Origin of the sequence: Oceanobacillus saliphilus, from assembly GCF_023522835.1 — a bacterium.
Classification (GTDB): Bacteria; Bacillota; Bacilli; order Bacillales; family Amphibacillaceae; genus Oceanobacillus; species Oceanobacillus saliphilus.
The window spans coordinates 57672-115342 of sequence record NZ_JALCZU010000008.1 but is presented as its reverse complement, the minus strand read 5'-3'; the positions used below and the strand labels follow the sequence as shown (position 1 = coordinate 115342).

Below are 57671 nucleotides of genomic sequence, written 5' to 3'. Positions count from 1 at the left end.
TATTGAATACGCGGACTTCCTTTCCTTCTCCAAGTTCCGTGTGTACTCCAGTTGGTGTATAAAAAGCTGGGATACCCGCTCCACCTGCACGAATACGCTCTGCTAGTGTGCCTTGTGGGACAATCTCAAGTTCAATTTTTCCATTTTCCAGACGCTGAATAAGATCATCGGCGTGTGGTCCAACCGGGAAGGAACACATGATTTTACTTACTTGGTTATTACTGATCAGTGCTGCTACTCCATCACTTACAGCACCGATATTATTGGATACGACAGTTAGATTTTTGGCTCCCTGCTCAGTAAGTGCGGCGATAAGATTTGAAGGCAATCCGCTTCCACCGAAGCCTCCTACAAGCAATGTCGCTCCATCCTGGATATCAGCAACAGCCTGCTCTGCAAGGTTAAATTTTTTATCTATCATTCTAGACTTCCTCCTTTCATTTAATCTAGAAACCTATATATTCTTCCTCATAACCATTCATCGTTACAAAGAATGCACAAGGTAAATGATTCGGGTTTCCTTTATACTCTAGTTCTTCTGCAATGGATGTAAATCGTCCATATGTGCCTTCTCTGTCCTCTATTTTTCCTTCATATAAGTGACGTTTGAAAACAGCAGCTAATTTTTTATCCATATCAAGACTGAGTTTCAATGCTTTCACTACTTCTTCACCGTCCAATTGAGCTTGAGATGCATTTCCGTTATTATCGAGAAAATGATGTCCTAAAAATAACCGTTTCGGTTTAATCTCTTCAAAAAGGCGGTTTAGACTTTTACGATAAAGTGCTGGTTGTTCAATCGTTGGAAATCCCCCTTGTGCTCCACCATACATCTGTACAGCATCTGCTGCAAAGGCCCATTCAAGTCCATTCAGGATAAATGATACCATCCCTGCCGAGTGTCCAGCTGTTTCAACCACAGTCAAACTGACATCTCCTCCTAAAGATATAGTATCTCCATCACTCACTTCATCTGCAGGCTCAATCCCTTCACCAATATCATTCATTAGTATGTTTTTATGCATTTCCTGATAGGATGCATCTACATATTTCCCTTGTAGCTGGTCATAATCATCGAGATGCTTATTCTTGTTCCGAAGCAGCTCTGCTTCTTTTTTAGGGATGACGACTTTTGCCTTTCTCCCTGTTTTCTCCCATACGGCTCTTGCACCACCAAGATGATCTACATGTCCGTGAGTGAGGAGAATCCACTTCATATCTTCAATTTGGATGCCGTATTCTTTTAAGACTGGTTCGATTGCATCTTCTGCAGATGAGTGAATACCAGTATCGATAAGCGCGGGCTCGGGTGCATCAATGTAGTAAGCATAGGCAGAAGTTTTTCCAAATTTACATTCTATAGGAATCACGCGTATTGTATCCGTCATGTATTTCCTCCTATCTACTCTGTTTCTATCCAATTTCCGAAGCAGTATTTCTCAAATTATTTATTTTCAGTCATTCAGAACTACCGGCAGAATCAGGCGTGAAGGATGATCCTTATCACGATAGATTTTATGAGTGGTTGCACGTCCACTTGGTAAATGATAGCTGTCAGGTGGCAATAGTTTAGCTTCTGCTTCATCAATCGATTCGTTACAAGAAAGTTCCAGCTCTATCTGATGACCGGACTTAATTAAGTAAGAGAATGGATATAAGCGAATCGCATACTCAAGGATTTCTCCTGGTGGTACAGGTACTGCTTCTGTATGCGGTTGCCATGGTTCGCCACGTTTCGATTTTGCTTCATCTAATTGTCGATGGGAAGCTTTCAGATAGCCTGTTGTCATCAAATTGCGTTTGCCATCCGGAGCTACATCAAATAGCTTTGCAATAAAGTTCGTATCTTCTGTATCAATTTCTGCGAAAATATGCAATGCACCGGTGCCAGTGAATTCAGTAGCTTCCCTGAAAGCGTCACTCTTCCATTTTAGCGATTCAGACTTCGTCGTAACTGTCAATGGTGCTTGGTAAAATCCGTCTGGATGTGCATATTCTGATGAAAGTGGTTCGGGCTTCGTACTGACCTTATGCCTTGGACGTAGGTAGAAATCTTTATGCTCTATATTTCGCAGTGGCCACTCGTTTTCTTTACGGAATTCGAAGGAACCTTCAACAGAAAACTGCACTGTCGGCTCATCCATAATCCCATTGTCGATTCCCTTGAGCCAGTAATCATACCAGCGGAACATTTCATCATGATTTTCATGGAACGGTCTTTCAAGCATCGGCGGAAGTTGCTGGATATCAAGTTTCTTCACACCTTGCACACGCTTGAAGCACTCAATTGTCCCTTCCACGTTCCATCCTCGGCCCCATTTCGCCTGGAAATACACCGGAATATCCACTTGATGTGCAACCTCAATGGCACTTTTTTCTTTCCAAAAAGGACCATCCAGTGGGTTAAGCAAGTAATCCATCCATAATTCATGTCTGTCCTGATAGTGGAGAAGATGCACGAAGTCTGACCAATGAGCAATATCCGGATCTTTGAGTCGTTCCTCTGTAATTTCCTTCATCTTCTCAGCGGAATAAACGCGAGAGCTCTTACTAGCTACGTTATTAAAGGCGTTTCCACTGTCTCCCCCACGCCCTTCACGTGATGCACGAGGCATAAGCCACATAATACCACCATGATAGCAAAGCTCGTATAAGTCAAAATGTCCGCCATTTACGAAGATTGCTTTCAAGTGTGGTGGCCTTTCGGCGGCTCCTAAAATCTGAACGGAAGCAAAGTAGGAAATTCCAATCATTCCAATATTGCCGTCGCACCAATCCTGTTCAGCCATCCATTCTACGATATCATAGATGTCCTTCCCGTCTCCGTGGCCGCCTGAGTTATAGTTTCCAACCATTTCACCTTCTGATCCGCCTGTTCCACGAACATCAGCAATAATATGGGCATAACCATGTTCTACAACCGCATGTATATCTCCTGCTTCAATCGCACCGTTCCAAAGCGGACTCGGACGTGCTTGTGGAGGCAATGTTAGTACCTCGGCCTGCAGTTCCTTACCATATGGACTGAGAGCCAAGAGTGCCGGGACTTTCTCTGTACCTTCCGGAAGATATATATCTGCAGCGATATGTACGCCATCGCGCATTGGAATCATTACATTCTTTTTTATAATCATAAACGTTCACTCCTCTTCGTCAACCTCTATCTCTTCTCTGTTTTGATTTTGCTTACTCTTATACAGGGGTAAAACAAGGAACGTACGGTCCTAAATTATCAGCATCACCAGTCTGTTTGAAAACTAGTTTTACTTTCTGCCCAATTTCCAGCGAGTCTAGGTCACAGTCCACAATATTTGTCATCATTTTCGGACCTTCATCCAATTCCACATAAGCAATAGCGTAAGGTGCTGGTTTTGCACGGCGCATGATACTAAATGTATAGATTATGCCTGTTCCTGTCGCTTCTTTCCAAACGGTTTCATCACTCATGCAAAATATGCAAATGTTCCTCGGATAATAGTGATATTGCTCACAGGATTTACAATATTTAATGAGTAACCTTCCTTCAGCCGCAGCATCCCAATAATCTTGATGTTCCGGATGCATCTCAGGGATGGCCATTTTTCTTTCCTGATATAGAGTCGCCATCATCTACACCCTCTCCATAATTAACGTTGCACTACAGTGACGGCTTCCAAGACCGCCACCAATACCATTAACAAGTGCGACGTCACAATCCTCCACCTGCACTTCAGGATGTGCTTCCCCACGGAGCTGACGAACCGCTTCAATCAGTTTTGTTATTCCACCTCTGCTTGTTGGGTGGTTATTGCTCAATCCTCCGCCATCTGTGTTCACTGGTAGTTTTCCTTTACCTGATATTAGATTTCCCTCAGCTACAAATTTTCCACCTTCACCTTTTTCACAGAAGCCAAGATCCTCAAGCTGCATAATTACCGTAATGGTAAAGCTGTCATAAATACTTGCATATTTAATATCATCTGGAGTTAATCCAGCTTCCTTAAATGCTGCTTTTCCAGAGTGGACAGCAGCAGTATATGTCATATCCATTTTCCCACCCATCGGACCTTGTGGAGATTCCCCAGCTCCACTAATCTGAATTAACGGCCGATCAAGCTTTTTAGCAATTTCCGGATTAACGACAACGATTGCCCCACCGCCATCACTTACGACACAGCAATCCAATAAATGAAGCGGGTCAGAAATCATTGGAGATGTAAGGACATCCCCCACCGTAACGACGTCCTTCAATCTGGCATTTGGATTATACTGCGCATGGTAAGAAGCAGCCACTTTCACCCAGGCCAATTGTTCACTTGTCGTCCCATATTTATGCATATGAAGCTTTGCAACCATTGCATATTCATTTACTGCTGTTGGTGCATATGGCTGTTCAAACGGAACTTCTGGAATATTCGGGGTAACTTTTTTCGGTTTAACCCCACTCTTTCCTTCCGCTCGGGGACGTCCACCCATCGTAATCAGTGCCACATTACATTTCCCTGCAGCAATTGCCTGGGCTGCATGGGAGATATGGACAATATAAGATGAACCTCCTGTTTCCGTTGAATCGATATGACGTACGTTTAATCCAAGGTAATCAACCATCGATAATGCCCCACCTGGTGCATCACTAGCACAGAAATAACCGTCGACATCTTTTAGAGTTAATCCCGCATCTTTTAGTGCACCTTTTGCACATTCAGCATGGATTGCGGCGACCGATTGAATTTCAATGAGACGCAATGGATGTTCATATGCTCCTGCAATAAAAGCTCTCCCTTTAATACTCATTGTATAAAACCCCCATGGTTCTCTATGAATCTCCCAACCTCTTATTTAAGTTACAAAGTTACTAATAGAGCTGTATATGTTTATTAATAAAGTTAAGCCTCGACTGCTTCTTTGGCAGCTTTTATTAGATTCGGTTGTGGATCCCGCATTGTCAATAGCTTCGCGGGTGTATCAACGAGAAGAAGCTCTACGGTCTCGTCGCTAACTCCTCGTTCCTGCAATTCCGGCACGAACACTTCAAGAAGCTCTGCCACAGAATGTTCTGTTGAAGCCCAACCTAAAGCGAAGCAATTCGCATCACATGAAATAATTGCACGATTTTCATAACCTGCTTTAAAAAGGTCCATGACCTGGTCCAATCTTTCAGCTCGAGGGCGTGCCCAGAATGGAGCTGGAACTTCAGGTGTTCCTTTTTCCGTATCAAAACCAATCGTGTCATAGCCAACGTATGCCCCTCTTTCAGCAATTCTGAAATCACGAGCAGGATCAAGACCTTCCTTCCCGTCCGAGTGACCAATAACAACACGATCCAAAGACAATCCTTCCATTTCGAAAAGGTCCATCTGACGGTCGGCATTGATTGATAAATGGGTAAGAATTGGGACTCCAGTAGCAACGGCTGCTCTTGCTGCTGCACGGTAAACCTTCTCATCCAGTTCATTCAGTCCACCACGACTAACACCACATTTAATTGCACCTGCTTTAACATTTGTTCCTTCGATTCCAACTGTAATCTCATGGTAGAACAAGTCAGCCAAGTATTCGATTGACTTATCACGGAAATACGGCAGAACTGTATCACCGGAAACAAATCCTGTACATGCGACGATATTTACTCCCGTAACACGGGAAACTACTTGCCAGTATGAAATGTCACGTCCTGTTCCAATTCCTGTACAGTCAACAATGGTTTGCCCTCCTAGTTCACGAAAATGCTTAAGCTTGTCAATTGTTACTTCAAGCATTTTTGGGCGTGCCTCCCACCATTTCGTATCGAGATCACATCCTGGAAGTCCAAAACCAATGTGTTCGTGCATCGCAGTGATCCCCAACTGTTCTGCAGCAATCGGTCCAAGAATAGTGTTTACTTTACCCATGTTATATCTGCTCCTTCCACTTGTGGTTTGTAAACCCCTTTATCCCCTTCAAGAGAGAGGATTCGCTGCGGATTTACTTCCAGTAGCTGACGTACTTGCTCATCTGTTACTCCTGCTTTCTTGAGTTTCGGTACAAATATGCTAAGCAAATAATCAAAACCTTGATGTGCTGTATCATGACCAATAGCATAGCCTACAGAGTTTGTTGAAATAAGTACGCGATTCCCAAGTCCTTCTGCAAATAATTCAAGTATAAGCTCGACTCTACGATCATCACTTACATACCCTTCATGCGGTGTCCAACCTGCATGATCCAGCGCGACCATTACTCCACGGCGCGCAAGCTTAAATGTATCTCCACGTGCATCTGATTCTAGACGGTCAAGTCCCCCTACAATTATACGAGAGATATCTGCCCCTTCTTTTTCAAGAATATCTAACTCATGTTCTGGCTCTCTTCCATATTGGAACGTTATTGTCGCCCCTGTTTGCTGTGCTGCCAATGCAGAACCTCGAAACAGGTGCTCTTCGAATCTTGTAATTCCTTTCTTATTCGCTTCCGTTGCAATGAGGCCAGCCGGACCAGTGCGTTCACGGCGTGGAATGACGGTACCCTGACTAATTTCATTTGCAAACATCTCTGATAATCTATCAAGCGGCATTGGACCAGGCGGCTCCGTCTGTTGAGTCGTAAAGTATGATCCTACCATCGATGCTGGTCCTAATCCGGTAGATGCAACAATATGAACTTCTGTTTCCTTGGAAAGCGCACGGTATAGCTTTACATTTCGACCGCGGAACATTCCACTGCGATCAACAATTGTTCCTCCACCAAGACGTCGATATTCTTTTAAGGACTGCTTTAATGTATTAAATTGTTTACTTTCATCCATATCCATTTCAGGTGCAAATTCTGCCCCAGGAATTTTTGATACAAGCACTTCATGCACCAAGACTACTCCCAATTCTGCTACTGAAACTGGACCAAGTACTGTATTGACAATACCTAAATCTGATTTCCCGAATGAATTTACCATATCTAAATCCTCCTGTCGTTTCATTAAAATATTGATTCGCTATTTTTTATACTATTCCTATAAAATACCTTTATAATATTCAATCAATTCGTTATATTGTAACCGCTTTCTGTATATTTTTTATATTATTATATTGTTATACCAAAGTCAATATGTTTTTTAAATTTTTAGATAAAATAAAATCAAAGAATCTAATTTAGGTTAATATTTAGCCATTTTTATAGATTAAAAATCATATGACAATTCAAATGAAAACCAGTAAAATTAATATAGGCTATATTTTTTTCTATATAAAGATTTTCTTTATACCTGAAGGATTTATAAAAAAGAATCCAACTTGAGCAAGAAATTGTAATCTATTTTCAAAAACCCTCTAATGAATAATCGAATTTTTCATTCTGTATTCGTAGAAACTCTATATAAGAAAAGGAGAACGTCATGTGTCATATTTAGGTAAACATGTAAAAATAATTCCCATTGAAGTCCCTGTATCTAACAAACTAAAAAGCATTAACTTCTTTATAGTTAAAAAACAGGATTCCCTCTTCCTTATCGATGCTGGGTTAAACAACGAAAGTTATTGGAATTATTTACAACAGACTTTATGTGAAAACGGCTATACATTAAACAATTTAACTGCCATACTGCTTACACATCACCATTTTGATCATGTTGGCTTGGTCCATCAGATTGCAAACAAGCATGGGATACCGGTTTACATACATCCTTATGCACTTCCGAAACTGAAACTCGATCCCGAATTTATGTATATGAGCTATACCTTTTTCAAGGACTTGTATCGTAAAATGGATTGCGGAGAGTTTGGTGAAGCACAGGCTGAAGATCGATATAGAAAGCAGATGAGCACTAGAACAACAGCCTCAGATTGGAACGTTCATGAAATTTGCAAACCAAGTGTATTCGGATTTGAAATTATACCGATACCCGGGCATGCTCCTGATCAGGTTGCTTTTTACATTGCGGATGAAAAGATTTTATTCATCGGTGATTTGCTCATTGAACATATGGCAAGCTGTGCTATCGTTGAACCTGAATTGGAAGGAAGCCGATCAAAATCACTGATTGACCATCAGAAATCTTTGAAAGCAATCATTGCTTTATCTCCTAGGCTTGCTTATTCAGGGCATGGATCCGTGATTCACAACCCTGCCCAACTGGCTGAAAAGAGACTAAAAGAAATTGAAAGTAAAGCAAAAGCTTTTTTAGCTCTGATTGAATCGGGAATTTCCACTGGCAGTGAAATAGTCAAGCAAGAACATCCAGCCAAGTATGAAAAACAGTTTTTTACCGTGATGTCTGAAGTGATGAGTTTTCTAGATTATTTAGAAGTTCAAGGGGAAATAATTAAAGAAGAAAAAGCTGGTGTTTGGCATTATTCTTCCAAACACACTCTATTAAAAAAAAGTCCAAGTATAAAGTAACTCTATACTTGGATTTTTTTGTTATATCGAAATATCAAATCTCCACTAAAATGCATCTGTGGTAGTTATAGCACTAAATATTTTAGCCAAGGGTTTCTTTAATAGTGAGGATATTACTAGAAGACAAAACAAAAGCGCAAGCGCCCGTTAAGGGACGTACGGACTGCGCCCCGTACTGTGGGGTGGTTCGACTTGTCGAACATTCCTACGTAGGAGATAAAGGAAACATGCCCCTTGCACTGTAGGGGTATGCCGGCGTTGGGCATAGCCCGTTCTTAGTCGGCCTTCCTTAAGCACCCAGAGCCGATGTTGACTTATCGTACGGAGGTGAAGGAAGTCTCGCTAGTCCCTGGTCCGCTTGCGCTAGACGTGGCTGTTTAGGTGTAAGAATTAATTGCTGCCAAGATTTTATACTTTCCTACTCCTAAATAAAAACACATCTATATCGATGTGTCTTAACTGGATTAATTTGGATGCAAGATTAGCTTTCCTTTTTTGTTGTACTCCATCTGTTCATATGCTTATTGGATCAAAATCAAATATATGGCCAACGACTCGACTACTTGTTGTCGCTAAAAAGCTCCATGGTTTTAGAGGCAAATTCAGTTGTTATTACTGACTTGTATTGATTACTTCTTGGTGTGAGCAACGTACCTGTCAGTTGGATTCGCTTGGACATTAAATCCATTTGATTGAGTTTTTATTAGCATGAGTACTTTCGTCCCAGCCACCCTTTAGTTTATATCAGCCATTTCTCAATAATATGATCAATCTGTGCTTTTTTCGATGCATGTAGTAAATAATCCAAATCCATCATTTCACGATCGTGTTGGTGGATTTGAAACATTCGCTGAGCCCAATCATAATCATCAGACCATTCAGGGTTTTGCGGGTGAGAAACGATAGCGGACTCCAGCCTATGAATGATTATATCCTCTACACCAATAACATAAATCACGAGTCCATTTTCCAATTCCATTTCAATAACCTTATCGCTACTTCCTTCTAAATAATTGTCTGGTATCTCTATAGAAATTTCCAATTCCTCGTGATACCAACTCCGCCCCTCTTTAATAAACCCAAGTTCATTCGTAAGTAATCTATCAAATTGGTCTCTTCCATCCGTTACTAAATCAATATCATAGGTTGTATAGTTGTTTCTGGTATAGATCTCAACAGATAATCCACCCACTATGATCGGTTGAATATTATTTTTTTGAAAATAAGCAGTTAACAATCCACAAACATGTACCATTCTTTCATGCTTTGAAAGGTGCTTGAGTTCATGAAACCTATCCTTCAATTCATTCAGATGGATCATAATACATTCTCCGCTTTCCGATCATTTTCATTTTCCCTTCCCTTTTTGCTCGCTCCACGCTTGCCCTTGTAATTTCAGTTAAAGCCTTGCGTTCATCCTCTGAACGTGGTCGCAAACGTCTAACACGTGGATTTTGAGCCCGTTCTTTATAAAGCTGCGCATTTACCTTTTTCCGATTATCAGCTATATTATCGTTAACCTGTGATCTTTTAACAGAACGCACGATAGCACCACCTTTTAATATTATTATACATTATAGACAAGAAACTGTTCACTTATCTTCACGCAAGCAAGCCATTCTAATCTGGAAACATGGTTACCATACTCATCTTCCAAAAATAAAGCGGACCAACCATTGAAACTGCTACACTACCAATAAAGTATTTTTTAAGAAAAGTATTTGGCAGGCTTCACTCATTTTAATGAACAAGCAAGGGCAAAATGGTATATATCACAAAAAATGTATACCATAGGGACAGGAACACTTGTCCTAATTAATAATTAATCTACTTAAAAGTGGACCGAGATACCTGTCCCTGTGGTTCTATGAATATAAAAAACACTCACTTTGACCAAAGATTGATCAAAGTGAGTGCTTTCTACTATTAGTAATATACGTATTCTATTGCTTAGCGTGAAGTATAACCAGCATCAGCATGTATGGTTGTACCTGTTACATAGGACGAGGCATCAGATGCTAACCAAAGTGAAGCTTGTGCAATCTCTTCTGCTTGACCAAAGCGATTTAATAAGCTTAATTGTGGTGCATATTCTTCTTCGCTTAAGCCAAATTGTTCCAGTGCCCCGCGCAGCATTGGCGTATCAATTGCGCCTGGTGCTACGGAGTTGACACGGATATTAAATTTACCGTTCTCTAGAGCTGCTACTTTCGTTATCCCTATAACACCATGTTTTGCTGCTACATAAGCGATGTTATCCGGTTGCGGACGGTAACCACTAACAGAAGAAATATTAATGATTGAGCCGCCATTTCCTTGCTTTTTCATTTGTTGCAGCTCATATTTTTGGCATAATGCCGCACCTTTTAAATCAACAGACATTAAACGATCCCAGTAATCTTCATCAAATGAATCAGCTGGTTTATCGTCAGGAGTTAATGCTGCATTGTTTACCGCAACATCTAATTTACCGAATGTGTCAACAGTAAATTGCACCATTGCCTGAACTTGCTCTGAGTTAGAAACATCTACTTTTACAAATGCAGCCTCGCCACCTGCATTTTTGATTTCCTCAACTACTTTCTGACCCTTTTCTTCATTGAAGTCTGCAATTACAACCTTTGCTTTTGCCTCTGCGAAAAGCTTCGCTGTTGCTTCCCCCATACCCATTGCAGAACCTGTTACGATTGCTACTTTACCTTCTAATACTGGAAATACCATATCTCATACCTCCCTAATTTTTCTAACTTAATTTTAGTTCAAGAAATTTCAAATAACAATCAATAGAACATACAAAACTGTTCGATATCAGACAAATTTTGAAGTATTGTATATTAAAATTGCTTTCTGTGAATCAATTGGAAATAATAGAAAAGGAGGTGTCTATATGGCAATCTATACTGACAAACGTATCCAACGCTCTACACAGGCTATCAAAGCCAGTTTTATAAATTGCTTAACTAAAAAACCATTTCAAAAAGTGACGGTAACTGAAATTATTCGTGAATCCAATTATAACCGTGGCACCTTCTACGCACATTTTGAATCAAAGGAACAATTGCTGCAGGAAATCATTGATGATACACTACAAGAAATGATTGAACAAATACGTGTACCATATATAAAATATACAGAAGTTCATCTGTCTCAATTAAATATTGAAGATATTACATTATTTAAATACTTTCAGGATCATGCCGATTTGTACAAACTTCTTTTAAGCAATCATATACAAGTCGATTTCCGGTATCAGCTGGCACTTGCCATTGAGAAATTATTTATCAAAGAATATGAGTACGATATTTCCTCTAAGAAACTTGATTTGAAATGGTTATATATATATCGTTCGCACGGTATCGCGGGAATGATCATTCGATGGATCGAAGAGGATTTCCAAACTCCACAAAACGAAATGTCCAAGCAAGTAGTAGAACTGATGCTGGTTTCAACAGAATCATTTCGAATCAAAGAACTTTAACGTACGAAACCTGGTGCATTAGAAAACGTGGCAACTACCTAAGCCTTTGGGCGGATGCCTTAGTTGCACTTATGCAAGTATGAAAGTTACTTTCTTACTTGCCAAAAAAGCTGTCCATGAAAAATACTTAGACAGCTTTACTTCTATTTTATGATGCGATTCCCATAAACACTTTTGACTCTAGAAATTTTTCGTTACCATTGATACCGGATTGCATAAAGCCTGCAAATGGTTGCCAACATATCAGCTTCATTTTCATTAATCTTAATCTGCCTGCGCGGATACACACACATGGAAGCACTAGAACCGTCCCTCTGCTTCCTTTAAACCCAAGAACTCATGCCGCCTTTAACGTTGGAGATATTTTGAAAGCCTTGTTTTTTAAGGATTTTAGCAGCTTTTGCACTCCTCATGCCACTTTGGCAAATGACAACGACTTCTTTTTCCTTATCTAATGAAACTGATTTACTGGACAGATTGGAAAGCGGAATGTTCTTAAAAGGCTTTCGGTGATTTGCTTTATATTCACCAGGTGTACGAACATCAATGAATTGTGCATCGTTATCCTTAAATTTACCTTTAGCCTCTTGAACACTAATATTCGTGATACCTTTTACCTGCATAAAGCGACTAACAAAATATGCGATAATTAAAATGATGAGAATCCATTCAATAATACCCATTTCACTGCTCCTCTTTAGCTTTTTAGAATACTTGGTTGTCATCAAAGCTTTTGCTGACAGCCTTCATTGTACGTATGCAGATAGTAACCTTTCTACCTGCTTAGAAAAAGAAATGGAGAGATTACTCCATTTCTCTTTCCCAAACAAGCATGCCACCCGCCATATTTGTTACATCGAAGCCATGTTGGATGAGGAACTCGCATGCGTTACCACTTCTTCCTCCTGAACGGCATACCATGTAATAATGTTCACTTTTATCTATTTCTGCTAGACGTTCTGGAATTTGACCTAGTGGGATATGTTTTGCTCCTGGGATTTTGCCCATTGCTACTTCCTCATCTTCTCTGACGTCTATTATATTTAGTTTCTTACCTGATGCTAATTTTTGTTCTAATTCCTTCGCTGTAATTTCTTTCATTATAAATACCTCCACGTTTATCTAATACCCAGATGGGTATGTTTTTATTTAAAAAGAAAAGTTCATCAACTCTTCTATTTCTAATGAATTGCTGAACTTATCTACTTTTAACTAGTAATTCTACTGCATCTTTAACTACTTGTTCAGTGCTTTCACCATTTGCTATATTGTCCCGTACACATTGTTCTAAATTCATACTTACAATTAAACCGATGGTACGATCAATAGCACTGCGTGATGCAGATAACTGCGTAATTACATCGCGACAATCTTGGTTTTTCTCAATCATACTTAAAACGCCTTTAACTTGTCCTTCAATTCGTTTTAAACGATTGACTACCGCTTTATCATATTCCATTATTATCTCACTCCTTATCTCTGCACGGACAGTTACTTAGTTGGTAGCTTGCAATCTGATATCCCTTACTCACTAAATATCTTACCCCTAAATTAAGTTCAAGGCGATCCATTGCAATTATATGCAACTTTTGATCAGGGATTTCTTTTACAAACCGCTTTAAGTAAGCATAAGGAACACGGATATCACTTTGATTATCAGGTAGATCTTCGCTGTTATAATCCCTCAAATCGAGGACGACTGTACTTTTCTTATCTTGACCGTTTTTTCCACAAGGGATACCAAGTACAGGAAAATATCTTCTATATAGAAAAATACATAAAACTAATCCAATAAATGTCATAAAATAGATACTCATCTCCACCACCTATGGATAAGGATATATTTATATTATACCGCTCGGGGTATGTTGTCAAATCCCTGTCAATGTAAGACTATCACGAAGCGTAATCGCCTTACAATTATTTGAAATTATATTCTGTTACGATTTTTTCTCTTTTTGTTGTCAGATCATTAAAGTATTCGTACAGATTAACACCTAAATAGGATCCGGAAATATTAAATATATTGGTATAACCTAAGTTTTGTAAAGCCATTACCATATTATAGCTTCGTTGACCAGATCGACAATGAACATAAACGGCTTTATCTTTTGGAATTTCATCAAGTCTGTTTCTAAATTCACTTAATGGAATATTCACGGCATTTTTCAAATGTCCACTATTAAATTCATTTGTCTCTCGAGCATCAATAATACATGCATTATTTTCAACTAATTCACGAACTTGAGAAACTTTTACTTCTCTATAGTTTCCGTTTAACTGATTTATTGCAACAAGTGCGGCATGATTCACAACATCCTTTGCTGTACCTAACATAGGAGAGTACGTCAATTCTACATCTTTTAGATCTTCTAATGTTCCATTCATCGTAATCATCGATGCGATAACATCAATCCGTTTATCGGTACTCCCTTTACCAATGGCTTGTGCACCTAAAATTCTACCTGTAGGTGTCTCATAAACTAATTTAAAATGCATGACATTACTGTTTGGCATTAATCCTACTTTATCACTTGGCATGATGTATACAGAATCATAGCTAAATCCAGCTGCTTTTGCTGTTTTTGCATTTAATCCGGTTGAAGCAGCATTTAGATTGAATAGGTGAATAGAGGATGAACCAATAACACCTAAGGTTCTGCTTGGTATGCCATATATATGATTTGCTGCAGCTCTTGCTTGCTTTTGGGCTGGTCCGGCTAAAGCAAGACGCGTTGGCTTATGCAATAAACGATGATACACTTCAATTGCATCTCCAACTGCATAAATATCCCTATCACTCGTTAAATAGTTCGTGTCTACTTTGATAGCACCAGTTTCACCAATTTCAAGGCCAGCATCTTCCGCTAACTTTGTTTCAGGTCTTACACCAATAGCTAAAATAACTGCTTGTGCATCGATTTTTTTACCAGATTGGGTTTCGATAAAACCGTCACCGATTTTTGCTAAACCATCATTGACTACTAAATTCACACCATGATCCACCATTTCTTTATGAAGGATTTGTACCATATCGTAGTCAAATGGTGTCATGATTTGATCAGCAAATTCTATTAAAGATACATTGTATTCTGATAAACGAAGATTTTCAGCTACTTCAACACCGATAAAACCTCCACCGATTACTGCAACATCGTTGATATCTTTTTCTTTCATATAAGCATTTAATTGTTGAATGTCCACGACATTTCGAATGGTAAATACATTCGAATTGTGAATTCCCTCTATTTTATTCGGACGAATTGGTGATGCTCCAGGTGCGAGAACAAGCTTATCATAAGGTTCTTCATAGGTATTGTCAGTTGCTAAATCCTTTATGGTGATTGTTTTTTGATCGCGATTTATCTTGATTACCTCACTATGAACTCTGGCGTCGATATGATAGCGCTTTTCAAACATTTCTGGGTCCATTAACACCAAAGATTCACTATCTTCAACAATTCCACTTAAGTGGTAAGGTAAGGAACAGTTAGAAAAAGATACATGTGGGCCTTTTTCAAACATGATTACTTCTGCATGTTCATCTATTCTTCTAACTTTTGCGGCAGTAGAAGCTCCGCCAGCTACTCCTCCAACTACTAAAATTCTTTTTTCCATGATGTAGCCCTCCTTTATTATGATCACCTAGCCTATTGGTGACTGCCTTCGTTAAACGTATACCAATCGTCTATTACATTAGAATGTCAAACCAAATTTTGACTGCAGTACCCGCTATCATCATTGCTAAAATAATTTGTAGGATTCGTGTGTTCATCTTCTTACCAGCTTTAGCTCCAAGCGGTGCTGCCAGTATGCTTGCTATAATCATAATGAATGCTGCCCAGTAATCTACTTGACCAGTTGCAAGTTTACCAACACTCCCTCCGATGGAAGAAATAAACGTGACTGCTAAACTCGTTGCAATCGTCATACGTGTTGGAATATAAAGAACCGTTAACATGATTGGTACGAGCAGGAATCCCCCAGCTGCACCAACAATTCCTGATCCAATACCAACTATGAACGCTAGTATTGCTGCTAGGGGCTTATTAAATGTCACTTCATTTAATGGCATAGCGTCTACTTGTTTTTTCGGCATAAACATCATAATCGCAGCTATTAAAGCAAGAATCCCATAGACGACATTAACCGCTAGTTCTGATAGGGAACTCGATCCATAACTACCTATTAAGCTACCAATTAAAATTGCTCCACCCATATAAATAATGAGTTGTTTGTTAAGGTAACCGCCCTTTCGATATGCCCATACTCCAGCAAGCGATGCGAAAAATACTTGAACTGCACTAATACCGGAAACTTCGTGAGCTGTAAATGCTACAAGACCGAATAGTGGTGGAATATAGAGTAACATTGGATATTTGATGATGGATCCTCCGACACCTAACATTCCGGATAAGAAGGAACCGATAAATCCAATTGCAAATATGACAATAAAAAATGTTACATCCATTTTTTCGTCCTTCTTTCTGATGGATCTGTTTCCTAACATACATTCATTTAGTTTACTTTTAGCCTTCTTAAAAAAATGCTACTACTAAGCTATTTGATTGTTCTTATACTTTTTGAATATAGAAGTAAAGTACATCTTCTTCTGTTTTTTGTTCGATTACTGTGTGTCCACCTGATTTGGCCCATGCTGGAATATCATTTTCCGCACCTTTATCTGTTACAAGTACTTCTAATACTTCACCGGTGTTTATTTCATCGATCGCTCTTTTGGTCTTTACGATTGGCATTGGACATGCCAATCCCTTTGCATCTAATGTTTTTTTAATCTTCATTGGAATACCTCCATCTTTAAATTTTTTCATTGAATGGGATTAGATTTATTGAAACTTCAACAGGTCGATAGTTTATCAACCAAGACTTTCTAAGCAAAATGTCTTATCGAATAGCACAGCGATTTGGGCCAATTTCCATTTCTGTTTGTTCGTCATTGTCAGGAGTTATTTTCCCCATGTTTACTTGACGAATTTGTTCATATGCATTCGGTTGTGGTGGTAAGTTCTCTGTAACTGTACGACGAAATTCAGCTTCGTCTTCTATGTTTAATCCATGATTATCTTTGAATAAATCACCTAGACGTTTTGCAACTGTGCCATCTTCATTTAATTCATCAATCATCATAAAGTGTGCAGGTAGTACTACTAAATCTTCTTTAATGTCACGATAACGGGAATATAACGTTTCACGCAGATCCCCTACCCAGTCCTCAGCAAGTCCTGCCAAGTCTGGACGCCCAATGGAGTCAATAAATAGAATATCACCTGTTACTAAGAACTGATTGTCAATGATAAATGAAGTAGAACCAATTGTATGACCAGGTGAGTATAGTGCATTCACATCCAATTGAGATGCACCTATTTTCACGTTTAATCCATCGGTTAGGGCTGTATAATCAAACACTACCTCTTGCGCATCTTTCGGTGGTAGATAGTACGTGCCACCTGTTGCATCTGCTATCATGCGTCCGCCTGAAATATGGTCTGCGTGCAAGTGTGTATCAAATATATACTTGATTTCTACCCCTTTTTCTTTTGCAAAGTTTGTGAATACATCCGTGAAACGTACTGCGTCAATTATCGCAGCTTCACCTTCAGAGATTACCATATAAGATAGGCAACCTTTGCCAAGGCGAACAAATTGGTAAAGCTCGCCGCCATTTTCTAAATCAGTAACTTTTACTGGTTCGAGATAGCTGCTCCAAGACTTCATTCCCCCTTCAAGGTATGCTACTTCACGACCAGCTTCAGATAGCATTTCAGCTACCATGACAGAAGAACCTTCTTTAGCACATACAACTAAAACTTCTTTGTCAATTGGAAGTTTCGGCAGAATTTCTTCTACACCATCGAGCAATTCAAAGTAAGGGATATTTAAATACTCAAATTGATGTCCATCAATTTTCCAATCTTCAAATGCATCCGTATTACGCACGTCTAAAATAAATAATTCTTCATGATCCATTACTTTTCTAGCCACTTGTGCTGCTGTCCATTTTTTTACAGCCATCTGTAATTACCCCCTCAGGTATATTTTTATCGATTTTTTTGCAGTGGAGAAATTCTCCACTGCATGAAATTTTGTAGTCAATTTAGAACGTTAATGTTGGCGCTGCATCTTTCGCATATTCTAGGAACGTTACAGCTCCACCAACTTCGATACCATCGATAAAGTCTTCTTTTGTTAGACCCATCACATCCATTGTCATTTGACAAGCAATAAATGTAACGCCTAGTTCTTGCGCCATCTCAACTAATTGCGGAATGGCAGGAACGTTTGCTTTTTCAAATCCTTCAGCGAAATGTTCTTTTCCTGCTGGCATCTCTAATCCATGCATTGCTTGCTTGTGAATCAAGTTTAGTCCTTCAAATGTGAAGAAGATTTGTACCTCTTTATCGGAAGCTGCTGCTGCTGTTGCAATATTAAATACTTTGTACGCATCAAACATACCACCGTTCGCCGCGATAATAGCTACTTTTTTTGACATTATAAATTCCTCCTAAATATCTTTTTTTATGTTACCGTTCCACGCATTCATACCTGGTAGAACGTTATAAACTTTTGTAAAACCATTGTTAGCTAGAAGCTGTGCAGCCAAGTCAGAACGTTTCCCTGTACGGCAAATCACATACACTTCTTGTTCTTTATCCAATTCCAAGAGTCTTGAATCCAGTTCTCCCAATGGAATGGATTTTGCACCGTCAATATGACCAAATGCATATTCTGCCGCTTCACGAACATCTAAAATCAAACCGTCACGTGATTCAATTCCATCAAGTGAAACAGTATGTTCGAATGATTGCTCAACTTCTGGCTCATTGGAACCTTTGCGAATGTAATGATAAAGCACATCGCCATCTTCCACTGTTCCTAAATACTGATTACCTACAGAACTTGCCCAAGCAGCTAAATCTGCCTTGGATCCCTTGTCTGTTGCTTGAACTTCTAATACTTGACCTTCTTCAAGGTCCGTAATTGCTTTTTTCGTCTTCACGATTGGCATTGGACATGCTAAGCCTTTTGCATCTAATTGCATATTAGCTTGGATCATTTCGTTACCTCCTTAAGTATTCATGTATGCCGCACTAACATCATACCATTACCGGCATGGGTATAATTTTGAGTAATAAAATAGTCGTTTTTATTTAACGACTATTACTTGATGCCTTTCACGATCTGTTCTAATTTCCGCTCGTGAATATCAACTACATGACCTATAATATACCCCACGGGGTAAAATGTCAACTGTTTTTGTAAAAAAAATAGGTCATACAAATAGGATGTTGGCAAAGTAATCTAGACTAAGGAAAACACACCGGTAATCATACCGATGTGCTTTAGCTGGATTAATTTACATGTAAGATAATCTTCCCGATGTTTTTGTTGTTCTCCATATGTTCATGTGCCTGTTGTATTTGATCAAAATCAAATACATGGTCAACGACTGGACGAAGCTCGTTGTTGCTAAAAAGCTCCATCGTTTTTGAGGCAAATTCAGTTGTTAGTGCTGCCTTGTATCGATCACTTCTTGGTGTGAGTAGCGTACCTGTCAGCTGGACCCGCTTGAACATTAAATCCATTAGATTGAATTTTTCTATTTCTGCACCACCTAATATCCCGATTAGTACCCAGCGTCCATCTACCTTTATACTGGAAAGGTTTTTGCTCCAATAAGATGCACCGATAAAATCAAGAATCAAATCAACCCCTTGATTATTCGTCGCTTTCAATACTTCCTCATCAAAGCGCTGTTCTTTATAGTTGATACAAACATCCGCCCCTAGTGACCGGCAAAAATCTAACTTCTCTTTGGAACCGGCTGTTGTAATCACATTCGCTTGTCCGATTTGTTTGGAAAGCTGAATCGCCGCCGTTCCGACACCACTTCCGCCAGCATGAATCAGCACGGATTCATTTGCACGTAATTGACCTATCCAAAATAAAGTTTGATAAGCAGTCAAAAATACTTCAGGAATAGCGGCAGCTTCTTCAAATGAAAGGTTTTCCGGAATCACCATCGCTCTTTCAGCCGGCATCACGACATATTCCGCATATCCACCTCCATTGACTAGTCCCATCACGTGCGTGCCGACCGCTATTTTTGTACCTGTGCCCGCTTCTTCAACAATTCCAGCAACTTCGATACCCCAAATGGGATTGTTCAAATATCCCGAACTGCTTTCCCTATTAACAATATCTGTGCGATTAATAGCAGCAGCCTTTACTTTAATTAATAATTCTCCGTCTTTTGGAATTGGTTTAGCATGCTCTCCAACTTGTAATTGTTCCGCCCCACCTGGTTGTTTTACAGTGATTGCTTTCATCAATGACCCTCCTAGTACGTATTTGTTAATCTCTTAGTCATTCAGATTTTCTGCGGAAAACTCTGCTAAAAGGACCAAAGACAAATTCATCCTTATAAAAACTATAACAAGGAGGGGATGATATTTTCAATGGATAGCCTTTCTCATTTAATAGAACCCTCCAAACTTCAACCTATCTCGACATTCCCCACATCTTTTGGTTAGAAGTCAGAGGAGGAAAAATTCGTTTAAATTTAAAAAGGTTACCAAGATATATTATCTGATAACCTTTACTGAAAACAGCTGGTTATTTCCATAACCAAGCACGATGCTGTTTTCCGTTACGATTATTCCGGAAAAATAAAGTATGTGCGTTTAATCCGTGAATAATCAATATATGATTTTAAGGTATGACTAATAATCTGCTTAAAACTTCTTCTTTAAGCTTCCTTTTTAAGCTTCTGTCTGATCATATGCTGTACCTCAGACCTTTTATCCGTTATACCATACCAATATGCAGCTCCAATGAAGATAGCTCCACCAATTATATTACCAAGTGATACTGGTATTAAATTTGCAAACAGGCCTGCAATTGAAACGGTTTCCGGATGCGGGATCATTAAGGACAGGGATAGCAAAGTCATATTCGCAACACTATGTTCAAAACCAGATGTAATAAAAGCAAATATACACCAGAATATCATGATTAATTTCGCTGTTTCATCCTTCAGCTTAACTGAGCACCATACTGCCAAACATACGAGAATATTACAGAGTATCCCACGGACGAACAATTCCATAAATGGTGTATTCATCTTAACACTCGCTGCTGAAGTGATGTAACTAGCAGTATCCCCCGATGCCAAGCCTGAATAAAAGAAAAGTGCTGCAACGAGAATCGAACCGGCAAAATTGCCAAAATAGCTGTGAAGCCAAATGCGTCCTGCATCTAAGACCGTTGTTTTTTTCATCAAGAAACCAATTGTCATTATCATGTTATTCCCTGTGAAAAGATCTCCTCCAGCCATGATGACTAAACTTAAAGCAATCCCAAAAGAAATACCCATAACAATTTTAGTTCCTGCAAAATTAAAAGCTTCAAGCTGGCCACCAATTGTATAAATTAGAATAACTCCAAGTCCGACGAAAAGACCAGCTAGCATCGTCATCATAAAATATTTACGTTTACTGCTCTTTAATTGGTTTACTTTAAAAACTGCTGTATGACTAAATGCAGTTATCGTTTCCATCATGTCATATTTCTCCTTCGCTCATACGTATTTACGAATTCCACCATCTGATCATCATAGCGTTCTTCTAACTCTTGCTTTAACTTTTTAGCAAGGGTTGGACCTCATTCTATTCTAATTGGGATAAGCTTTCACTAATGATCGTTATTTCAAATTTTTCACGGTCGCTTTTTAAAATTTCCTCTATACACCTAACTCTAGTCATTCCGTTTCCAATCATCAATAACTTCCACTTCATCTCTGTCCCGGCAACGAATGGTGAAACACTTCAAATCAATACATGTTCATCACTTCACAATAACACGTAAAAATATAGACTTACATCACGTTCAATTCACTTTATTTTTTTCAATGGATGGAACTATATGTATGGATAGTATAGCATGGAATGATTTAAAATCTGATGAATTTTATGAACAATTTGAGTCAATTAATTACTATTTTATGGGTTACGTAGTTGCATTACATTTATAGAAATAGATATAAAGATATACACTACTACAACGTTCTATTTCAGATTATTACTCACCCTCTTGTAGTTAGTTGGGCCTACTTCTAAATAGAAGTAGGCTCTTCAATCACCTTAAGCTTGTACTGAAATATGCTTAAATTGTTTAACATCAAATAATCCCATATCGGTTAATTTTAGGTCAGGAATAACAGGTAATGCCAAGAACGACAGGGTAAGAAAAGGGTTGAATTCCTTCGAAGCCTCTACATAATCTAATCCTTTTTTTAATTCCATTAATTCATGATATATCTTTTCTACTGGTTCATTAGACAGTAGACCCGCAATAGGCAAGGCTAAAGAAGCTATTACTTTTTCATTTTCGACAATTACTAACCCTCCCCCCATCTCTTTGATTGCTTCTATTGCAAAAAGCATATCCTTGTCATTCGTACTAGCTGTAATAATATTATGCGAATCGTGAGCAATCGTAGTTGCAAGTGCCCCTTTTTGAATGCCTAACCCCTTTACAATTCCTAAACCGATATGTCCTGTCTCGTGATGCCTTTCTATAACAGCGAGCTTCAGTTGGTCTCGCTCGATAGAAGGCTGAAAGTACTCATTGATAACTTCAACATCTTCCACTAGGTGTTTCGTTACTAAACTATTGGGGATAATTTCAATAACATGAGCAGCGTTACTGTCCTTCCATTTGATTTGGAGCTGTTCTAACGTAATATCACCCGTTTTTATACTACTCAGTAATGAATTACTTGGATGTACTTCATAACGCTCTTTATTCAGGTATTTTCCGTTTTGCGCTACCAGTTTCCCCCCTGCATATACTTCCTCTATTTCAACCTGATTTAAATCTGCCAATATGAGAAAATCTGCATCGTACCCTGGAGCAATTGCCCCCTTGTTATGTAGTCCATAACATTCGGCAGCACTAAATGAAGCCATTTGAATAGCGTTAATTGGATCGACTCCATGTTGAATTGCTAATTTCACATTATGGTCTATACTTCCTTCATAGAGTAAATCATCAATATGTTTATCATCTGTTCCAAATAAACAACGGCGAGCATTTTTATCCGTCACGACATCAATCAATTGCGGTAAGTCTTTAGCTACTGATCCTTGTCTAATGATAAGATACATCCCGCGTTGCAGGCGGTCCTTGGCTTCATGAATGGATATAGCCTCATGATCTGTTTTGATACCCGCTGTTGTATATACATTAATCGCATCCTGATCTAAGCCAGCAGCATGACCATCTATTTTAACCCCTCTTGCTTTGGCATCATATAGTTTATTTAACATACCTTCCTCCGCATGATAAACAGAAGGAAAATCCATAACCTCCCCTAGACCTAAAACTCTTGGATGGTCATAAAACGGCGTTAAATCTTCTGCTTTCAATGTTGCTCCAGCATGCTCAAAAGGTGTAGACGGCACACATGAAGGTACCATCACATAAACATTTAGCGGCAGGTTTTCCGTGCTGTCCAACATATATTGAATTCCTTCCGTTCCCGCTACATTCGCGATTTCATGTGGATCAGCGATGATGGTTGTAACGCCATGTGGCAAAACTACCTTAGCAAATTCTTTTGGAGTAACCATGGAAGATTCAATATGTACATGACTATCAATAAAGGAAGGTGAAATATACTTACCATTTGCATCAATGACTTGTTCACCCTCATACTCTCCAATACCTACGATGACACCATCCTGTATCGCAACGTCTGCCTCAATTAAACTTTGATTAAATACATCTATAATTTTACCGTTTTTAATGACTAATTCTGCTTTTCTTCTTTTGGATGCAGCTTCAATTCTATTCTTGAGAAGTTCCTTCGATTCCTTTTCGTTATATTGATTTTTACTCATTCAAATCCCCTTACTTTTTTAGGTTTTATTAAAACATTATTTTCTAACTCCCGCAACGAATACTGTTACTGAAGAAGATATTCCCTATTATAATTATAACCAACAGGTCTTGTAAAAACTCTAAAGGTAGCTAACGTAAGCCTTTATTTATCCATTCACTAGCAGTAAACTACTGATAAGGCAGGTATGGATAACAGTGCAGCTATTACATGCTGCACCCTTAAGATGAACATGTGAATGCTTTCATATCATTTATCTATACCCATTTTCTGTATACTTCATTGGATTCCTGCAGAAAATAAACTATTCTATCCAACGCTTCCCTATAAATTTTTAAAAATGCTCGGATAAGAACCTACTATAAAATAGTTACATTCAACGCAAGGGGTGGGGAAAGTAAATGAAGATCCGATTCGGCTATGTAGCCAATGCATTAAGCTTATGGGATGCAAGTCCATCAAAAACGCTAACTTTTACGCGTTATTCCCTACTTCCTAAAGCCGAGAGATTGGAAAAATTAAAAATGGTAACAGCACAAAATCTACATCACACTAAAAGAATTCTACATTACAATATCGCACATGAAATAGAATTATATCGATTTTCAAGCTCACTTGTCCCTTTGGCAACCCACCCAGAAGTGATGTGGGATTTTTTAACGCCATTTAAAAATGAATGGAAGGAAATCGGAAATCTGATTCAACAATTTAAGCTTAGAGTAAGCTTTCATCCAAATCAATTTACACTTTTCACAAGCGAAAGAGAAGAAGTAACCATGAATGCTGTAAAAGATATGGAATATCATTTTAATATGCTCCAGGCAATGGGTGCTCATCATACAGGACTAATTAATATTCATATTGGCGGAGCGTATGGAGATAAAAATAAGTCTTTAAATCGTTTTCATCAAAACCTTAAACATTTGCCAAACGAAATAAGTAAGCGTATGACACTGGAAAATGATGATAAAACGTATGATATTCGAGAAACGCTCATTACGTGTGAAAAGGAAAGCATTCCAATGGTACTCGATTACCATCATCATATGGCGAATAGCGCAGAGAATGACCTCGCTCTTTACTTACCCCGTATATTTGAGACTTGGCATAACTTTCATATGGTACCGAAAGTCCATATCTCTTCACCAAAATCTGATCAAGCCTTTCGTTCCCACGCAGACTTTGTTTCTCTAGACTTTATCCTCCCCTTCTTAACGATGGCAAAAGCGCTTAATCAAGACTTTGACATTATGATAGAGGCAAAACAGAAGAACCTGGCTATGCACAGACTTATTGAGGAAATAGCTGCCATTCGGGGAGTCAAACGTATTTCGAGTTCGTCGGTGGAATGGTAAGCCCGACGAACGTAAAAATAAAACCAATGAGGTGGAAATAAATGACGATGGTACGTCTTGGTTATGTCGCAATGAGTATGGAACTACAAAATGCATCCCCGTCACAAAAAATGACGTTTGCCCAATTCACGAAAATTGCTGACCGAGAAGCTGCGATTCGTAAATTAGAACGTATCGCCCTTTCGAATTTACATAATACATTGAGACTGTTAAAACATAGTGCAGCATCTGAGATTCATTTTTATCGGTTAACCTCTCATCTTATTCCTTTAGCAAATCACGAGGAACTTCTTGATTGGAATTATATAAAGCCTTTGAGAGAAGCCCTTCTTGAAATTGGAGATTTCGCAAAAAAACATAAAATCAGAATTGATTTTCATCCGGATCATTTTGTACTGATTAATTCCAAAGAGAAGCACATCTTGAAAAATTCCGTACGTACGTTAAAGCTGCATTACTTATTATTAAAGGCGATGGGCATCGACCCAACGCATCGCTGTGTCATGCATGTTGGCGGTAATTATAAAGAAACTGAACTTTCACTAGAACGTTTTGTAGAAAATTGGATGGACGTCCCAAAAGGTATTCAAAAAATGATCATGCTTGAAAACGATGATACTTCTTTCACTTTAGAAGACACACTTTACTTATGTGAAAAACTAAATATACCTTTAGTTTTCGATTTCCACCATCATCTCGCCTTTCACCGCGATGCAAATTGGGAAGGCAATTGGGATAGAGTGGTGCAGACATGGAAGCATTCTCCGCTTCCCATAAAAATGCATATATCAAGTCCAAAGAGTGATCAAGCATTTCGCCATCATTCCGATTATGTAGACATCGATATGTTTTTTAAATTCCTTCAAGGAATAAAGGGAAGTGTTCCACAAATTGATTGTATGATTGAAGCGAAGAAAAAAGATGAGGCGCTTTTTAAATTAATGGAAGAAGTGAAAGCAAGAAAAGATGTTGAAATAATTGATGGCTCTTCTTTTTATTTAAAGTGAATGGAAAGAATGGTTTAATTGGCAAACTGCTTCTAACCGAAGAAAACATTAAAGAAGACATTGGATGTAACCCGAATTACAGTTCACCGATAAACTACAATTTAGATACACTTGATAAATCAATCAAATAATAATATTTGCAGAATATAAGCCCAGCTCACCTTAGTTGGACTCCTTTTAAGCCTATTCTCCTGAATAATTGATGGCCATATAAGTCTAGGTTAGTTATTTTGTTGATTAAAGGAATGTTCATCAGCCTGTATAACTAAATGAATTGTATTCATACTGTGATGGTGATTATTGTTATTTGGTAGATTTGAAAATAGTATCAGTGGACCCAACTGATTATGTCCAACACTAAAAAGGACAAATAATACAATCATGACGACGGGATGATTGACTACTGCCTTACTTTTTATAAATTCATCTTGCATCATTCGATACAAAATTATAACTGTACCAATAAACAGTAAAAACATAATTCTTATAATGGTATCCTGGTGCGGAGGAGCGATCATCTCTCCCAGCATTGCCCCCATCATACCACCCATTAGACCCGCTAATGTTCCATCTATCACTGGCATCAAACCAATGGGCAAACCTGCGAAGAACCCTGCAATAATTCCAATTAACATTGCTAATATAGTAGAATAAAACAAATCTCCTAAAAGTAAAACGCCAAGTATTACACCAATTGTTAATCCACTAATCATTCCAAGTGCCATAGAAATCATCATTCCTGCCATGTTCGAAATCTTTCTCCTATAACGAACCGTTTCCCATATAATGAAGAACATTACTATGAATATGACCGCTAAAGTTACATTTAAAGCAACTGTCATTTTATATTCCCCTTTTCAAACTTGTCCTCATTCTTCATTATATGAAAGAGGATTTAATTCATTCATAGAGAGTTATTATTTTAAAAATGATAAACAATTTTCACAAGTTAGACATAATTTCTACATAGGTTCTCGATTAATTCTAGATAAATTTATATGAGAAAGAAATAATTCAACATAATTGAAAATAATATTGTTGGTGTTGAACTTCTTTTATATAAGAAAGCATTTGTATAATAGAATGTGTAACGCTGCTATCCGTTTTATACAAATTCAGTCTAACTTCAAGCACTTATAATAAAACAAATGAGGAGAATTATTTATGAACAAAAGAACGATCTATTCAATAGTAGGAATTGTCATATTAGGAATAGTAGTCCTTACATTCTTGGGAAATGATGATGGTAGTACTCCACAAGCAAGTGAAACTCAAGATATAAAGGATTTAGTTCAAGATTACAGTGTAGGTAATATAGAAAATGAAACAGCCTCGATTTCCTCTCATGAACTTATTGTTACCAATAGTGAGGAGAAACAATTTTCTTATGAATTACCTGAAGATGAATTCTTTGTTTCTATCGCTCCATTCATTCATCAAACACACCCTTGTGATATTCATAGCTTAACTGGCTGCCAAGGTGAGATGGTGGATGAAGAATTTGATGTATATATAGAAGACTCGGAAGGCAACGTGGTAATTGATCAAACCATGAAAACACAAGCAAATGGATTTATTGACCTATGGGTTTCTCGTGATGAAACTTACCAAGTAACTATTACCCAAGAAGGTAAAATAGCAGAGTCAGCGTTTTCTACGTTTGAAAATAACAATACTTGTATCACAACGATGCAGTTGGTGGAAAACAACGAAGCTTAAATATATTCAACGCTAATATTTATTTTTTAAAAAGCTGGTATCCGATTTAGGAAACCAGCTTATATTTTATTGTTATGCTATATCATAACCCTGATCTTCAACAGCTTCTTTCATATTTTCTAATGAAACTTTAGCTTCATCATAAGAAACCTCTACCTGGCCAGAATTCAAATCAACTTCCACTGCAGTTACTCCTTCTAAACCATTCAGTGCGCCTTCTACTGACATTTTGCAGTGGCCACAAGTCATACCTTTAACATCTAGAGTTTCGGTTTTCATATTTTCTCACCTCCCTCCAAGTAAACCTTTTTAATAAATTCAAAACTTAATTATTTCATCAAAATGTTCAGTCAAACGAACAAGATTAGATACAAATCCATTTTCGCTGACGTACCAATAAACAGTCATTTTCTACGATATCAGTTAATGATACATCATAAACTGTGATCACTTTAGTTATTTTCAAGGATTTTCTAGTAATCCCAGGGAATTTTTTCACATACCGATACTTGTAGTGAATCTGGTATTATATCTTAACCCTCTTTAAACGAAGGGAGTTTGAAACGACACTTACAGAGCTCAACGCCATTGCCGCCCCAGCAATCCATGGTGCAAGCAGTCCAATTGCCGCAATGGGGATTCCAGCTGTATTATAACCAAAAGCCCAAAATAGGTTTTGGCGGATATTTCTAATAGTCGCACGGCTTATTCTGATTGCTTTTGGAATAAGTAATAGTTCTCCCCCAAGAATCGTGACGTCAGCTGCTTCAATCGCTACTTCTGTTCCAGTACCAATGGCAATTCCAATATCAGCGACGGCTAAAGCAGGGGCATCATTTACTCCATCTCCAACCATACCGACTTTTTTGCCTCTAGCTTGAATTTCTTTCACTTTATCTGCTTTTTCTTCCGGTAAAACTTGTGCAATTACTTGTTCGATGCCAACCTGTTTGGCAATTGCTTGTGCAGTTCGTTCGTTGTCACCTGTCAGCATGATTACATCAATGCCCTGGTCTTTTAACTCTTGGATTGCTTGTGGAGCTGTATCTTTAATTGTATCCGCAACGGCAACAATCCCTTTATACGCTCCATCAATTGCTATTAACATCGCCGTTTTTCCATCCACTTCATAATCGATTAATTCCTGCTCTCTGCCACCAGTTTCAATCTGATGATCTTGCATGAGTTTTCGATTACCGACGAGAATACTTTTTCCGGAAATCTTCGCTTCAATACCATGTCCCGGTATGGCACTGAAATCATCTACTTCGACTAAATCAATATCTTGTTCTGTTGCATAGGCAACAATAGCTTCTGCGAGTGGATGTTCCGATCCTTTTTCTGCACTTGCGAGTAGCTTTAATGTTTCTTCATCACCTGTAAAGTTTGTAACTTCTGGTTTACCTTTTGTAATCGTACCTGTCTTATCTAGGATAATCGTGTTTAATTCATGGGTACGCTCAAGATGTTCGCCACCTTTGAAAAGAATCCCAGTTTCAGCAGCTTTACCAGTACCAACCATAATCGATGTTGGTGTCGCGAGACCCAAGGCACACGGACATGCAATTACAAGTACAGCAACAGATGCAAGCATAGCAGGTTCCATTTGCCCTGGTTGAACAAAGGCAAACCACACGATAAATGTCAAAATCGCAACACCTACAACAATCGGTACGAAATAACTGGAAATGAGATCTGCCAATCGCTGAATCGGTGCTTTTGATCCTTGCGCTTCCTCAACTACTTTGACAATTGAAGCAAGGGCTGTGTCTTTACCAACCTTCGTCGCTTCCATTTCGATGACACCATTTTTATTGATTGTTGAACCTATAACCGTTGCGTCAACATCTTTTTCAATCGGTATCGATTCCCCAGTAATCATGGACTCATCAATAGAGGTTCTTCCTTTTACAACCACACCATCCACAGGTATTTTTTCCCCTGGTTTTACAACTAAACGATCTCCAACGGCAACTTCATCAACTGGTATCATTGTTTCTTCGCCATTTCTTAGAACACGTGCTTCTTTCGCTTGTAAATTAAGTAAAGAAGATAGTGCACTCGTCGTCCGGCTTTTTGCTCTTACTTCTAAATACTTACCAAAAAGAATCAACGTAATAATTACGGCACTTGTTTCAAAATATAAGTGGGGTACATATGTAGGATTTCCAATTGTCATCATTGCCTCGTATAAACTATAGAAATACGCAGCACTCGTACCTAATGCAACAAGGACGTCCATGTTTGCTCCACCATTCTTCAGACTCTTATATGCACCAGTATAGAATTGCCAACCGATAATAAATTGCACCGGTGTCGCTAATGCAAATTGGAACCAGGGATTCATAAATAGATGCGGTATCGACATATTAAACAGATGGACTAGCATCGTTACTAATAATGGTGCAGTTAATACAGCTGAAACGATTATTTTCGTCTTCATGTTTTTTAATTCTTTTTCTTTATGTGTTTGCTTTTCTTCATTTTCTACTTTTGGCTTGGCATCGTAACCCATGTTTTTAATTTTGTCTATCATTGCATCGATATCAATTAATCCGGGGTTGTATTCTACGGATGCACTTTCTGTTGCAAGGTTGACTGTTGCCAATTTAACCCCATCTTGCTTATTTAATATCTTTTCAATTCGGGTTGAACATGCAGCACAAGTCATTCCAAAAACATCAAGATCGGCTTTTTCTATGACCACGCCATAACCGATATTTTCAATTTTTTGCGAAATATCGTCTATGGAAACTATTTCTGAATCATAATCAATCGTTGCTTTTTCAGTAGTTAAATTAACTTGTGCTTTTACGCCGTCCATCTTATTTAATGTTTTCTCAACACGACTGGAGCATGAAGCACAGGTCATTCCTGTAATGCCTAATGTGGCATGATTTGTTTCACGCATCGTAGGTCCCTCCCTATTTAGAAATTTGCTTTAAAACATCCATTAATTCATCAATAGCTGGTTCACCTTGACCAGATTTTACTGCATCACTTACACAGTGCTTTATATGTCTCTCGGTTACTTCATAACCAACTTTTTTCAGCGCTGCACTTATTGCACTAATTTGTACCAATATATCTACACAATAGCGATCCTCTTCAACCATTTTTTGAACTCCACGAACTTGCCCTTCAATTCTCTTTAATCTATTTGTTATCGCTGTTTTTTCCGTATCTGTTCTTGGATTTACTGGCTGATCACGTAAGAATTTATCCAACATAATCACTTCCTTTTCTTATTGTAAATATACTATACCCCCCTACTGTATTATTGTCAAGGGAAACAGTATAAAATCAATAAAAATAAGGTCTATCTTTATTATATTTTATTGCATTAGCTTAAACGGGAGGTCTAACCTTTTCGATTTGTAGAATATACCCTCCTTCGGTACTTTAGCAACTTAATTGGGGCAAAGCATGTTCTGCCTTGCCCATACTTCTTTTTAGTCAATCAATCTTCAGTAATTGAGCATTTATTGCAACAATAATCGTACTTAATGACATGACAGCTGCTCCAATGGCTGGTGTGATAAGAATACCGAAATTGTATAATACACCCGCTGCTAATGGAATGGCTAATATGTTATAGCCTGTTGCCCAACCCAGGTTTTGTACCATTTTTCTGTAGCTCTCCTTGGATAGCTTCACAATATTTAAGATATCAACCGGGTTGCTATTGACTAAAACAACATCAGCAGTCTCGATGGCTACATCTGTACCAGCACCAATAGCAATACCCAAATCTGCTTCGGCTAGAGCGGGTGCATCATTGATTCCGTCACCAATCATAGCAACCTTACGATTATTTTCTTTTAACTTCTTCACATTACTGGCCTTCTCATGTGGCAAAACCTCTGCAATCACCTTAGATATACCAAGCTTTTCGCCGACATAATTTGCTACACGAGTATTATCTCCCGTCATCATAACCGTCTCAATGCCACGGTCATTCAATTCTTTAATAACGTCATAAGAGGATTTGCGAATAATATCCGCTAATGCAATCATCCCCTGTAATTCATTATCTTTTAATATAAAAATAACTGTCTTCCCTTGTTGGGCTAATTTGTCATATGTTTCTTCATCAAATTCGATATGTTTTCCTCTCATTGCTCCCGGACTAATGGTAGCAATTTCAAAGCCGTTCACTTCAGCAGTTAATCCTTTACCAGTTAAGTTTTTGTAATTTGTAACATCGTATAGCTCTAAATTACGCTCTTCCCCCTCTTTCACAATCCCTTTAGCTATTGGGTGATCAGACTGGGTTTCAACGGAATAAGCTAACCTCAATAATTCCTCTTCACGAATTCCTTCACTTGGATGAACGTCTGTCACACCAAAATTTCCTTCTGTTAACGTTCCGGTTTTATCAAATACAATTTGGTCTACTTTCCAAGCACTTTCAAACGGGATACGGTTACGAATTAATAATCCTTTTTTCGCAGCAATCGATGTCGATCTTGAAGTAACCAGAGGCATCGCCAAACCAAGTGCGTGTGGACAAGCAATGATCAGAACAGTAACCATTCGTTCTAACGCAAATTCAAAATCACCTGTTGTTGCCCAGTATAGAAGCGTAATAATTCCTGCAAATACAGCTACATAGAACAACCATTTCGCTGCTGTATCTGCAAATCCTTGTGCTCTTGATTTTGTACTTTCTGCATCGCTTACTAATTGGATAACCTGAGCTAAATACGTATCATTCCCCGTTTTATTTACCCTAATTTTTAGTACGCCCTCTCCATTGACGGCTCCACCGATTGCTTCCATTCCAGGTCTTTTTTCAATCGGAACAGATTCACCCGTTAACATGGACTCGTCGACGGTAGATTCTCCTTCAAAAATCTCTCCATCAAGCGGTATTTTTTCACCTGATTTTACAAGAATCTCATCACCGGGATGTAATTCTTCAACGGATACATCGACAATGTTTCCAGACGCATCCATTTTATGTGCTTCTTTTGGCATCAGTTTGATTAATTCTTCCAGTGCTTTGGAAGCACCCAGCACCGATCTCATTTCTACCCAGTGACCTAACAGCATAATAACGATTAACGTAGCGACCTCAAAGTAAAAGTCACTTCCTTCAATAAAGAAGGCTGTTAGGGTGCTATAGACGTAGGCTGTTACAATCGCCAGTGAGATTAATAGCATCATTCCAGGTGTTTTTGCTTTTATTTCATCCCAAGCTCCAACTAAAAACGGTTTACCTCCATAAAAGAAGACAATTGTTGAAAGTAGAAATAATAATACCATGTTACCTGGAAAGGTCACTTCATAGTTGAATAGCATATGGATCATTGGTGATAGATACGTTATTGGTATCGCTAATATTAAAGATATCCAGAAACGTTTTTTAAAATCTTCAATCATATGTTCATGGTGACCAGCATGACCTCCTCCATGGCCACCGTGTTGATGATGACTAGGTTCCTTTTCGTTATGATTTTTATGGTCCTCATGGTTACTGTGTTCATGATGTTGATGTTGCTCCTTCTTGCCATCACGGTGGCTCTGATGATGTTTATCATGCTTTTCATGTTCACTATGATGGTGGTGTGAATGGTGATTTGATTTTTGCTTACTCATCGTCTTTCACTCCTTTAAGTTAAATACTTTATTTCTTACTTCAACCATAACATACTATACCCCCCTACAGTATGAAAAATGTTAATAAATTTATTAAAAATTTGTGCAGTTTTAGTGCAGTTTATTTTGTTTCGGTTTAATTCAATCTATCTTGGGAAATATAATTGTAGAATAAGGAATACAATAGGAGGGTATAAAGATGTCACATGAGCAACATCAAGAACTAATCGAGGCACTCCACGAATGTATGGAAGCTTGTAATCATTGTTATGATTCGTGTCTCAAAGAGGACGATGTAAAAATGATGGTTGAATGTATCCGACTGGACAGAGAGTGTGCAGATATCTGCTCTTATTTAGAACAGGCACTAGCGAGAAATACTCCATTCACTTCTCAGTTGGCTGCGGTATGTGCTGAAATTTGCGAAGCATGTGGAAACGAGTGTAAAAAGCATGATCATCATGAACATTGCCAGAAATGTGCGGAAGCATGTTTTAAGTGTGCAGAAGCATGTAAAAAAATTGCTTAAAATATCCCTTTTTAAAAAAAGTTGCTCAAGCGGGGTAGATTCTCGCTGTGCAACTTTTTTCAATTGAGGAGGATTATTTATGAATCCACTTATACCCAATGCCCCACACCGTACTAAAATATTCATCGATTGGAAAACCAGTCTTACGAATTTTATCTCTTAAGTTTCTGACATGTGAGTCTACGGTTCTTCCTTCTGTTTCAGATTCATGACCCCAGATTAAATCAATGAGTTGATCTCTTGAGAAAACACGATTGGGATTTTTCAATAAATATCCAATCAAAGCAAATTCTTTTGGTGTCAATTTTATAGATTTCTTATGATAAGATAGCTCAAACCGTTCCTCATCCCATAACAGGCCATTTACACTAATCTGTCTGGAAGGTTTAATTCTACGTAATAACGCTTCCATTCTAGCTAGTAATTCCTCTTCATTGATAGGTTTCGTAATGTAATCATCTGCGCCGAGCTTTAGCCCTTTTACGATATCTTCCTTCTGTTCACGTGCCGTAACCATGATAATTGGAACATCTGTAAAACTCCTAATTTTCTTACATAGTTCCCATCCATTCATTTCTGGCATCATAACATCGAGGAGTATCATGTCAAATACCTCCTCTTCTAAATAGGATAAAGCTTCTTTTGCCCCCAACGCTTTCGTACATACGTAATTATGCGGTCTTAAATACAATGCTAATAAGTCTAACATCCTTTTTTCATCGTCTACTAATAAGACTTTATTCAATGTCCTCACCTCTTGGCAGTGTGATTACAAAACTGGAGCCGACTCCTATTTGACTTTTTGCTTCTATGCTACCACCATGGGATTCCACAATTTCCTTCGCGATAGCTAATCCTAATCCAGTTCCACCGCTTATTCTTGATCTTGATTTTTCCACACGGTATAAACGTTCAAATATATAAGGAAGGTCTTCTTCAGGAATACCTTCTCCCTCATCTGAAATGTCGGTGATTATACTTTGTTTATTTTCAGATACTTCTATCGAAATCCTTTTTCCACTTGGGGTATGTTTTTTTGCATTGTCCAAAACATTCAATAACACTTGTTGCATACTTGCCGGATCGACATTTGCGAGTACATGATTTGGACAGGAGACTGAAAAGACAATGTTTTTTTCTTCAATAGCAGGTCGGATACGTTCGGTAATCGCATGAATAAGTTTTTCAAATCTTACCTTCTGCTTATCTATGGTGAACATATTCTGGTCCACCTTTGCCAGTTCAAATAATCTTTTAATTAATGTCGCTAATTGTTCTGTTTCTTCTCGAATGATTTCGATATACTCGTTTTTCTCTTCTTCCGTTATATCATCTCGACTAAGGATATCAGCATACCCTTTTATGTAGGTTAAGGGGGTTCGAAGTTCATGAGAGATGCTGGCCAAAAATTCATTTCTTTCATTTTTCATGTGTTCCAGGTCGTTCGATAATGTTGTAATTGAATTTGCCAATTCCCCCAGCTCGTCGCGTCGAGCTGTTTGTAGTTCCACCTTGTTCCTCCCCTTACTTAACTGTTCCGTTGCTTCCGTCATTTCAATTATTGGTTTTGTTATGAGTCTAGAGAGGATAAAAATGGTAATAATTGTTAAAACGATTGTTACCAATCCACTGATTATAAATTGATCGCTTAGGTGATCTACAATTCTTTTTATATTGTCGGTCTTAGCGAACATAAAAACATGTCCTTGATGCTCTTCGTTTAACATAATCGGACTGTCCGTTGCAATATATTTTTTCTCCATCCAGCGTTCTTCTATTACCTTCCCCCCTACGGGTACTTGGTCGGTGTCTGTATGTTGAATAACAGCTAGCATTTCTTCGTCAATTGGATCGGAATGAACAATTACAAAACCTGATGCATCCGTAATAACTACAGCAAAATCTGATTCAGACTCCATGATAGCTACGTGTTCTAATGTGATTTGGTCAAAATGCTCCTCCAATACGTCCCTATGTGTATTTCCCCGTGCTAACAGGTTATCCATTACTTCTTTAATCCGTTCATCAGCCAGATTCGTATACAAAATGAAATAAAGTAAGGTTTCTATGATTAAAATGAAAATAAAAAACAGTAGCCCAATTTTTAAGGAAAGTTTATTAAACATTACTGACTCCTTTTCTACCAAAAGGTTAATGTATCCAGTATACCAATCAGAAGGAGGAAAGCACCAGCGACTCTTTGAGTCCATGCACCTATTTTTCTACTTTTCTTTATAACAATCCCACTCGCACCAAAATACCAAATCAAAAAGATGACGATTAGCAAAGGAAGTGATGTTCCTATCCCAAATACAGATGGCAGAATAAAACCATTCGGCGTCTCCAATACAATCGGCATCAAGGTCGCGATAAACAACATAAACATGGTTGGGCAGAAAGCCACTGTAAAGCTGACCCCCATCAAAAAACTACCTGTATAACTGTCTTTTAATTTATGGAAGGGTAGTTCAAATAACTTCCATGTTTTCCCCCAACGAAATGCCCCCATCATAAATAAACCAGTGAGGATTAACAATGGGCCGATAGCTTTTCTTAGGATTGGAAACATCTCCGTTAGGGTACTGTATATATCTCTTCCTAGCAGCCATATTACGATTCCAATGATTGAAAAAACAACAAGCTTCCCTAAAATAAACATATATACATGCAGCCATGGCACCTTGTCCACTAAAGACCGATTACCATAAATGGTTATTGCACTTATATTACTGGTTAGTTGGCATGGTGCAACCGCCCCGATTAATCCCAGAAAGAGAGCAAATACTATCGGAAGATGTTGATAGCCGTATGCTAATTCCTGAAGTTGCAAACTTAGTGTACCGCTGATTTCATTAACTATATCAAACATAGCGTTCAACTCACTATCCTTCAATCATTTACTAGATTCTAACCAACATTTGTTTGAACAAGACTTTTACCCACTATAAGTTTATTAAATAATTATCCATTTATTGTGCAGATTTAATTTATACCTTACATATAATCCTTTTTTGAACTTATTTGGAGCGTTCAAGTTCCTCTCTCTATTTGAGCATTTTCCAATTTCTCTTTTAAAACATTTTTGGACTTAAGACCCCCCTTTGATAAAATTTCTGACCAGAAGAACGCCTATAACGATTAAAATAAACCAGACTATTGCCATACAGATTATAGGCCAAATTGTATTATATCCGTATATAAAGTGCATTTAACCACCTTCTTTTTGAATTATAAAGTCATTGTGATTTGTTACTTCCTTTCCACCTGTAGTAGGGACGAAATTCGTTTTAAGGTGGTAGTGTAACTTATCTCTAACTCCTATGATATTCTCAAATACCTTATTACTGGAAAATGTGAATTATGGAAAATAACGACTTGATACGCAGAGAGTTCGAGAATTAGAATGCATGTAATAATGCGGCTTCGATGTGCTTGAGCCGAATCGGCGAAAACCAACAAAAACTTAAATTAAAACAGAACTATCATTCAAGATAGTTCTGTTTTTAAATAATTAGACTAGTTATGGGGGATTAGTCTAACGACACCCTATTTATATGTTCGTACCCATCGGCACCTTTTCATCACTTGAACCATGACAATCCTTGTACATCTGTTTTAATTGCTGTTCATCCATATCTGGGTGCATCTCTTTCATGAAAGGAATCATTTCCTGAAAACTCCATCCACTCTCTGACCCGCCATGAGCATTTACTACGTTACCTATACCCAAAGCCAAAACAATAACGATACCTAGTGAGATCAATTTCTTTTTCACTATAATCCTCCTTTTATTAGATGGCATAAGTTTTAATTTACAATTTAACTTTATATAAAAACTTTCAAGAATTTATCAAGAAAGAGTTAACATTTAGCGTCATGTCCGTGATTTCCATATAACTTTACCAAAATTGCCACGTTTTCTGCATAATTCATTGACATTTAATGATTACTATTTGAGTAGTTATACAGCTATCAATAAAAGTGTCACATAGGAGGAGAATATATTGAAAAAAAGTTTACTAGTAGCATTATTTCTAAGTCTGATTCTAGTACTTGCAGCCTGTGGTGGAGATGATAGTGGTACGGATGCTGGAGTAGATAATTCCACAGAGGAAACAGAAAGTTCCAGTTCTTCAGAAGAAACTGCTTCTAACAATGAAATTGAAATTAATGCATCCAACTTTGAATTTGACCAAGCAGAATATACGGTAAATGCTGGTGAGGAAGTAAAGCTAAGTCTTGTAAACGTGGAAGGTATGCATGGAATCGGCATTGATGATTTAGATGTAAGTATCGAAGGTGATGGCGAGGTCGTATTTACACCAGAAGAACCGGGTGAATATACCATCTATTGCAACATTCCTTGTGGACAAGGCCATAACGATATGGTATCTACTTTGATCGTTCAGTAAGCTAGATTTAATTCATAAGTCAACGGATGTTTTTACTTGAATTTACACGTAACAACAGAGAATACTGTCTTTTTAGGCGCCTAATTTCTTTCATGATTGGATTTAGGCGCCATTTACTTTTCTTTTTTTAGCAATTCTTTGAAATAACTGCTTTCCAATGTGGTGTATTGAATAAAGGAACATTCTTACTTCATATTTCAGCACCAGCTGTGCATATTTTCTTCATATTTTCTTGTTAAACTAAAAAAATAATCAAAGAGAGAGGATACATAAGATGGGAAAAAAATTTAAGATTATAGGATTGTTCATTATATTTCTAGTTATCAGCGCCTGCAGTAATAACAACGCGCAGCCTGAGGATGAAATGGAAGAAATGGATGAAATCGACAATTCAACGATGGACCATGACACCATGGATGAGCATATGAGCCACGATGAGGTGGTAAGTTTAAACAACTCGACGGGAGAAAATGAGTTGAATATTCCTCCTATGTTAGAACCTGACGATAGTGACGATGATCAAGTCGTATACACTGTTCGCGCACAAACCGGGGAGACTGAAATATTCGATGGTACCAAAACGAAAACGTATGGATATAACGGATCTTTTTTAGGACCGATGCTTCGTCTCGAAGAAGGTAAAACAGTGAAAATCAGAACGATTAATGAGTTAGATGAGGAAACAACCTTTCATTGGCACGGGTTGGAAGTAGCCGGGGATGCAGATGGAGGACCACATGAATCCTTAAAATCCGGAGAAGAAGAATTAATTGAATTTGACGTGACACAAGAAGCTTCAACACTATGGTTCCATCCCCATCCAGAAGGGAAAACTGCTGAACAGGTATACAATGGACTCGCAGGGTTGATCTATATTGAAGATGATAATTCAAAAAGTCTTGAATTGCCAAATGCGTACGGAGAAAATGATATCCCCTTGATTTTCCAAGATAAAACTTTTGATGAAGAAAAGCAGTTAAATTTCAGTGCTGCAATGAATGATGACGGGACAATCGGTGATACGTCGTTGATCAATGGGACAATGAATCCCAAGTTGACTGTAAAAAAAGAAAAAGTACGTCTCCGTTTATTAAATGGATCTAATGCGAGAAATTACACCATAAAATTAAATACTAGAGATTCCTTTGTTCAGATTGCAACGGATGGTGGATTCTTAAATGAGCCGGTGACACTGGCAGAAATTACACTTACCCCGTCTGAACGGGCGGAGATAATTGTTGATTTTTCACAGCTGGACACAGAAAATGAGTTGGCGTTAGTAAATGAGGATGGCTCTATCCTTCTCCCATTTGATGTTTCTCTACAGAAAGGAGAGGAAAGCAGTATTCCTGAGAATATGAATGATGTTTCGGTATCAGAAGAAGAGCTAAGCATGCCAGTTACAAAGAAAGTGGAACTCTTCGGGATGATGGATCAGGTTACGATTAATGGTAAAAAATTTGATCCGGAACGAATTGATTTCACGCAAGAGCAAGGGATTACTGAAGTATGGGAAATTTACAATAAGCCAGACGAGATGGGTGGAATGATTCATCCATTCCACATACACGGAGCCCAGTTTAAAATACTATCCAGAGATGGAGAAGAACCACCGGAGAATGAGCAAGGATGGAAAGACAGCATTTCCATCCAACCAGATGAGACGGTAAAAATAGCAATACAATTTAAACATAAGGGTGTATACATGTTCCATTGTCATATTCTTGAACATGAGGACAACGGCATGATGGGGCAGATAAAGGTAGAATAAATCACTGCCAATATAACGTAAACATAGAAATAATATAAAAGAGACTGAGACAAATCTAGCCAAAAATGGTATAAAAATGGTTCCAAGTAAATTTTATTGCTCGGAACCATTTCTTTATTTTATTTTATTTCCGTATCATCTATTTGTTCTTGGAAGTACACTTTCTCAAGTTTACCACCATGAAATTCACCTACTATTTAATTTTATATATTTTGTGGCTATTATAGGAAAACTTAGTGTTGAAAATGTCGAGATTTCAAAAAACTTTAAATTTATCTTAAGTCAAGAAGGAAGCTACAATTCTTTGGTATTTTTAGAGTTCACATTCAATAAAAAATTTCTATAAACATTAAAAATTCATAAATTCTCCATATTTTTAATTTAAAATATATAAATAAAAATGTAAAAATAGATGAAACAATAAAAGATTATATTTTTGGAGGATTGTTATGAGAGAAAACTATTCTCTACGTGAAGAATCGAATAAACAAACAGCAAAAAATACAACTTGTACTTTATCGAAAGGATACACAATTACTATACCTAAACTAATTAGAGAGACACTAAATTTATATTGTGGTCATGAAATTATAATTCGTTTGCAATCTAAAGAATTAGTTATACAGAAACTACTATACGAAGACACCCTGGAAAATAAAATGGTTTTAAACAATAGAGGATCCGTGAGAATACCTCAAGAATTCATAAAGCTTCTATCATTGGAAAGAGGGGATATATTTAATCTTTACTTGACTAATAGTGGTATTCTCTTGAAGAAAAGTGCAAAAGCATACAGCCATCCAATACTAGCATAATATTCAAATTAGAATTTTAACCATGTGAAAGATTCAATCAATTTTAATGATGGCTTTTTTAATTATTGCAGCAGAAACAATAGTAAAGGAAATATTAAACACATGAAAGCATCATTCTGAACAGATGAATTCTAAAAGGACAATTTGAGAGTAGATTTAGTTAAACAATTCATGAATGATCTTCCCACAGATTAAACGCTAGCCTATAGTACATTCTTGTCATTCCACTTAAGCAGATCGAGAATGAAACATACATCTGTATAGTCATGTGAATACCGTCAGTATAAGTGCAATACCATTAAATGTACCATGAATGATGATAGCTGGTAGAACAGATCCTGTTTTTTCATATGTCCATGCAAACACAAGTCCGGAGACAAAGTTCACTGTTAACGTATTGTAAGTTGGGATATGAACAATCATAAAAATAAAGGAACTTACAAACATACCAGCAGCTACTCCCCATTTTACGCGGAACCATTTATATAAAAAACCTCTATAAAAAATTTCTTCATAAATTGGTGAAATGATTGCAGCAGACACAAAGCCAATAAGAATAGTGTGCCAAGCCTTATTTCTCAATAATGATTCGGTTTTTTCGTTCTCCCAACTGACGTTTAATATATCCATCAATGTTAGTATCATAACACTAACAACAATTAATACGATCAACCATACAACAATCCACTTCCAATATCCATTTGAAAAACGATTAACTCCAACTGTATTCCATGAAAGGCCATGTGGTTTTAATGCAATAAAATATAAGGATGTCATAAACACAATTGCCATGATGAGCCCTGTCATCGTACCTGAGTAAAGGCTATCCTGAAAAAGAGTATACAACAAATCATGCAATAAATATTCAATAAAAAGCGGCACAACAACAAATGTAAGAAAAAGTAATTTAAATACATCTCTCCAAGACCATTTGATTGTTGTTTTACTCATTGAATTGTTACCCATTTTAATACCTCCCAAAGATGTTGTATGATAGATTTATTATAATTGGTGACGTAACGTCACCTGCAACTATTTTTAGGAGGAATACAATGACTCTGTTTTCAACTGGAGAAGTATCAAAAAAGATCAATATTTCTTTACGTACATTACGTTATTACGACCAGATTGGATTGGTAGTACCGACGATAAAAAAGAATAATGGTAAGCGTTACTATTCCGAAGATGATTTGTTACTTCTAGAAAAAATCATTTTATTAAAGTCTACATCCATGTCCCTGAAAGACATTAGACAAATCATTAATCAAGTGACAATAGATAAAATTTTAACCGTACATAAAAAGCAACTTGAAACAAACATTGAACAATTAAATCTATCACTTCAGCATACAACAACACTACTAAACACTTTAAAATTAGAGGGAACTCTCCAATGGAACCATCTTTTACCACTACTATCAGAAGAAGAAAACAGTAAAAAACAGGAAAGAAAAAAGAAGCTATGGAGTCAATTGTTTAATAAAGAGGAACAATCAATTTTATCTGAAAATCTCCCGAAAATGGAGGATCCTCTAATCATAAAATGGATCAATATAATAAAGCGCATAGAATTATGCTTGGAAAACGGAACATCACCTAGTTCTATGGAGGGACAGCTAATTGCTGTGGATGTAGATTTATTAACTTTAGAATCCTTTGGGGATAAACCAGACTTAATTGATAAATTTTGGGAAATAAGAAAATCTGAAGAAACTTCGGCTGAATTAGGCCTATACCCTATTAATAAAGAAGTATTAATTTTCCTTGAAGAAGCCATTGTTCACCATGAAGCTACTAAATCAATTTAATGATACGGTTATAACAATCATGTCATTTTACTCTCTAAGCTAATTAATTTATCCCCCAACGGTACTTTTCTCATTACACATTGATATCGCTTGAAATAGTAACTCTGTTGACTAGTCTTGTGATATCTTAATTAATGATAAAAGGAGACGTGCGCTAACACTTCTCCTAAAATCTTTATACTATATAATCATTTTTCTTCAACAATGCTTTTGGTAATATAAAGAATTAAAAATCAAAATCTATTCGGATATCTTTCTAGTTCCTTACCAATAATAAATGCATCAACAGCTGTGACTCCCTTTCCAATACAATGAACAATTAAAGGATTGATATCGAATTCTATTAAACTATCTTGATTATCTACACAGAATTCAGAAATGCGAACAATGGTGTTAGACAAAGCTTCTATATCATAATAGTTACCACGTGCACCGTTCAGTATTTTATAATTTTTAACGGATTTTATCATTGAAATTGCAGTATCTTTATTAATCGGAACCGGCAATATCACCACATCTTTTAGTACCTCAACAAATATGCCGCCTAAACCAAACATTACGGACGGTCCAAAAACAGGATCGTTAATTGCTCCAATGATAACCTCTATTCCCTGAGGTGCCATTTCTTCAATTAAAATACCATCAACTGATTTACCTTTACAATATCGCTCAATATTCCCATTAATTATTTTATAATTTTCTTTTACTTTTTCCAGAGAGTTGATATTTAATTTCACAAGACTATATTCACTTTTGTGTTCTATCTCCGAAGAAACCACTTTCATTACTACCGGAAAGGAAAGCTGAATATTTTCGATTTCCTGTTCATTTTTTACCAGTTGACCTTTTGGGATAGACAAACCATAATCACTTAACAAGTTTTTACTTTCCCATTCATTCATTTTGCCAATTATTTTACTAGGATATTCTTTAGTCAATCGATGTGATGGTGCCGCTTCATGTTTATTTCTTCGGTTTCTGTAGTAATTTATCACATTGGCCAGCGCATTAATCGATCGAGTCGGATTCGGAATCCAACATAAATTTTTATATTGTAGTATTTTTTCTTTTGTCGCAGCCTGCACTCCTGACCAGCAAAAAATTACTCTTTTATCTGTTGTATTAATAATTTCAGATAGTCTAGGTAAAATGGTTAAAAATTTATCATCGGTCATTTGTAGGTACAGTACGATTGATTCAACATGATCGTCTTGTAACGTAACGGAAAGTGCATCCAGAATTGGTTCCGGTGACTGAGCCACCTGAGCTGTAATATCAATCGGATTTGCAACCGTCGAATAAGCAGGTAGTACTTTTTTCAATTCCTCTTTTGTTTTACTCGATAAATGAGCAAGTTCGATATTTTTTTTGTCACACTGGTCAGCCATAATTATTCCTGCACCACCAGATTGAGTGATGATGGCTACTCCCCCATTGGTAGTGGTGGGAGGCGTTTTGGCAAAAACACCAATCGTGTCCGTTAATTCCTCTTCATCGGCTACTCTTACAACATTTCTATCGTCAAAATAATTACGATACAATTGTGCATTGCCTGCAACAGAAGCAGTATGTGAACTTGCGGCCTCAGCACCTGTTTGAGAATTACCTACCTTCATCAAAACTAGCGGTTTATTATTTTTATGACAAGCTTCAATTGCCTTCTCCATTTTGTTGAAATCACGGGCCCCTTCTAGATATCCGGCAATAACTTTTAAATCATCCTGATCTGATAGAAAATGAACATAATCGAAGAAGTCTGTTCCAGCTTCATTTCCGGTAGATACAAAATAACGATAGCCAATCCCCATATCTTTTGCATTTGTATAGGATAGAGAACCCACTGCACCACTTTGGGTTACAAATGCAACAGGATCGGAGTCGGTTGCTGTTAGACTGGAAAATGAGGCAATCATATTTTCTTTAAAATTTGCTATACCTAATGTATTTGGTCCACAGACTGCAATACCAGTTCTTTCAGAAAAATTAGTCAGTTCTGCTTCTAATATCGCACCGTCTTCACCTGTTTCAGCATAGCCGGAACTTAAAACAATGATACTTTTTACATTTATCTTTTCTAATTGTTCAAGCGCGGTCAATACTTTCGTGGCGTTGATAGATACCATAGCTAAATCAACATCCATGGGCAGACTCGAAATAGCTTGATAGCAAGGAAAACCTTCGATCTCTTTATATTTTGGGTTTACTAAATGTACATCTCCACGATATCCAATATTTTTCAAATTAGAAACAGATTGGTAGCCAATTTTAGTTTTATCTCCTGATGCTCCAATAATTGCGATTGATTTAGGAAAAAGCATACTACTTAAAGGACTTTTTGTTTTTATCATTTGTATACACTCCACTTAATAATTGTTATTTATCAATAAAGGCCTCACCCTTCAGTACAATGCTTTCGTGCTGATTTTTTGCATGTAATTCTAGTTTTTGTAAATTATTTATAGAAACGACTTCCTTCGCTTCCAAAGATATTACATCACTTGGTCGTACGATGGAGCGAAATTGCACAGTTATTTCTTTTATTTTTAATGGGTCACCTACTAATTTTTCTACATATTGTGTGAGAAAACCCATCGATAACATTCCGTGAGCAATTAAACCTTTCATTGGTGAATTAAGTGCAAATTCTTCATCCGTATGAATTGGGTTAAAATCTCCTGAGGCACCTGCATATTTTACTAACTGCATTCTTGTTATAGGAGGTTTCGTTAGCTTTTCAAAAGTTGCTTTTACTTCTTGTTCCATATTATTTACCTCCTCTTATAATAAAAGTGGATTGTTCTGTAAATAATAACGCTTCTTCTTTATAGCCTTTACGGACTCTGATAATAAAAGTTAATAATCCATTGCTTCCTGATTTTTCATAGACATCTGTAACAGCTTCCGTAACATCAACTTTATCTCCTGCAAAAAGTCTTTTATGATACGTATAGGATTGTTCTCCATGGAGTAACTTATTTTTATCTAATTTAGAAAACCAATCTGGCACATCTTCTCTAAATGTGGTGGGAAAGGTAATCGGCGCTAATAATGAGGGATAACCTTTTTCGATTGCTACGTCTTCATTAAAATAGATGGGATTATCCTCCCCTATTGCTTTTGCAAACTTTTTAATTGCTCCTTTTTCGATCTCATACGTTACTGGTTTGCTTTCAACTCCGATTATTGAGCGTTCGATCATTTTATTCCTCCTAAACTCCGATATGATATCCTCCTGAAATATTAAGTACTTCTCCGGTAATATAATTTGAACCGGAAGATGCTAAGAATAAAATCCCCGGTATAACATCTTCTGTTGTGGCAAATCGTTCTAATACAATTTTGCTTTTATACGTATCTGCAAATTTTTCCCCTCGAATGGTCTCTGTCATACGTGTTTCTACAATCCCAAATGCTACAGCATTTGATTGAACACGATACCTTCCCCACTCTCTGGCAGCTGACATGGTAAGACCTATAACCCCGGATTTTGCTGCACCATAGTTAATTTGTCCAATCGTTCCGGTCAGGCCTGCTACAGATGTTACATTTATTATTTTCCCATTAGATAAAGAATCAGGATTACCCTTACTCTTTTCTTTAAAAATTGGTGCTACTGCCCGAATTCCATTAAAAACTCCTTTTAGATCAATATCAATTACAGTATCCCAATCTTCATCGCTCATGTTGTGTATCATTGCCGGTCTCGTCACAGCAGCATTGTTCATGAGAATATCGACCGTCCCGAAAGCTGAAACGGCCTTTTCTACCATTTCATGTGCAACTTGTTTGTCTGCTACACTACCTATAACAGCAATTGCATGACCACCCTGATTCTCTATCTCTTCAACAGTCTCTATTGCTGCTCCCTCATCTACATCATTAACCACTACTTTGGCACCTTCATTAACCATTGCTAATACAACAGCTTTACCTACACCTCTTCCGGATCCGGTTACAATGGCTACTTTGTCTTTTAACAACATGCAAACACCCCTGTTATAGTTTTTCGATAATCGTCGCTGTAGCCATTCCACCGCCACAACACATCACTTGCAATCCATATCTTTGATCGAAGTCTTCCAATTCATGCAGTAAGGTTGTCATAATTCTCGCTCCACTTGCACCGGTTGGATGACCTAAGGCAATTGCCCCGCCCCTAGGATTAACTTTATCCATATTAGGCTTTAATTCTTTCTCCCAGGAAAGCACGACAGAAGAAAAGGCTTCATTACATTCAAAAATACCAATCTCATCAACGGTGAGATTAGCTTTCTTCAGGATTCTTTTAGTTAATGGAATGATTCCTGTTAGCATCATCGTAGGATTAGACCCAATCACGTCTCTGGCAATAATTCGCGCTCTAGGTTTTAAACCAAGTTCTTCTGCCTTTTCTCTAGACATAATTAATACCGCTGCTGCTCCGTCACTAATTTGCGAAGCGTTTCCGGCTGTTATTTTCCCTCCTTCTCTAAATACTGATTTTAGTCCAGATAACTTTTCCAATGTGCTGTTTGGTCTGACTCCTTCATCCCGAGTAACAGTAATGTTTTCTCCGTCTTTTTCCACTTCAACAGGCAATATTTCTCTCTCAAAATCGCCATTTAATGTAGCTTTGTGCGCTAAATGATGACTGCGAACTGCAAATTCATCTAATTCTTCTCTTGACAAACCCCAACGATCCGCAATCCTCTCAGCAGACTCACCTTGTGGAACGATTTCGTACAATTCTTCTAACTCTTTTGGCTCAGGAACTTTATCACTTCCCATTGGATGCCTTGTCATATTTTCAATTCCTGCTGCGATTACGACATCAAAGTCACCGCTAATAACCCCTTGTGCAGCGAGATTTACTGCGTGTTGAGAGGATCCGCATTTTCGATTTAGTGTCATTGCGGGTACTTCTTCAGGTAATCCGGCCATTAATGTGGCAATTCTAGCGATATTGTTACCTTGTTCATTGGTTTGTGTTACACTGCCTACAATTACGTCTTGAACCTCTTTTGCATTCATTCCTGATTGTTCAATTAATCCTTTTAATACAGATGACAATAAATATTCAGACCTTGTATCTGAATAAATTCCATTTCTCCTACCCACAGGTAGTCGAACAGCTTCTACGATTACAGCTTCCCTCATTTATTTCATTCCCTCCCAAGTGTTTGCCCCACCTTGCATTGAACCACATGTTGTTTACCCATCTATATTGCTCCCCCGTTAATTCGTAATCTTTTCTTCTAGTAAAAGGAATTGCGATAAATGTTTAACTACCTTTTCTCTTTCTTCATATATTGAGTTATTCATGGATAGCAATCGATACGCACGTTTTAGATATAAATGCAGGTCATGCTCCCACGTCAGTCCTACCCCTCCATGTACTTGAATACCCTTTTCAATTACCTGAATAATAGCATCAGATGTGTAAGCTTTCGCTATTGTAGCCACTATTTCTTTATCTTCTCCATCATTCTCAATTGCCCACGCACCATACCTGACTGAAACATCCATGCTTTCCGTGTAAACATGCATGTCGGCAATCATATGTTTGACTGCTTGAAATTTACCAATTGGTACACCAAATTGTTTTCTTTCATTCGCGTAATCTAGTGTCATTGATAATACTTCCTGCGACAATCCTAATATCTCAGAAGTAATTAATAAGTTGGAAACTTTCTCGAATTCATCTTTATCATATGAAAGTAACTTTACTTTTCCCTTGTCTTCAGGAACATTTGATAAGGTAGCTTTAAATAAAGGATAGGTTTCGTCTTGACCATTTAATTTCATCCTATTGGACAGTAAAAGATCTTTTTGAATGTAAAGAGCTTTATGATGAAGCGGAATAATAACTGCATCTACAGAATCTAGAAATGGAATATCCTCCACACTTCCACTAATCGTTATTTCATTATTAGATTCGTTAAGCTGAATGCTGTGATTCCAGCTAAGGGTGACAATCTTCTCTCCTGTCTCATAAGGATCTTCTTGAAACGTAGGATCGCTTTTTAAGATATAGGTTCCTAATAAATGTTCAATAACTGGAAAAGAAACTAGTCTTTTGCCAGCTTCTTTCACAATAATGGAGGTTAGCTGCAAATTCATATCAAGCCCCTTATCTCTAGGCGATAGAATTCCAATCATCCCTTGTTCTCCTAAAAATTCTTGAACGGATTGATTAATAGCAGTATGGTTGATCTTTTCTCTTACTATCTCAGGAGAACTGACTTTATTAAATGCATCGCTTACCGTATCACGTATTAATTTCTCTTCAAATTCATATTCAAAATTAAAATTAGTCATATTACCATCTCCTTATCTTGGTAAACCTAACACTTTTTCTGCTAAAATATTTCGTTGTATTTGACTCGTACCAGCATAAACATTTTCACCAAGAGCTGTGTAGTATACATTTGTGAAATAATCACCGAATTCTGCATCTTCTTTCGCGTAGTACGAATCCTTTCCTTGGAGCTCCATATATAAATGCCCTAACCGTCTTCTCATTTCTGACCAATATAATTTTTGTAAAGATACTTCTGGTCCTAACTTTCCATTACTATTAACATAATCACTTATTGTTTTTAAACTGTGATATTTCATTACGCGTAACTCTATATATGACTGAGCAATTTTTTGAGAGAGATAGCTTTTGTTTATGAAACTATCTTCAGACAGGGAGGCACGATCAGTTGCAGATTGTATCGCTCTCTTAAACTCCTTTTCAAAACGGGAATGTCTACCAAGCGCCAATACGCCTCTTTCAAAAGACAACGTTGTCATTGCAACTTTCCAACCCTCATTTATATTTCCAACATGATAATCTTTAGGGATTCTTACATCATCAAAGAACACTTCATTAAATTCATTTTCACCGGTTATTTTCGTAATCGGACGAATGGTGACTCCTTCTGCATCCATTGGCACCAAGAAATACGTAATGCCTTTATGCTTAGCCGCATCTGCATCCGTTCGAGCTAACAGGAAGCACCAGTTTGATTCTTTCGCTTCAGATGTCCAAGTTTTTTGTCCATTGATAACCCACTCATCTCCATCTAATACCGCACGAGTAGATAGTGATGCTAAATCTGATCCAGCATTTGGCTCTGAAAAACCCTGACACCATATATCTTTGCTTTGTATGATCCTTGGGATAAAATATTCTTTTTGTTCCTTCGTTGCATACGTTAACATAGTTGGTCCTAACAAAATTCTTGCTAAGTAATTATGTCCTTTAGGTGCATCAATCTTCCCCAGTTCTTCTTCAAAGATCATTTCTTTTAATACGTGTTCGCCCTTCCCACCATATTCCTTAGGCCATGAAATACCAGTATATCCACTTTCAGATAGTTTCTTATCCCATGAAGACATTAGTTCTCGATATCGTTCTCGATCTTTTTTTCTTTCTGTAAAATCATGCCACCATGATGGTATATTATTTTCTAACCACTCTCTTACCTCTGTTCTGAACTGTTCTATATCATTCGAAAATTTCAAATCCATTTACTAGCGTCCTCCCTTTTTATGAATTTTAGGCTTTTACTGTACTTCTTAACGCTTTTAATTCCTCAATTAATAGAGGGATAACTTCAAACAAGTCGCCTACAATTCCATAATCAGCGATACCAAATATATTGGCTTCTGGATCTTTGTTAATAGCAACGATTACTTTTGAGTTGGACATCCCTGCCAGGTGCTGGATTGCTCCAGAAATACCTACTGCAATATATAGATCCGGAGTAACTACTTTGCCGGTTTGCCCAATTTGTAAGGAATAATCACAATACCCAGCGTCACATGCACCACGTGAAGCACCAACTGCCGCACCTAAAACTTCAGCTAACTCGTGTACGGTATTAAACCCTTCTTCACTTTTTACCCCACGTCCACCTGCAATAACAATATTCGCTTCCGAGAGATCCACACCTTTAGATGCTTTGCGAACGACATCTTTAACAATCGTTCGGATATCTTTTATTTCAACTTTTCTCGTTGAAATTTCACCATTTCTTGTTGTATCACGATCTAGCGGGGGAATATTATTTGGTCGAACTGTAACAAATGTAATACCATCTGTAATAATCTTTCTTTCAAACGCCTTACCTGAATAAATTGGACGAATAAACTCAACATCGCCACTATTGTGTTCAACTGCTACCACATCTGAAATCAGACCGGTGTCTAATTTACTCGCTAACTTCGGTGTTAAATCCTTTCCAATGGAAGTATGCCCCATTACAATACCGTCTGGAGATTCATCATTAATTACAGCGAGAACCGCTTGCCCGTACCCATCCGATGTGTACGCTTTCATTTTTTCGTGTTGCACGACGATAACACGATCTGCCCCGTAACGAATCAATTCTTGTGCTTGTTCCTCTAAATCTTCTTTTCCTAAAACAACACCTACAATTTCAGCATCTGCATCTATCTTTTTGGCAACTGCTACAGCCTCAAAAGATACATTGCGTAAAATTCCATCTCTTCCTTCAGCGATAACTAATAATTTACTCATATTTCTACCCCTCTCCTCAATTGATCTATTATATAATTTTTTGTTCATTTCTTAATAAAGAAACTAACTCTTTAACCTGCCCATCTAATTCACCTTCGAGTACTCTGCCAGCTGCTTTTTCCTCCAGTAAAAAGATTTCGATAACTTTTGTTTTGGCTTTAACATCCTCTTCCTCTATATTAAGATCATCTATTTCCATCTCAGCTAATGGCTTCTTTTTTGCTTTCATAATTCCTGGTAGAGAAGGGTAACGTGGTTCGTTCAGACCTTGTTGACAAGTTACCAGCAATGGCAAACTCGTTTCAATTATTTCTACATCTCCTTCTACATCCTTCTCAATAGTTACGATATCCCCCTCAATTGCTAGACTCGTAATGGTTGTTACGTATGGGATACCTATTGTTTCTGCCAGACGAGGACCAACTTGCCCGCTTGCCTCATCAATTGCAACATTACCTGCTAATATTAGATCTACATCTTTATCTTCAAAGAATTTTTCTAAAATCTTAACTGTCGTATATTGATCCCCATCCTCAAGATCATCTTCCGTATTTATCAATACTGCCTGATCAGCACCCATTGCTAATGCAGTTCTTAATTGTTTCTCAGACTTTCCGTCTCCAATCGTTACAACAGTTACCTCACCACCGTGAGTATCTCTTTGAACGATTGCTTCTTCAATTGCATACTCATCGTAAGGATTTATGATGTATTCAGCACCATCATCTACAATTTCAGCATTTGAAACATTGATTTGTTCTTCCGTATCAAATGTCTTTTTTAATAATACATAGATATTCATTTAAATTTCCTCCTCCGTTTAATGTCCTTGTTATCTACTTCTAGTCAATCATTCCAATATAAGGAATTTGAATTCCGTATTTATAATATAAATTCTAAGTCATTCTGCGCAAAAAATCAACTGATAATTTATTTACTTATTAATATTCTGAAAATAATTAGTGTCTACTTCTAGAACTGTCAATTTAGATGAAGGTGAAAACTATTTTTTTGATATGAAGACACATTATAATTTCTATAACTAGCAATATGAAAAGAAACAAATCCACAAGCAGTCACATTTGTTCCTTTTAGTTTTCTTATATGAAGTTTACGGGTAATAAAATAGACTTACTTTAATTTCACGTTTGCTAAGATTTACTGTACTTGCTATGTCCTCTTTGCAACTAATTCCAATGTATCCTTGTTTATCATTTATAACCTAGTTCTTTTGATATTATATTTGCGGTCTTTAGCACTTCATTTAGAATATGCTCTCCCTTTTCTTCGGTAAATTCTATGATAGGTATACTTACACCCATCGCAGCAAGAATCTTTCCTGAGTTATCAAAAATAGGGCAGGAATATCCAATTATATCCTTATAAATTTCTTCTTTACTATACGAATAGCCTTTTTCCCTTATTTCTTGAAGTTCTTTAACTAGCTGTTCTATGTTATCGAATGTATGTTCATCCAGCTTGTTTAATTTCAGTTTCTTTAGGTATTCTTCTTGTTCTGTTTTTTTCAAATTGGCTAATAGTACTTTAGATGCTGATCCTTTATATAAAGGAATACGAGCTCCTATTTTTATTATTAAACGAAGCGGTTTTGTACTATCTAGTTTTTCTACATAAACCGTTTCATCTTTTTCAATAACCGCTAAATGCACGGATTCATTTAATTTTGCATTTAATTCCTTCATATATGGTAGGGCGATTTCACGATATTCCAGTTGCTTATTCACTCTCATCCCTAACTCAAGTAATTTTAATCCCATTTTATATCTAACATCGTGGCTGGAGTATTTTACTTTAACCAGTAACCCTGCTTCTACTAGAGACGAAACTAATCTAAAAACTGTTGTTTTGGGCATTTTAGATATCTCCACTAATTCTAATAGAGTTAATTCAGGATTTTCATCAAAACAATCTAATAATTGTATTGCTTTCAATAGACTTTGACTCATTGTGTAACCTCTCTTCCGAGTTCCAATTCTATTTAATATTTTGGAATGGAACTTATTTTCTTTATATGTATAGCAAAAAACTTGAAGGATTATATTCTAAACCTTTAAGCAATAGCTTGCCACAGCTTTCTATTTAGAACCCTGTCAGATAACTACATTAATAGTTAAATAGCAATGTGACAAGTTTTGCCTAGGGATAAATAACGCTTTATAACCAAGTGGTTGATGTATAAGTAATCTATCAGCAACTAAGATTTTTAATTAAATATAGTTGTAAGCTTCCCTAACTTTTCAATTTCGATCGTCACTTCATCTCCATTTTTAAGCCAAATTTGTTCTTCTGGAGAATTGCCCATGATAACTCCTTCTGGTGTACCAGTAAGTATTATATCACCAGGCTCAAGTGTCATATATTTGGAAGCAAAACTAATTATCTCACTACAATTGAAAATCATGTCAGCTGTGGTAGAACTTTGCTTAACTTCACCATTTACTAAACCCTTTATTTCTAAGTCATCAGGATTACCAACTTCATCCGGAGTTACCAAATAAGGACCTATTGGGCAAAATCCATCAGCTGTTTTTCCAAGTACCCATTGACTCGTAAGAAACTGATGTTCACGAATAGATAAATCATTTCCGTTCGTATAACCAAGAACGTAATCCAGTGCCTCTTCCTTGCTTACTTCTTTTGTTTTTTTGCCTATCACGATAACTAATTCTGCTTCATAGTCAATTTGCTTTGCATGAGAAGGGATATCCACAGTCTCACCATGACCAGATATAGCATTGCTAAACTTATTAAAAATGATCGGGTTTTCAGGAATAGGCATACCACTCTCAATCGCATGTTTCCGATAGTTTAAGCCGATGCAAATAATTTTCCCTGGGTTCGGCACGATTGGCCCAAAGGTCAATTCTTCTTCTGGAAGAAATAATTCATTTTCCTTACTGTCGATGGTTTGAATGTATCGATGTAATTCCTTTAGTTGAGCTTCCTCACCTTCAATAACTTGTTCAATAGTTGTGGGAATTGATGTATTTGGAAATTTTTCTTTAGCTTTTTCGAGATTAAGTACTCCTTTTTCCATTTTGACTCCTAATTTCAATCCGCTGTCTGTTACAAATGTTAATAGTTTCATTTTGAACATCTCTCCTTTAAGTATATTTTATCAACGATGAATATGGTTATTATTAGCTACGATAACTGGTAGAGGCATCTTTATAGCTTTTGCATTAATAGATTTGGCAACCATAGAGTTAATGCTGGCCAGATTACTATTATTGCAACACAAATTAACATGGCGATTATTATATAAAATACATCTGGGAAAACTTTTGAAATTGGAATATTAACAATTTTAGTAGAAACAAACAGGCCAACAGCTAATGGGGGTGTTACAGCTCCAATGTTTATAGCTGCGAGCATTATGGTACCAAAATGAATTGGGTCGATACCTACTGAAACTGCTAATGGTAACATTATGGGTGTCATAATAATTACAATACTAATTCCTTCCATAAAAATACCTAATATAATTATTACAAAAACAATCAGAGTCATAATAACAATTGGATTAGTTGAAAATGAGGCAATATTACTCATTAACATTTGAGGGACTTGTTGTATTGCAAGTGTCCACGAAAAAGGAGCAGCAGCTGCCATTATGAGCAAAATTACTGCACTTGTTACTACACTATCCGAAGTAACTTTCATTAACTTTTTAAAGTCTATTTCACGATAAATGATCATTGATAAAATTAATGCATAAACAGTAGCAATAACTGCAGATTCTGTAGCGGTTATAAGTCCGCTCATAATTCCTCCAAATATAATAATAGGCATTAACAAAGGAGGAATAACATCTAGTGTAATTTTAACTTTTTCCTTTGCACTATACTTATGTTTCTGATTACCTATCCCTTTTCGCAAAGCAATAATGGTATTAAGACCAATTAAAGCAAGCATAATTAGAAAACCAGGTCCGGCACCTGCTATTAACTGTTTACCAATAGATGTACTTGCTATAGAACCATATACAATAGCTACTATACTTGGTGGAATCAAAACACCTAAAGTTCCTGAAGCTGCTAGTAGTGATGCTGTATATCCTTTTCTATATCCTTGTTTCACCATTTCAGGTGCTACTATCGAACCTACGGCAGCTGTTGTGGCCACACCCGACCCTGATACTGAACCAAAAAAAGCACTTCCTACCACTCCAACTGTTCCAATACTTCCAGGAATTCTTCCAATCAACATATTTGCAAAATTCATAAGTCTGCTAGTACTACCATACATCATCAGATTTCCAGCAAATATAAACAGTGGGAGAGCCAACATAGTAAAACTCGCTCCCCCATTCACTAAACGCTGAACCACTATCGTTAGATCAATATTACCCTCAAAAATTACCGCGGCAATGACGCTGAGTATCATTGAAAATGCAATGGGGATACCAAGAAACATTGAAACAAAGAAAGTAATAAATAATAGAATAATCAAATCTAGGCACCCTCTCTAAGCATTTTTCCCTTTTCATAGATTGTCACCACGAAAAATAAAGTCATGAGTGCCCCACCTATTAGAAGTGAGTAATAGAGTATTGACACAGGTAGTTGGAGACCAACAGATATGTTATTTGAATTTAATTTAATTAGCGGTAATGTGTAGTATGTTAAAATTGCTACTACAATTGCACATACTAGATTAGTAAATATTTCAACCGTAATTTTAATCTTTCCTGGTAAACGATTAACTAAAAAATCTATTCTAGGATGAGCCATTTCAATAACTCCAAGTACTGATCCTAAAAAAACAAGCCAAACCATCGACCAAATTGCCAATTCTTCTACCCAGACATATGAAATGTTAAACAAATAACGCATTATAACTTGAAAAAAAGTTGTACCAACAATTAAGAATAAAAGAAAGGCACTAAATATTCTAGTAGTAAATTTAATAAAGTTTAGTATTTTCAAATAAATCAACCCCTCTATATTAAATTTACATTCAGGACATTTATCCCCTTGCACTAAAAATCTGAGATATACCAGGCTAAGGATAGCGTACCTTAACACTGAGAAGGCGTGGTGCTAGGCTTTCTGCCAAATGACTAATGGCAACTTAGTCATTAAATAGCACGTGGAAAAGAAAAAATCAGTGTCAAAGGTAGCTGTTTTTAACCAGACAAACTATTCTTATTTATATCTTCTTAAACTAATAATAGTTCTTAGACTATGAATCTTTTTTTAAAATGACATTTCTAAATAGTAAAACCACAATCCGCCTTTAAGGATTAAATTTTTACTGAACTTCCTGTATCATTTCAATCCATCCATTATCACCAAATTCTTCTCTATAATAATCATAGACAGGTTGTACAGCATTTAAAAATGCATCATAGTCTACTTCGTTTATTTCAATTACTGATTCAAAACTTTCTAATATTTTTTCTTCATTTTCAGCAGTTACATTTCGTTGGTGTGATGTTGCTCCATCCATGGCCGTTTGAATCCAATCTTGTTCTTCTTCTGTGAAACTGTTTAAATTATCCGTATTAAAAAGTACATTCATTCCAGTAAAAATATGGCCAGAAAGCGAGAGATAATCTTGTACTTCTTCAAAACTACCAGATTCGATTGTTATAAGTGGATTATCCATTCCATCAACAGTTCCCTGTTGTAAACCAGTAAATAACTCTGGTAATGGCATCGAAATTGCATTTCCTCCTAATACTTCAAACATTTTTAGCCTTATTGGAGAACTAGCACTTCTAAACTTGATTCCCTCCATGTCTTCAGGAGTTGTAATAGGCCTTACATTATTTGTAAAGTGTCGAAATCCAACGCCCCAATTTCCAAGGTTAGTTACTCCTGCTTGATCAAATACTTCAGATTGAATAGCACCACCAAATTCTCCATCCCATGCGTCATACCAATTACTAACTTCTTGATATATGAATGGTAATTCGTCTACCATCGCCTGCGGATGTTCACCCGTGTAGAAAACTACATTTGAAATATGAGCATCGAGATTTCCCATTAATAATTGTTGATGCATTTCTTCATTGTCACCAAGACTACCATTGTTGTGGATTTCTACTGTAATCTCTCCATCACTAAGTTCTTCTAGTTTTTCTTTAAATTTTACTGCCCCTGCATGGAGCGAATGGCTCTCATTATACTCATGTCCAAATGTTATGACTTTCCCTTGCTTACCTGCCTCAGTTTGATTACTATTGGAACATGCACTTAAGCTAAATATAATAATTAACAATAATAATATAAAATATTTTTTCATTGTATCTCCTCCTGGAATATTATTAATAGCTATTAATTTGAATTTCATAGGACATTTCAGTTGTATTAATACTAAAATTTAAATTCAACTTCTAATGATTCAGCCAATTTCCGAAGTTCTTCGAAAAC

Annotated in this window: 58 protein-coding genes (2 of these 58 cut by a window edge); 10 read left to right on the top strand and 48 right to left on the bottom strand. The window is 37.1% G+C overall.

Features of this window, described 5'->3' with window-relative positions; genetic code table 11:
- From MN204_RS13945 to MN204_RS13915, 7 genes are all read right to left on the bottom strand, one after another.
- Positions 1-421, bottom strand: partial view of a 3-oxoacid CoA-transferase subunit A gene (locus MN204_RS13945; RefSeq protein ID WP_249871693.1) — the 5' portion only. Its footprint begins 275 nt before the window's first position; the window shows 421 of its 696 coding nt (coding positions 1-421); the start codon lies at positions 419-421; its stop codon lies beyond the left edge, outside the window.
- A gap of 25 nt (positions 422-446) precedes the next feature.
- Entirely contained in the window at positions 447-1388 is a 942-nt protein-coding gene (locus MN204_RS13940) for an MBL fold metallo-hydrolase (protein WP_249871692.1), read from the bottom strand.
- Positions 1389-1454: 66 nt separating this feature from the next.
- Positions 1455-3134: a CocE/NonD family hydrolase gene (locus tag MN204_RS13935; RefSeq protein WP_249871691.1), complete on the bottom strand. Its 1680-nt coding sequence runs from the start codon at positions 3132-3134 to the stop codon at positions 1455-1457.
- Positions 3135-3192: 58 nt separating this feature from the next.
- Positions 3193-3609, bottom strand: a complete 417-nt coding sequence (locus MN204_RS13930; protein ID WP_249871690.1) for a Zn-ribbon domain-containing OB-fold protein — start codon at positions 3607-3609, stop codon at positions 3193-3195.
- Positions 3610-4773, bottom strand: a complete 1164-nt coding sequence (locus MN204_RS13925; protein WP_249871689.1) for a thiolase family protein — start codon at positions 4771-4773, stop codon at positions 3610-3612.
- Positions 4774-4865: 92 nt separating this feature from the next.
- Complete coding sequence (locus tag MN204_RS13920) at positions 4866-5870, bottom strand: phosphotriesterase family protein (protein WP_249871688.1); 1005 nt, start codon at positions 5868-5870, stop codon at positions 4866-4868.
- Complete coding sequence (locus MN204_RS13915; RefSeq protein WP_249871687.1) at positions 5858-6907, bottom strand: phosphotriesterase family protein; 1050 nt, start codon at positions 6905-6907, stop codon at positions 5858-5860. The genes MN204_RS13920 and MN204_RS13915 overlap by 13 nt, the downstream gene beginning before the upstream one ends.
- A gap of 440 nt (positions 6908-7347) precedes the next feature.
- On the opposite strand from MN204_RS13915, the gene MN204_RS13910 reads away from it, so the two are divergent.
- Positions 7348-8349 carry an MBL fold metallo-hydrolase gene (locus MN204_RS13910; RefSeq protein WP_249871686.1) on the top strand — a complete coding sequence of 334 codons (1002 nt, stop codon included), beginning with the start codon at positions 7348-7350 and terminating at the stop codon, positions 8347-8349.
- Between the two features lie 739 nt (positions 8350-9088).
- On the opposite strand, the gene MN204_RS13905 is transcribed toward MN204_RS13910, so the two are convergent.
- The 3 genes from MN204_RS13905 to MN204_RS13895 form a co-directional block, all read right to left on the bottom strand.
- On the bottom strand, positions 9089-9670 hold the full coding sequence (locus MN204_RS13905) for a hypothetical protein (protein ID WP_249871685.1): 582 nt from the start codon (positions 9668-9670) through the stop codon (positions 9089-9091).
- Positions 9654-9893, bottom strand: a complete 240-nt coding sequence (locus MN204_RS13900; RefSeq protein WP_249871684.1) for a hypothetical protein — start codon at positions 9891-9893, stop codon at positions 9654-9656. The genes MN204_RS13905 and MN204_RS13900 overlap by 17 nt, the downstream gene beginning before the upstream one ends.
- A 406-nt stretch (positions 9894-10299) precedes the next feature.
- Positions 10300-11070: an SDR family NAD(P)-dependent oxidoreductase gene (locus MN204_RS13895; protein WP_249871683.1), complete on the bottom strand. Its 771-nt coding sequence runs from the start codon at positions 11068-11070 to the stop codon at positions 10300-10302.
- A 166-nt stretch (positions 11071-11236) separates the two neighbouring features.
- Between MN204_RS13895 and MN204_RS13890 the strand changes: the two genes are divergently transcribed.
- Positions 11237-11827, top strand: coding sequence for a TetR/AcrR family transcriptional regulator (locus MN204_RS13890; RefSeq protein WP_249871682.1), 591 nt, complete (start codon positions 11237-11239; stop codon positions 11825-11827).
- A 323-nt stretch (positions 11828-12150) separates the two neighbouring features.
- On the opposite strand, the gene MN204_RS13885 is transcribed toward MN204_RS13890, so the two are convergent.
- From MN204_RS13885 to ade, 13 genes are all read right to left on the bottom strand, one after another.
- The gene (locus MN204_RS13885; RefSeq protein ID WP_249871681.1) at positions 12151-12510 is read right to left on the bottom strand and encodes a rhodanese-like domain-containing protein; all 360 of its coding nucleotides are present in this window, start codon (positions 12508-12510) and stop codon (positions 12151-12153) included.
- Between the two features lie 121 nt (positions 12511-12631).
- Positions 12632-12928: a rhodanese-like domain-containing protein gene (locus MN204_RS13880; protein ID WP_249871680.1), complete on the bottom strand. Its 297-nt coding sequence runs from the start codon at positions 12926-12928 to the stop codon at positions 12632-12634.
- A 97-nt stretch (positions 12929-13025) separates the two neighbouring features.
- Positions 13026-13286, bottom strand: coding sequence for a metal-sensitive transcriptional regulator (locus MN204_RS13875; protein WP_249871679.1), 261 nt, complete (start codon positions 13284-13286; stop codon positions 13026-13028).
- Between the two features lie 7 nt (positions 13287-13293).
- Positions 13294-13644 (bottom strand): sulfurtransferase, encoded by a 351-nt coding sequence (locus MN204_RS13870; protein WP_249871678.1) that lies wholly within the window; start codon positions 13642-13644, stop codon positions 13294-13296.
- A gap of 103 nt (positions 13645-13747) precedes the next feature.
- Positions 13748-15445, bottom strand: coding sequence for an FAD-dependent oxidoreductase (locus tag MN204_RS13865; RefSeq protein WP_249871677.1), 1698 nt, complete (start codon positions 15443-15445; stop codon positions 13748-13750).
- A gap of 73 nt (positions 15446-15518) precedes the next feature.
- Positions 15519-16298 carry a sulfite exporter TauE/SafE family protein gene (locus MN204_RS13860; protein WP_249871676.1) on the bottom strand — a complete coding sequence of 260 codons (780 nt, stop codon included), beginning with the start codon at positions 16296-16298 and terminating at the stop codon, positions 15519-15521.
- 103 nt (positions 16299-16401) lie between these two features.
- The gene (locus MN204_RS13855; RefSeq protein ID WP_249871675.1) at positions 16402-16629 is read right to left on the bottom strand and encodes a sulfurtransferase TusA family protein; all 228 of its coding nucleotides are present in this window, start codon (positions 16627-16629) and stop codon (positions 16402-16404) included.
- A 103-nt stretch (positions 16630-16732) separates the two neighbouring features.
- Positions 16733-17860: an MBL fold metallo-hydrolase gene (locus tag MN204_RS13850; protein ID WP_249871674.1), complete on the bottom strand. Its 1128-nt coding sequence runs from the start codon at positions 17858-17860 to the stop codon at positions 16733-16735.
- A gap of 82 nt (positions 17861-17942) precedes the next feature.
- Positions 17943-18338: a DsrE/DsrF/DrsH-like family protein gene (locus MN204_RS13845; RefSeq protein WP_249871673.1), complete on the bottom strand. Its 396-nt coding sequence runs from the start codon at positions 18336-18338 to the stop codon at positions 17943-17945.
- A 12-nt stretch (positions 18339-18350) separates the two neighbouring features.
- Positions 18351-18902 (bottom strand): sulfurtransferase TusA family protein, encoded by a 552-nt coding sequence (locus MN204_RS13840; protein WP_249871672.1) that lies wholly within the window; start codon positions 18900-18902, stop codon positions 18351-18353.
- A 295-nt stretch (positions 18903-19197) separates the two neighbouring features.
- Positions 19198-20175 (bottom strand): NAD(P)H-quinone oxidoreductase, encoded by a 978-nt coding sequence (locus tag MN204_RS13835; RefSeq protein WP_249871671.1) that lies wholly within the window; start codon positions 20173-20175, stop codon positions 19198-19200.
- 419 nt (positions 20176-20594) lie between these two features.
- Positions 20595-21407: a formate/nitrite transporter family protein gene (locus tag MN204_RS13830; RefSeq protein ID WP_249871670.1), complete on the bottom strand. Its 813-nt coding sequence runs from the start codon at positions 21405-21407 to the stop codon at positions 20595-20597.
- A gap of 580 nt (positions 21408-21987) precedes the next feature.
- Positions 21988-23748, bottom strand: coding sequence for an adenine deaminase (ade, locus tag MN204_RS13825; protein WP_249871669.1), 1761 nt, complete (start codon positions 23746-23748; stop codon positions 21988-21990).
- A gap of 400 nt (positions 23749-24148) precedes the next feature.
- Between ade and uvsE (MN204_RS13820) the strand changes: the two genes are divergently transcribed.
- Together uvsE (MN204_RS13820) and uvsE (MN204_RS13815) are read left to right on the top strand one after the other, a co-directional pair.
- The gene (gene uvsE / locus MN204_RS13820; protein ID WP_249871668.1) at positions 24149-25102 is read left to right on the top strand and encodes a UV DNA damage repair endonuclease UvsE; all 954 of its coding nucleotides are present in this window, start codon (positions 24149-24151) and stop codon (positions 25100-25102) included.
- A 41-nt stretch (positions 25103-25143) separates the two neighbouring features.
- Positions 25144-26109, top strand: a complete 966-nt coding sequence (gene uvsE / locus MN204_RS13815) for a UV DNA damage repair endonuclease UvsE (protein WP_249871667.1) — start codon at positions 25144-25146, stop codon at positions 26107-26109.
- Between the two features lie 221 nt (positions 26110-26330).
- Here uvsE (MN204_RS13815) and MN204_RS13810 read toward each other — a convergent pair whose 3' ends face one another.
- A complete protein-coding gene (locus MN204_RS13810; protein WP_249871666.1) occupies positions 26331-26951 on the bottom strand; it encodes a hypothetical protein in 621 nt (206 codons plus the stop codon).
- A gap of 322 nt (positions 26952-27273) precedes the next feature.
- Here MN204_RS13810 and MN204_RS13805 point away from each other — a divergent pair, with 322 nt between their 5' ends.
- Positions 27274-27828 carry a CueP family metal-binding protein gene (locus MN204_RS13805; protein ID WP_249871665.1) on the top strand — a complete coding sequence of 185 codons (555 nt, stop codon included), beginning with the start codon at positions 27274-27276 and terminating at the stop codon, positions 27826-27828.
- A 72-nt stretch (positions 27829-27900) separates the two neighbouring features.
- Here MN204_RS13805 and copZ read toward each other — a convergent pair whose 3' ends face one another.
- The 4 genes from copZ to MN204_RS13785 all read right to left on the bottom strand — a co-directional run bounded on the left by copZ (position 27901) and on the right by MN204_RS13785 (position 33429).
- Positions 27901-28107, bottom strand: a complete 207-nt coding sequence (copZ, locus tag MN204_RS13800; RefSeq protein ID WP_249871664.1) for a copper chaperone CopZ — start codon at positions 28105-28107, stop codon at positions 27901-27903.
- Positions 28108-28354: 247 nt separating this feature from the next.
- The gene (locus tag MN204_RS13795) at positions 28355-30739 is read right to left on the bottom strand and encodes a heavy metal translocating P-type ATPase (protein ID WP_249871663.1); all 2385 of its coding nucleotides are present in this window, start codon (positions 30737-30739) and stop codon (positions 28355-28357) included.
- Positions 30740-30752: 13 nt separating this feature from the next.
- A complete protein-coding gene (locus MN204_RS13790; protein ID WP_249871662.1) occupies positions 30753-31058 on the bottom strand; it encodes a metal-sensing transcriptional repressor in 306 nt (101 codons plus the stop codon).
- A gap of 226 nt (positions 31059-31284) precedes the next feature.
- Entirely contained in the window at positions 31285-33429 is a 2145-nt protein-coding gene (locus MN204_RS13785; RefSeq protein ID WP_249871661.1) for a copper-translocating P-type ATPase, read from the bottom strand.
- Positions 33430-33628: 199 nt separating this feature from the next.
- On the opposite strand from MN204_RS13785, the gene MN204_RS13780 reads away from it, so the two are divergent.
- Positions 33629-33958 (top strand): four-helix bundle copper-binding protein, encoded by a 330-nt coding sequence (locus tag MN204_RS13780; protein WP_249871660.1) that lies wholly within the window; start codon positions 33629-33631, stop codon positions 33956-33958.
- Between the two features lie 73 nt (positions 33959-34031).
- On the opposite strand, the gene MN204_RS13775 is transcribed toward MN204_RS13780, so the two are convergent.
- The 4 genes from MN204_RS13775 to MN204_RS13760 all read right to left on the bottom strand — a co-directional run bounded on the left by MN204_RS13775 (position 34032) and on the right by MN204_RS13760 (position 37733).
- Positions 34032-34703 (bottom strand): response regulator transcription factor, encoded by a 672-nt coding sequence (locus MN204_RS13775; protein WP_249871659.1) that lies wholly within the window; start codon positions 34701-34703, stop codon positions 34032-34034.
- A complete protein-coding gene (locus MN204_RS13770; protein ID WP_249871658.1) occupies positions 34696-36084 on the bottom strand; it encodes a sensor histidine kinase in 1389 nt (462 codons plus the stop codon). Before MN204_RS13770 ends, MN204_RS13775 begins: the two co-directional genes overlap by 8 nt.
- A 14-nt stretch (positions 36085-36098) precedes the next feature.
- Positions 36099-36827, bottom strand: coding sequence for a cytochrome c biogenesis CcdA family protein (locus MN204_RS13765; protein WP_249871657.1), 729 nt, complete (start codon positions 36825-36827; stop codon positions 36099-36101).
- A gap of 681 nt (positions 36828-37508) precedes the next feature.
- Positions 37509-37733 (bottom strand): CUE domain-containing protein, encoded by a 225-nt coding sequence (locus MN204_RS13760; protein ID WP_249871656.1) that lies wholly within the window; start codon positions 37731-37733, stop codon positions 37509-37511.
- Positions 37734-37962: 229 nt separating this feature from the next.
- Here MN204_RS13760 and MN204_RS13755 point away from each other — a divergent pair, with 229 nt between their 5' ends.
- The 3 genes from MN204_RS13755 to MN204_RS13745 all read left to right on the top strand — a co-directional run bounded on the left by MN204_RS13755 (position 37963) and on the right by MN204_RS13745 (position 40956).
- Positions 37963-38370: a cupredoxin domain-containing protein gene (locus MN204_RS13755; RefSeq protein ID WP_249871655.1), complete on the top strand. Its 408-nt coding sequence runs from the start codon at positions 37963-37965 to the stop codon at positions 38368-38370.
- Positions 38371-38644: 274 nt separating this feature from the next.
- Positions 38645-40141 carry a multicopper oxidase family protein gene (locus MN204_RS13750; RefSeq protein WP_249871654.1) on the top strand — a complete coding sequence of 499 codons (1497 nt, stop codon included), beginning with the start codon at positions 38645-38647 and terminating at the stop codon, positions 40139-40141.
- Positions 40142-40590: 449 nt separating this feature from the next.
- Positions 40591-40956: an AbrB/MazE/SpoVT family DNA-binding domain-containing protein gene (locus tag MN204_RS13745; protein WP_249871653.1), complete on the top strand. Its 366-nt coding sequence runs from the start codon at positions 40591-40593 to the stop codon at positions 40954-40956.
- A gap of 264 nt (positions 40957-41220) precedes the next feature.
- On the opposite strand, the gene MN204_RS13740 is transcribed toward MN204_RS13745, so the two are convergent.
- Positions 41221-41922 (bottom strand): CPBP family intramembrane glutamic endopeptidase, encoded by a 702-nt coding sequence (locus tag MN204_RS13740; RefSeq protein WP_249871652.1) that lies wholly within the window; start codon positions 41920-41922, stop codon positions 41221-41223.
- 86 nt (positions 41923-42008) lie between these two features.
- Between MN204_RS13740 and MN204_RS13735 the strand changes: the two genes are divergently transcribed.
- Positions 42009-42764, top strand: a complete 756-nt coding sequence (locus MN204_RS13735; protein WP_249871651.1) for a MerR family transcriptional regulator — start codon at positions 42009-42011, stop codon at positions 42762-42764.
- A gap of 233 nt (positions 42765-42997) precedes the next feature.
- Here the strand turns inward: MN204_RS13735 and MN204_RS13730 are convergent, their stop codons facing one another.
- The 15 genes from MN204_RS13730 to MN204_RS13660 all read right to left on the bottom strand — a co-directional run.
- A complete protein-coding gene (locus MN204_RS13730) occupies positions 42998-45112 on the bottom strand; it encodes an acetate--CoA ligase family protein (RefSeq protein WP_249871650.1) in 2115 nt (704 codons plus the stop codon).
- Between the two features lie 25 nt (positions 45113-45137).
- Positions 45138-45527 (bottom strand): MaoC/PaaZ C-terminal domain-containing protein, encoded by a 390-nt coding sequence (locus MN204_RS13725; RefSeq protein ID WP_249871649.1) that lies wholly within the window; start codon positions 45525-45527, stop codon positions 45138-45140.
- 1 nt (position 45528) lies between these two features.
- The gene (locus tag MN204_RS13720) at positions 45529-45963 is read right to left on the bottom strand and encodes a MaoC family dehydratase N-terminal domain-containing protein (protein ID WP_249871648.1); all 435 of its coding nucleotides are present in this window, start codon (positions 45961-45963) and stop codon (positions 45529-45531) included.
- Between the two features lie 10 nt (positions 45964-45973).
- The gene (locus tag MN204_RS13715) at positions 45974-46747 is read right to left on the bottom strand and encodes an SDR family NAD(P)-dependent oxidoreductase (RefSeq protein WP_249871647.1); all 774 of its coding nucleotides are present in this window, start codon (positions 46745-46747) and stop codon (positions 45974-45976) included.
- Between the two features lie 13 nt (positions 46748-46760).
- Entirely contained in the window at positions 46761-47900 is a 1140-nt protein-coding gene (locus tag MN204_RS13710; protein WP_249871646.1) for a thiolase family protein, read from the bottom strand.
- A gap of 78 nt (positions 47901-47978) precedes the next feature.
- A complete protein-coding gene (locus tag MN204_RS13705) occupies positions 47979-49061 on the bottom strand; it encodes an acyl-CoA dehydrogenase family protein (protein ID WP_249871645.1) in 1083 nt (360 codons plus the stop codon).
- A 12-nt stretch (positions 49062-49073) separates the two neighbouring features.
- Entirely contained in the window at positions 49074-50261 is a 1188-nt protein-coding gene (locus tag MN204_RS13700; protein WP_249871644.1) for an acyl-CoA dehydrogenase family protein, read from the bottom strand.
- 28 nt (positions 50262-50289) lie between these two features.
- Positions 50290-51273 carry an electron transfer flavoprotein subunit alpha/FixB family protein gene (locus MN204_RS13695; protein ID WP_249871643.1) on the bottom strand — a complete coding sequence of 328 codons (984 nt, stop codon included), beginning with the start codon at positions 51271-51273 and terminating at the stop codon, positions 50290-50292.
- A 28-nt stretch (positions 51274-51301) separates the two neighbouring features.
- Positions 51302-52075, bottom strand: coding sequence for an electron transfer flavoprotein subunit beta/FixA family protein (locus MN204_RS13690; RefSeq protein WP_249871642.1), 774 nt, complete (start codon positions 52073-52075; stop codon positions 51302-51304).
- A gap of 409 nt (positions 52076-52484) precedes the next feature.
- Positions 52485-53240, bottom strand: a complete 756-nt coding sequence (locus tag MN204_RS13685) for an IclR family transcriptional regulator (protein WP_249871641.1) — start codon at positions 53238-53240, stop codon at positions 52485-52487.
- Between the two features lie 257 nt (positions 53241-53497).
- A complete protein-coding gene (locus tag MN204_RS13680) occupies positions 53498-54382 on the bottom strand; it encodes a fumarylacetoacetate hydrolase family protein (protein WP_249871640.1) in 885 nt (294 codons plus the stop codon).
- Between the two features lie 80 nt (positions 54383-54462).
- Positions 54463-55746, bottom strand: coding sequence for a TRAP transporter large permease (locus MN204_RS13675; protein WP_249871639.1), 1284 nt, complete (start codon positions 55744-55746; stop codon positions 54463-54465).
- 2 nt (positions 55747-55748) lie between these two features.
- Entirely contained in the window at positions 55749-56222 is a 474-nt protein-coding gene (locus MN204_RS13670; protein WP_249871638.1) for a TRAP transporter small permease, read from the bottom strand.
- Between the two features lie 325 nt (positions 56223-56547).
- The gene (locus MN204_RS13665) at positions 56548-57543 is read right to left on the bottom strand and encodes a TRAP transporter substrate-binding protein (protein ID WP_249871637.1); all 996 of its coding nucleotides are present in this window, start codon (positions 57541-57543) and stop codon (positions 56548-56550) included.
- Between the two features lie 71 nt (positions 57544-57614).
- A protein-coding gene (locus MN204_RS13660) for an Ldh family oxidoreductase (protein ID WP_249871636.1) crosses the window boundary here: on the bottom strand, positions 57615-57671 show its 3' end. The gene runs 987 nt beyond the window's last position; 57 of the gene's 1044 nt are visible here — the last part of the coding sequence; its start codon lies beyond the right edge, outside the window; it ends in the stop codon at positions 57615-57617.

Coding starts and splice junctions, on each gene's coding strand:
- MN204_RS13690 (WP_249871642.1), bottom strand. CDS start 52,075: ATGAATATCTATGTATTATTAAAAAAGACATTTGATACGGAAGAACAA.
- MN204_RS13710 (WP_249871646.1), bottom strand. CDS start 47,900: ATGAGGGAAGCTGTAATCGTAGAAGCTGTTCGACTACCTGTGGGTAGG.
- MN204_RS13840 (WP_249871672.1), bottom strand. CDS start 18,902: ATGATCCAAGCTAATATGCAATTAGATGCAAAAGGCTTAGCATGTCCA.
- MN204_RS13930 (WP_249871690.1), bottom strand. CDS start 3,609: ATGATGGCGACTCTATATCAGGAAAGAAAAATGGCCATCCCTGAGATG.
- MN204_RS13740 (WP_249871652.1), bottom strand. CDS start 41,922: ATGGGTAACAATTCAATGAGTAAAACAACAATCAAATGGTCTTGGAGA.
- MN204_RS13845 (WP_249871673.1), bottom strand. CDS start 18,338: ATGTCAAAAAAAGTAGCTATTATCGCGGCGAACGGTGGTATGTTTGAT.
- MN204_RS13890 (WP_249871682.1), top strand. CDS start 11,237: ATGGCAATCTATACTGACAAACGTATCCAACGCTCTACACAGGCTATC.
- MN204_RS13830 (WP_249871670.1), bottom strand. CDS start 21,407: ATGATGGAAACGATAACTGCATTTAGTCATACAGCAGTTTTTAAAGTA.
- MN204_RS13705 (WP_249871645.1), bottom strand. CDS start 49,061: ATGACTAATTTTAATTTTGAATATGAATTTGAAGAGAAATTAATACGT.
- MN204_RS13765 (WP_249871657.1), bottom strand. CDS start 36,827: ATGTTTGATATAGTTAATGAAATCAGCGGTACACTAAGTTTGCAACTT.
- MN204_RS13875 (WP_249871679.1), bottom strand. CDS start 13,286: ATGGAATATGATAAAGCGGTAGTCAATCGTTTAAAACGAATTGAAGGA.
- MN204_RS13870 (WP_249871678.1), bottom strand. CDS start 13,644: ATGAGTATCTATTTTATGACATTTATTGGATTAGTTTTATGTATTTTT.
- MN204_RS13680 (WP_249871640.1), bottom strand. CDS start 54,382: ATGAAACTATTAACATTTGTAACAGACAGCGGATTGAAATTAGGAGTC.
- MN204_RS13855 (WP_249871675.1), bottom strand. CDS start 16,629: ATGAAGATTAAAAAAACATTAGATGCAAAGGGATTGGCATGTCCAATG.
- MN204_RS13850 (WP_249871674.1), bottom strand. CDS start 17,860: ATGGCTGTAAAAAAATGGACAGCAGCACAAGTGGCTAGAAAAGTAATG.
- MN204_RS13885 (WP_249871681.1), bottom strand. CDS start 12,510: ATGGGTATTATTGAATGGATTCTCATCATTTTAATTATCGCATATTTT.
- MN204_RS13920 (WP_249871688.1), bottom strand. CDS start 5,870: ATGGGTAAAGTAAACACTATTCTTGGACCGATTGCTGCAGAACAGTTG.
- MN204_RS13880 (WP_249871680.1), bottom strand. CDS start 12,928: ATGAAAGAAATTACAGCGAAGGAATTAGAACAAAAATTAGCATCAGGT.
- MN204_RS13665 (WP_249871637.1), bottom strand. CDS start 57,543: ATGAAAAAATATTTTATATTATTATTGTTAATTATTATATTTAGCTTA.
- MN204_RS13925 (WP_249871689.1), bottom strand. CDS start 4,773: ATGAGTATTAAAGGGAGAGCTTTTATTGCAGGAGCATATGAACATCCA.
- MN204_RS13905 (WP_249871685.1), bottom strand. CDS start 9,670: ATGATCCATCTGAATGAATTGAAGGATAGGTTTCATGAACTCAAGCAC.
- MN204_RS13805 (WP_249871665.1), top strand. CDS start 27,274: ATGAACAAAAGAACGATCTATTCAATAGTAGGAATTGTCATATTAGGA.
- MN204_RS13795 (WP_249871663.1), bottom strand. CDS start 30,739: ATGCGTGAAACAAATCATGCCACATTAGGCATTACAGGAATGACCTGT.
- MN204_RS13745 (WP_249871653.1), top strand. CDS start 40,591: ATGAGAGAAAACTATTCTCTACGTGAAGAATCGAATAAACAAACAGCA.
- MN204_RS13785 (WP_249871661.1), bottom strand. CDS start 33,429: ATGAGTAAGCAAAAATCAAATCACCATTCACACCACCATCATAGTGAA.
- MN204_RS13865 (WP_249871677.1), bottom strand. CDS start 15,445: ATGGAAAAAAGAATTTTAGTAGTTGGAGGAGTAGCTGGCGGAGCTTCT.
- MN204_RS13780 (WP_249871660.1), top strand. CDS start 33,629: ATGTCACATGAGCAACATCAAGAACTAATCGAGGCACTCCACGAATGT.
- uvsE (WP_249871667.1), top strand. CDS start 25,144: ATGACGATGGTACGTCTTGGTTATGTCGCAATGAGTATGGAACTACAA.
- MN204_RS13810 (WP_249871666.1), bottom strand. CDS start 26,951: ATGACAGTTGCTTTAAATGTAACTTTAGCGGTCATATTCATAGTAATG.
- MN204_RS13915 (WP_249871687.1), bottom strand. CDS start 6,907: ATGGTAAATTCATTCGGGAAATCAGATTTAGGTATTGTCAATACAGTA.
- MN204_RS13725 (WP_249871649.1), bottom strand. CDS start 45,527: ATGGAACAAGAAGTAAAAGCAACTTTTGAAAAGCTAACGAAACCTCCT.
- MN204_RS13715 (WP_249871647.1), bottom strand. CDS start 46,747: ATGTTGTTAAAAGACAAAGTAGCCATTGTAACCGGATCCGGAAGAGGT.
- MN204_RS13860 (WP_249871676.1), bottom strand. CDS start 16,298: ATGGATGTAACATTTTTTATTGTCATATTTGCAATTGGATTTATCGGT.
- ade (WP_249871669.1), bottom strand. CDS start 23,748: ATGAGTAAAAATCAATATAACGAAAAGGAATCGAAGGAACTTCTCAAG.
- MN204_RS13685 (WP_249871641.1), bottom strand. CDS start 53,240: ATGAGTCAAAGTCTATTGAAAGCAATACAATTATTAGATTGTTTTGAT.
- MN204_RS13770 (WP_249871658.1), bottom strand. CDS start 36,084: ATGTTTAATAAACTTTCCTTAAAAATTGGGCTACTGTTTTTTATTTTC.
- MN204_RS13835 (WP_249871671.1), bottom strand. CDS start 20,175: ATGAAAGCAATCACTGTAAAACAACCAGGTGGGGCGGAACAATTACAA.
- copZ (WP_249871664.1), bottom strand. CDS start 28,107: ATGAAAACCGAAACTCTAGATGTTAAAGGTATGACTTGTGGCCACTGC.
- uvsE (WP_249871668.1), top strand. CDS start 24,149: ATGAAGATCCGATTCGGCTATGTAGCCAATGCATTAAGCTTATGGGAT.
- MN204_RS13935 (WP_249871691.1), bottom strand. CDS start 3,134: ATGATTATAAAAAAGAATGTAATGATTCCAATGCGCGATGGCGTACAT.
- MN204_RS13735 (WP_249871651.1), top strand. CDS start 42,009: ATGACTCTGTTTTCAACTGGAGAAGTATCAAAAAAGATCAATATTTCT.
- MN204_RS13895 (WP_249871683.1), bottom strand. CDS start 11,070: ATGGTATTTCCAGTATTAGAAGGTAAAGTAGCAATCGTAACAGGTTCT.
- MN204_RS13720 (WP_249871648.1), bottom strand. CDS start 45,963: ATGATCGAACGCTCAATAATCGGAGTTGAAAGCAAACCAGTAACGTAT.
- MN204_RS13695 (WP_249871643.1), bottom strand. CDS start 51,273: ATGAGTAAATTATTAGTTATCGCTGAAGGAAGAGATGGAATTTTACGC.
- MN204_RS13730 (WP_249871650.1), bottom strand. CDS start 45,112: ATGATAAAAACAAAAAGTCCTTTAAGTAGTATGCTTTTTCCTAAATCA.
- MN204_RS13750 (WP_249871654.1), top strand. CDS start 38,645: ATGGGAAAAAAATTTAAGATTATAGGATTGTTCATTATATTTCTAGTT.
- MN204_RS13790 (WP_249871662.1), bottom strand. CDS start 31,058: ATGTTGGATAAATTCTTACGTGATCAGCCAGTAAATCCAAGAACAGAT.
- MN204_RS13700 (WP_249871644.1), bottom strand. CDS start 50,261: ATGGATTTGAAATTTTCGAATGATATAGAACAGTTCAGAACAGAGGTA.
- MN204_RS13940 (WP_249871692.1), bottom strand. CDS start 1,388: ATGACGGATACAATACGCGTGATTCCTATAGAATGTAAATTTGGAAAA.